This window comes from Rhizobacter sp. P3_C12, assembly GCF_056402735.1.
In genome coordinates this window covers 1-44,084 of the sequence record NZ_JBFUGW010000016.1, presented here as the reverse complement: position 1 = coordinate 44,084, position 44,084 = coordinate 1, and the positions used below count along the sequence as shown (strand labels likewise).

35 protein-coding genes are annotated in these 44,084 nt (G+C 69.8%); 23 read left to right on the top strand and 12 right to left on the bottom strand.

All coding sequences use genetic code 11. The annotated features are described in order from the left end of the window. The 3 genes from AC1DXV_RS05000 to AC1DXV_RS04990 all read left to right on the top strand — a co-directional run. Window positions 1–831, top strand: an 831-nt coding sequence (locus tag AC1DXV_RS05000) for a response regulator (protein WP_477932690.1), incomplete at its 5' end; no start/stop codon positions are given. Window positions 832–977: 146 nt separating this feature from the next. Next, window positions 978–2,081, top strand: coding sequence for an ABC transporter substrate-binding protein (locus AC1DXV_RS04995; protein WP_477932688.1), 1,104 nt, complete (start codon window positions 978–980; stop codon window positions 2,079–2,081). 128 nt (window positions 2,082–2,209) lie between these two features. After that, on the top strand, window positions 2,210–3,325 hold the full coding sequence (locus tag AC1DXV_RS04990; RefSeq protein ID WP_477865941.1) for an ABC transporter substrate-binding protein: 1,116 nt from the start codon (window positions 2,210–2,212) through the stop codon (window positions 3,323–3,325). 24 nt (window positions 3,326–3,349) lie between these two features. On the opposite strand, the gene AC1DXV_RS04985 is transcribed toward AC1DXV_RS04990, so the two are convergent. Further along, complete coding sequence (locus tag AC1DXV_RS04985) at window positions 3,350–4,789, bottom strand: wax ester/triacylglycerol synthase family O-acyltransferase (protein ID WP_477865942.1); 1,440 nt, start codon at window positions 4,787–4,789, stop codon at window positions 3,350–3,352. Window positions 4,790–4,894: 105 nt separating this feature from the next. Between AC1DXV_RS04985 and AC1DXV_RS04980 the strand changes: the two genes are divergently transcribed. Together AC1DXV_RS04980 and AC1DXV_RS04975 are read left to right on the top strand one after the other, a co-directional pair. Continuing rightward, the gene (locus tag AC1DXV_RS04980; RefSeq protein ID WP_477865943.1) at window positions 4,895–5,152 is read left to right on the top strand and encodes an acyl-CoA-binding protein; all 258 of its coding nucleotides are present in this window, start codon (window positions 4,895–4,897) and stop codon (window positions 5,150–5,152) included. After that, the gene (locus tag AC1DXV_RS04975; protein ID WP_477865944.1) at window positions 5,149–6,306 is read left to right on the top strand and encodes an acyltransferase family protein; all 1,158 of its coding nucleotides are present in this window, start codon (window positions 5,149–5,151) and stop codon (window positions 6,304–6,306) included. Before AC1DXV_RS04980 ends, AC1DXV_RS04975 begins: the two co-directional genes overlap by 4 nt. Window positions 6,307–6,318: 12 nt before the next feature. Here the strand turns inward: AC1DXV_RS04975 and AC1DXV_RS04970 are convergent, their stop codons facing one another. The 4 genes from AC1DXV_RS04970 to AC1DXV_RS04955 form a co-directional block, all read right to left on the bottom strand. Continuing rightward, window positions 6,319–6,654, bottom strand: a complete 336-nt coding sequence (locus tag AC1DXV_RS04970; protein ID WP_477865945.1) for a polyhydroxyalkanoic acid system family protein — start codon at window positions 6,652–6,654, stop codon at window positions 6,319–6,321. Window positions 6,655–6,672: 18 nt separating this feature from the next. After that, window positions 6,673–7,773 (bottom strand): aminopeptidase, encoded by a 1,101-nt coding sequence (locus AC1DXV_RS04965; RefSeq protein ID WP_477932686.1) that lies wholly within the window; start codon window positions 7,771–7,773, stop codon window positions 6,673–6,675. A 28-nt stretch (window positions 7,774–7,801) separates the two neighbouring features. Next, complete coding sequence (locus tag AC1DXV_RS04960) at window positions 7,802–8,959, bottom strand: ABC transporter substrate-binding protein (protein WP_477865453.1); 1,158 nt, start codon at window positions 8,957–8,959, stop codon at window positions 7,802–7,804. A 129-nt stretch (window positions 8,960–9,088) separates the two neighbouring features. Beyond that, window positions 9,089–11,137, bottom strand: a complete 2,049-nt coding sequence (locus AC1DXV_RS04955) for a molybdopterin-containing oxidoreductase family protein (protein ID WP_477865454.1) — start codon at window positions 11,135–11,137, stop codon at window positions 9,089–9,091. Between the two features lie 134 nt (window positions 11,138–11,271). On the opposite strand from AC1DXV_RS04955, the gene AC1DXV_RS04950 reads away from it, so the two are divergent. The 6 genes from AC1DXV_RS04950 (at window position 11,272) to AC1DXV_RS04925 (ending at window position 17,549) form a co-directional block, all read left to right on the top strand. Further along, window positions 11,272–12,399 (top strand): ABC transporter substrate-binding protein, encoded by a 1,128-nt coding sequence (locus AC1DXV_RS04950; protein ID WP_477865455.1) that lies wholly within the window; start codon window positions 11,272–11,274, stop codon window positions 12,397–12,399. 136 nt (window positions 12,400–12,535) lie between these two features. Continuing rightward, entirely contained in the window at window positions 12,536–13,666 is a 1,131-nt protein-coding gene (locus AC1DXV_RS04945) for an ABC transporter substrate-binding protein (protein ID WP_477865456.1), read from the top strand. 117 nt (window positions 13,667–13,783) lie between these two features. Next, entirely contained in the window at window positions 13,784–14,977 is a 1,194-nt protein-coding gene (locus AC1DXV_RS04940; protein ID WP_477932684.1) for a M20 aminoacylase family protein, read from the top strand. Window positions 14,978–15,078: 101 nt separating this feature from the next. After that, a complete protein-coding gene (locus AC1DXV_RS04935; protein ID WP_477865458.1) occupies window positions 15,079–16,185 on the top strand; it encodes a M14 family metallopeptidase in 1,107 nt (368 codons plus the stop codon). Window positions 16,186–16,263: 78 nt separating this feature from the next. Beyond that, the gene (locus AC1DXV_RS04930; protein ID WP_477865459.1) at window positions 16,264–16,572 is read left to right on the top strand and encodes a DUF1272 domain-containing protein; all 309 of its coding nucleotides are present in this window, start codon (window positions 16,264–16,266) and stop codon (window positions 16,570–16,572) included. Next, window positions 16,569–17,549, top strand: a complete 981-nt coding sequence (locus AC1DXV_RS04925; protein WP_477865460.1) for a GlxA family transcriptional regulator — start codon at window positions 16,569–16,571, stop codon at window positions 17,547–17,549. Before AC1DXV_RS04930 ends, AC1DXV_RS04925 begins: the two co-directional genes overlap by 4 nt. Before the next feature lie 45 nt (window positions 17,550–17,594). Here AC1DXV_RS04925 and AC1DXV_RS04920 read toward each other — a convergent pair whose 3' ends face one another. The 4 genes from AC1DXV_RS04920 to AC1DXV_RS04905 form a co-directional block, all read right to left on the bottom strand. After that, a complete protein-coding gene (locus AC1DXV_RS04920) occupies window positions 17,595–19,034 on the bottom strand; it encodes a hypothetical protein (RefSeq protein WP_477865461.1) in 1,440 nt (479 codons plus the stop codon). Window positions 19,035–19,141: 107 nt separating this feature from the next. Beyond that, on the bottom strand, window positions 19,142–21,331 hold the full coding sequence (mdoH, locus tag AC1DXV_RS04915) for a glucans biosynthesis glucosyltransferase MdoH (RefSeq protein WP_477932682.1): 2,190 nt from the start codon (window positions 21,329–21,331) through the stop codon (window positions 19,142–19,144). Beyond that, window positions 21,328–22,800 (bottom strand): glucan biosynthesis protein G, encoded by a 1,473-nt coding sequence (locus AC1DXV_RS04910; RefSeq protein WP_477866108.1) that lies wholly within the window; start codon window positions 22,798–22,800, stop codon window positions 21,328–21,330. Before AC1DXV_RS04910 ends, mdoH begins: the two co-directional genes overlap by 4 nt. A gap of 378 nt (window positions 22,801–23,178) precedes the next feature. Continuing rightward, entirely contained in the window at window positions 23,179–24,489 is a 1,311-nt protein-coding gene (locus tag AC1DXV_RS04905) for a DUF4397 domain-containing protein (protein ID WP_477866110.1), read from the bottom strand. A 140-nt stretch (window positions 24,490–24,629) separates the two neighbouring features. Here AC1DXV_RS04905 and AC1DXV_RS04900 point away from each other — a divergent pair, with 140 nt between their 5' ends. The 5 genes from AC1DXV_RS04900 (at window position 24,630) to AC1DXV_RS04880 (ending at window position 29,340) form a co-directional block, all read left to right on the top strand. Next, window positions 24,630–25,499 carry a DUF6502 family protein gene (locus tag AC1DXV_RS04900; protein WP_477866112.1) on the top strand — a complete coding sequence of 290 codons (870 nt, stop codon included), beginning with the start codon at window positions 24,630–24,632 and terminating at the stop codon, window positions 25,497–25,499. Beyond that, window positions 25,496–26,689 carry a DUF5666 domain-containing protein gene (locus tag AC1DXV_RS04895; protein WP_477932680.1) on the top strand — a complete coding sequence of 398 codons (1,194 nt, stop codon included), beginning with the start codon at window positions 25,496–25,498 and terminating at the stop codon, window positions 26,687–26,689. Before AC1DXV_RS04900 ends, AC1DXV_RS04895 begins: the two co-directional genes overlap by 4 nt. A 168-nt stretch (window positions 26,690–26,857) precedes the next feature. Continuing rightward, window positions 26,858–27,544 carry a heavy metal response regulator transcription factor gene (locus AC1DXV_RS04890; protein WP_047500027.1) on the top strand — a complete coding sequence of 229 codons (687 nt, stop codon included), beginning with the start codon at window positions 26,858–26,860 and terminating at the stop codon, window positions 27,542–27,544. Then, on the top strand, window positions 27,541–28,914 hold the full coding sequence (locus AC1DXV_RS04885; protein ID WP_477932678.1) for a heavy metal sensor histidine kinase: 1,374 nt from the start codon (window positions 27,541–27,543) through the stop codon (window positions 28,912–28,914). Before AC1DXV_RS04890 ends, AC1DXV_RS04885 begins: the two co-directional genes overlap by 4 nt. Before the next feature lie 90 nt (window positions 28,915–29,004). Then, a complete protein-coding gene (locus AC1DXV_RS04880; protein WP_477866116.1) occupies window positions 29,005–29,340 on the top strand; it encodes a DUF4148 domain-containing protein in 336 nt (111 codons plus the stop codon). Window positions 29,341–29,353: 13 nt separating this feature from the next. On the opposite strand, the gene AC1DXV_RS04875 is transcribed toward AC1DXV_RS04880, so the two are convergent. Then, window positions 29,354–30,262 (bottom strand): LysR family transcriptional regulator, encoded by a 909-nt coding sequence (locus tag AC1DXV_RS04875; RefSeq protein ID WP_477866118.1) that lies wholly within the window; start codon window positions 30,260–30,262, stop codon window positions 29,354–29,356. 57 nt (window positions 30,263–30,319) lie between these two features. Then, window positions 30,320–30,697, bottom strand: a complete 378-nt coding sequence (locus AC1DXV_RS04870; RefSeq protein WP_477866120.1) for a hypothetical protein — start codon at window positions 30,695–30,697, stop codon at window positions 30,320–30,322. Window positions 30,698–30,818: 121 nt separating this feature from the next. Between AC1DXV_RS04870 and AC1DXV_RS04865 the strand changes: the two genes are divergently transcribed. Beyond that, window positions 30,819–31,142, top strand: coding sequence for a helix-turn-helix domain-containing protein (locus tag AC1DXV_RS04865; RefSeq protein ID WP_477866122.1), 324 nt, complete (start codon window positions 30,819–30,821; stop codon window positions 31,140–31,142). Between the two features lie 475 nt (window positions 31,143–31,617). After that, the gene (locus AC1DXV_RS04860; RefSeq protein ID WP_477866124.1) at window positions 31,618–32,064 is read left to right on the top strand and encodes a hypothetical protein; all 447 of its coding nucleotides are present in this window, start codon (window positions 31,618–31,620) and stop codon (window positions 32,062–32,064) included. Window positions 32,065–32,101: 37 nt separating this feature from the next. On the opposite strand, the gene AC1DXV_RS04855 is transcribed toward AC1DXV_RS04860, so the two are convergent. Beyond that, the gene (locus AC1DXV_RS04855; RefSeq protein ID WP_477866126.1) at window positions 32,102–33,199 is read right to left on the bottom strand and encodes a zinc metalloprotease; all 1,098 of its coding nucleotides are present in this window, start codon (window positions 33,197–33,199) and stop codon (window positions 32,102–32,104) included. Window positions 33,200–33,445: 246 nt separating this feature from the next. On the opposite strand from AC1DXV_RS04855, the gene AC1DXV_RS04850 reads away from it, so the two are divergent. The 5 genes from AC1DXV_RS04850 to AC1DXV_RS04830 form a co-directional block, all read left to right on the top strand. Next, window positions 33,446–34,996: an Lcl domain-containing protein gene (locus AC1DXV_RS04850; RefSeq protein ID WP_477866128.1), complete on the top strand. Its 1,551-nt coding sequence runs from the start codon at window positions 33,446–33,448 to the stop codon at window positions 34,994–34,996. 51 nt (window positions 34,997–35,047) lie between these two features. After that, entirely contained in the window at window positions 35,048–38,788 is a 3,741-nt protein-coding gene (locus tag AC1DXV_RS04845) for a WGR and DUF4132 domain-containing protein (RefSeq protein WP_477932676.1), read from the top strand. After that, entirely contained in the window at window positions 38,785–41,901 is a 3,117-nt protein-coding gene (locus AC1DXV_RS04840; RefSeq protein WP_477866132.1) for a DUF4132 domain-containing protein, read from the top strand. The genes AC1DXV_RS04845 and AC1DXV_RS04840 overlap by 4 nt, the downstream gene beginning before the upstream one ends. Continuing rightward, window positions 41,898–42,989 carry an ATP-binding protein gene (locus tag AC1DXV_RS04835; RefSeq protein WP_477866134.1) on the top strand — a complete coding sequence of 364 codons (1,092 nt, stop codon included), beginning with the start codon at window positions 41,898–41,900 and terminating at the stop codon, window positions 42,987–42,989. The genes AC1DXV_RS04840 and AC1DXV_RS04835 overlap by 4 nt, the downstream gene beginning before the upstream one ends. Further along, window positions 42,989–44,084: DUF5682 family protein (locus AC1DXV_RS04830; RefSeq protein WP_477932674.1), on the top strand; the 1,096-nt coding region annotated here is incomplete at its 3' end. The genes AC1DXV_RS04835 and AC1DXV_RS04830, both read left to right, overlap by 1 nt.

Genomic DNA, 44,084 nt, shown 5'->3' with positions numbered 1-44,084 from the left:
CCGCACCCGCCCGGCCATGCCTGGCTGGTGGTGCGCGGCGCGACGACCTCGCCGTGGCTGCCGCGCCGCATCGAGCGCCTGGGCTGGACCACCGAGCTGATCCCCGACCTCGCACAGGCCACGCAACGCGCCCGGCTCGGCGGCCGCCTGCCGGACTGCGTCGTGCTGGCCGAGGACGGCCTCGACGACAGCAGCGACCTGGAAGCGCTGCGCCAGGCGCTGCCCGACGGCACGCGCGTCACGCTGCTGCTGCGCCCCGACTTCCACCAGCCGGTGCTGCTCGAGCGCGCCGCGCGCAGCCGCATGGCGGTGCTGCTGAAGCCGCTGACGCCGGCCGAGCTGCGCACCGTCGCCAGCCCCGAGGCCCGCCCGGCACCGGCACGGCCCGAGCCGTCGACCCCGATGCGCCCCGGCATGCACGTGCTGGTGGTCGAGGACAACCCGCTGAACCAGCTGGTCGCGCGCGAGATGCTGATGGTGCTGGGCATGAAGGTCAGCGTCGCCGCGAGCGGCGAAGAGGCGCTCGCGCACTGCCTCGAGAAGGCGCCCGACCTCGTGCTGATGGACATCCAGATGCCGGGCATGGACGGCGTCGAGGCGACGCGCCGGCTGCGCGCGATGCAGGCCGACGGCACCCTGCCCGCCTTCCCGATCGTCGCGCTGACCGCGCATGCGCTGGCCGCCGACCGGCAGTCCAGCCTCGATGCCGGGATGGACGAGCACCTGACCAAGCCGATGCAGTTCGAGAGCCTGCGCACGGTGCTGGATCAATGGCGCCCCGATGACGCCGGGCTGACAAGCGACGACGAARGCGGGCCGACCGCGAACTAAGTCGCGCCGAATGCGACTGGGTGGACATTTCGTCCACTTGACGTGCTCGCGCGGCCGTTGCGTGTGAAAACATCCCGCCCTGCCGTGCGCGGTTGGGACAGAGTCGTCGACACGGCCAACGATCCAGAGAAGAAACCGGAGACACCATGAAGCAGCTTCTTTGCGTGCTGGCCTTGTCCAGCCTCGCGGCCAGCGCGGCCGCCCAGATCCTGATCGGCCAGACGGCAGGCTTCACCGGCGCGGTCGCCGCCGGCGTCAAGGAGACCACCGACGGCGCGAAGATGTACTTCGACGCGATCAATGCGCGCGGCGGCATCAACGGCCAGAGCATCGAGCTGGTCTCGATGGACGACAAGTTCGATCCGAAGCTCGCGGCCGAGAACGCGAAGAAGCTGATCACCGAGAAGAACGTGGTCGCGCTGTTCCTGGTGCGCGGCACGCCGCACACGCAGGCGATCGCGCCGCTGCTGGCCGAGTACCGGGTGCCGCTGGTCGCGCCGTCGACCGGCGCGATGGTGCTGCACAAGCCGGTCAACCCGTACATCTTCAACGTGCGCGCCACCTACCAGCGCGAGGCCGAGCGCGCGATCCGCCACCTGAGCCTGATCGGCATCGAGCGCATCGCGGTGCTGCACGTCGACGACAGCTTCGGCGTCGACGCCGTCGTCGGCGCCGCGGCCGGCTTCACCGCGGTCGGCAAGCAGCCGGCCGCGGTCGAGAAGTTCGACCGTGCGAAACCCGACTTCAGCGCGATCGTGCCGAAGCTGGTCAAGATGAACACGCAGGCCGTGCTGTTCATCGCCTCCGGGGCCGTCGTCGCCGAAGGCACGAAGGCGCTGCGCGATGCCGGCAGCCCGGCGCAGATCGTCACGCTGTCGAACAACTCCTCCAGCGGCTTCATCACGTTGATGGGCGACAACGCGCGCGGCGTGATCGTCACGCAGGTGTTCCCGTACGAGCGCTCGATCGCGTCGCCGCTCGTCAAGGAAGCGACGGAGCTCGCGAAGGCCAAGGGCTTCGAGGCGGTGTCGCCCGCGATGATGGAAGGCTTTGCCGGTGCGAAGGTGCTGGTCGAAGGCCTGCGCCGCGGCGGCGGCACGCCGACGCGCGACAAGCTGCTCGCGGCGCTGAACAACCTGCACAAGTACGACATCGGCGGCATGGAGGTCAGCTTCAGCACGAGCGACCACAGCGGTCTCGATTTTGCAGATCTCTCCATCATTGGATCCGACGGCAAGTTCCGTCGCTGAGCGCTTCGCGCAGCACGTCACGCCCTTGAGGGCGTGACACGCAGACAGGCGTACTGCACGCAGGCACGCCCGCCCTGCCCGTGAAACCATGGATTTCCTTGTGTTCACAGACAGAGCGGAGACACCTGATGAAGCAGTACCTCGGTGCGTTGGCCCTGGCGGCCACGATGATGTCGATCGGCGCCCCCGCCGCAGCCCAGCTCCTGGTCGGACAGACCTCCGGCTTCACCGGCCCGGCGGCGGCCGGCGTGAAGGAGAACACCGACGGGGCAAAGCTCTACCTCGACTGGGTCAATGCGCAGGGCGGCGTGCACGGGCAGCCGATCCAGCTGGTCTCGCTCGATGACAAGTTCGAGCCGCAGCTCAGCGCCGAGAACGCGAAGAAGCTGATCGTCGAGAAGAACGTGCTGGCGCTGTTCCTCGGCCGTGGCACGCCGAATGCGCAGGCCGTGCTGCCGCTGCTCAACGAACACCGGGTGCCGATGATCGCGCCGTCGACCGGTGCGATGGCCCTGCACAAGCCGCTGCAGCCCTACGTCTTCAACGTGCGCGCCACCTACCAGCGCGAGGCCGAGCGCACGATCCGCCACCTGAGCCTGGTCAGCGTCGACCGCATCGCGGTGCTGCAGGCCGACGACAGCTTCGGTGCCGATGCGGTGCAGGGCGCCATGGCCGGCTTCGATGCGATCGGCAAGAAGCCGGTGATGCTGGAGAAGTTCGATCGCAGCAGGCCCGACTTCAGCACGCTGGCACCGAAGGTCGCGAAATCGGGCGCGCAGGCGGTGCTGTTCATCGGCTCGTCGAGTGCGGTGGCCGAGGGCACGATGGCGTTGCGCCATGCCGGCTCCGCCGCCCAGGTGGTGACGCTGTCGAACAACGCGGCCAGCGGCTTCATCAAGATGATGGGGGTCAACGGCCGCGGCACCATCGTCTCGCAGGTGTTCCCGTACGAGCGCTCGATCGCGTCGCCGATCGTCAAGGAAGCGCTCGAGCTCGCGCGGGCCCGCAAGCTCGATGGCATCTCGCCCGCGATGATGGAAGGCTTCGCCGCCGCGAAGGTGCTGGTCGAAGGCCTGCGCCGCGCCGGCCCGGCGCCGACGCGCGAGCGGCTGGTGGCCGCGCTGAACGGCCTGACCCGCTACGACATGGGCGGCATGGAGATCAGCTACAGCGCCACCGACCACACCGGGCTCGACTTCGCCGACCTGTCCATCATCGGCAACGACGGCAAGTTCCGCCGGTGATCCGTGCGACCGGATGCAGCCGCGTCATTCCCACGGCAGCATCAGCGTCACCATCAGCAGCTTCTCGAACTCCGGCTCGAAGCGCTCGACGATCGCCTGCGGGTCGTTGCACAGCGCATCGTCGGTGACCAGCCCGAACTGCACGCCGCCGCCGTAGCTCAGGATGCTGACGCCGACGCCGATGTGGCCGGACTGCGGCACCCAGAACATCGTCTGGCGCAGCGTCGAGCCGCAGAACTTCAGCGGCACGGCCGGCCCCGGCACGTTGGTCATCACCGCGGTCGCCTTCTTCGCGAACAGGTTCAGCAGCGCATCCTGGGCCGGCTTGATCAGCAGCCCGGCCACCGACAGCACCGCGAACGCCAGCAGCGGCTGGTAGCTGCCCTTCAGGTCGGTCATGCGCGCGCGCACCGCGTAGACGCGCTCGACCGGGTTGCCGATGCCGATCGGCAGCACCAGCGGCACCAGCCCGAAGCGGTTGCCGAGCTGGTGCGCCTTCTCGAGCGGGCGCAGGTTCACCGGCACCATCGCGCGGATCTCCTGCCCGTCCGGGTTCTCGCCGCGCGCGCGCAGGTAGCCGCCGATCGCGCCGGCCACGCAGGCCAGCAGCACGTCGTTGACCGAGCAGTTCAGCGCGCGGCCGATCGCCTTCACCTGGTCGAGCGGGATCGGCTCGCCCCAGGCCACGTGCTTGCGGCCGACCGGCGTGCCCTTCAGCGAGGTCGGCGAATCGTCGGGCATCAGCGCGAGCGCGGCCACGTCGCTCAGCACCTGGTAGCCGGTGCGCGCCATGTCGAGCGAGCCCAGCAGCGGCTGCTGCGGATGGGCCAGCATCTCCATCGATTTGGCGATGCCGCCGCCGTACATGCCGATCGCCTTGACGGTCAGGTCGGTCAGCGGCTTGACGACCGCGTCGGAAAGCCAATCGGCATCACCCTCTTCGTCATCCGCCTTGCCACGGGTGCGGCGCGGCGGCGGGTCCTGGCCGCCGTCGGTGATCGACAGCATCACCGAGATCAGCGCGATGCCGTCGGCGATGCAGTGGTGCACGCGGGCGATCAGCGCGCTGCCGCCCTCGTAGTCGTCGACCAGGTGGAACTGCCACAGCGGGTGGGCCCGGTCCAGCGGCGTGCTGCTCAGTTCGGCGACGCGTTCCTGCAGCGCCTGGCGGGCCGACTGGCCGCGCGCGCGCCGCAGCGGCTCGTGCAGCACGTGGCGCTGCAGGTCGAAGGCGGGGTCGTGGACCCAGCTCGCGCCCATCGCGTCCTCGACCACCTTCTGGCGGAAGCGCCCGTACTTCAGCAGCTTGTCTTCGACGCGCTCGCACAGCGCGGCGTGCGTGATGGCCGGCTGCAGCAGCCAGACGCCGACGATCATCATCAGGTTCACGTCGTTGTCCATGCGCAGCCAGGCGGTGTCGACACGGGACATGCGCTGGGCGGCGACGTGGGTGGAGGTGGGCATCGTCGAGGTCTCCTGGGGGGATGAATCTTGTTGTGCGAGCGACGATGATGGGTAACATTCGCCGCGTCAATGCCGACTTTCACCCAAGCATCCCCGGAGACATTCATGGCCGACCTCAAGACCCTGTTCGAAGCCGCCGTGGCCGACTCGAAGAACCTGCCCGAGAAGCCCGACAACATGACGCTGCTGAAGATCTACGCGCTGTACAAGCAGGCGAGCAGCGGCGACGTCGACGGCAAGCGCCCCGGCTTCACCGACATGGTCGGCCGCGCCAAGTGGGACGCCTGGGATGCCGTCAAGGGCAAGCCGGCCGACGAGGCGATGCAGGAGTACGTCGACCTGATCGAATCGCTGAAGGAATGACCCGCGATCGCCAGCCCGGCCTGGACACGCTGCGGGCCCTGGCGATCCTGTTGGTCTTCGCCTACCACTACCGGGTATTCGTCAGCGGGCAGGACACCTTCGGCTGGGCCAGCGCGATCGGCTGGACCGGCGTCGACCTGTTCTTCGTGCTCAGCGGCTACCTGATCGCCAACCAGTTGCTGGGCGGGCTGCTGCAGGAGCGCCGGCTGTCGTTCGGCGCGTTCTATGCGCGGCGCGCGCTGCGCACGCTGCCGAACTTCTGGGTCGTGCTGGCGCTGTACTTCCTGCTGCCGGCGGTGATGGGCGGGCGCGAGCCGCCGCCGCTGTGGCGCTTCCTGACCTTCACGCAGAACATCGATCTGCAGCCGGGCACCGCGTTCTCGCATGCCTGGTCGCTGTGCATCGAGGAGCAGTTCTACCTCGGGCTGCCGCTGGCGCTGTGGGGCGTGACGCGGCTGCGGCACCAGCGGGCACTGGCCTGGGCGCTGATCGCGGCGCTGGTGCTGGCGGCGATCGCGTGGCGCAGCGCGCTGTGGCTGCAGTACGGCCGCGAGGCCGGCGGCGCGATCGAGCGCTATTACCCGACGGTGTACTACGGCTCGCTGTCGCGGCTCGACGAGTTCCTGCCCGGCGTCGCGCTCGCGCTGCTGAAGAACGGGCACCCGCAGGCCTGGGCGCGCCTGATGCAGCACGGCAAGGCCCTGTTCGGGCTCGGGCTGGCCGCGACGCTCGCGATGCTGTGGGGCCTGATGAACTTCTACGAGATCGACGGTTACGGGTACGGCTACCTGATGAGCGGCTTCGGCTACTCGCTGATGGCGATGGCCTGGGCGCTGCTGCTGCTCGGCGCGCTGAGCCGCGGTTCGCCCCTGCAGCGCTGGCGGGTGCCGGGCGCGGCCTCGCTCGCGCTGTGGTCGTACGCGCTGTACCTGACGCACAAGCCGATCGCGTTCATCGTGAACCGGCAGCTCAAGCCGTGGGCGCTTCCGGCGCCGCTGCTGGTCGTCGTGATCTCGGCGGCCTGCCTGCTGGGCGGCTGGCTGCTGTTCAGGCTGGTCGAGACGCCGTTCATGCGGTGGCGGGATCGGTGGGTGCCGCGGCAGTTCGATGCGCCAGGCGGATCGACGCAGGGCACACCGGCTGCCGCGCGTTGACCGCCGAGACGGCTAACCCTTGCTCTTCTTCGCCGCCGCCTTCTTCGCCGGCGCCTTGCCCCCCGCCAGCAGCGCATCCAGGTTCTTCTCGATCTCGCCCTGGATCGTGCCGGCGAAGGCGCCCATCAGGAAGCCGAGCTTGGCCTGCAGGTCGAAGTGATCGGCTGCGACCACCAGCTCGCCGCTGACGCCGGAGCGCGTGAACTCCACCGTGTCGCTGTCCTCGCCCTCGATCACGGTGCATTCCATCTCGAATTTCTTCTCGGCCTCCTCGGCCCATTTCCATGCGATCTCGCGTGCGCGGGCCAGGCCCAGGTCGTGGTCGCGGTGGATGTGGATGTCGGGCATGTCGGTCTCCTCGGGTCCTTATGGGGTCGTCGTGGTCGCCACGGTGGCGCCGGCGGCCAGTGTCGCGCGCCGTTCGTCGCGCGGCAACGCGGCAATGCGGCGCACCTCGGCGTAGAAGCGGTCGAAATCGCGGCCCTCGCGTTCGAACAGCCGCTCGAACTGCGGCACCAGCTCGTTGTAGGCCGCCAGCACGCCCAGCGATGCATTGTTCGCGCGCGCGAACCAGTTGTCGTAGCCGGCGTAGCCCTGCCACGCACCGGCCTTCAGCGCTGCGTAGTCGCTGCGCAGCGTCGCCATGCGTTCGGCCTTCGCGGCGCGCTTGTCGGCGTCGCTGCGGCCGCTGCGGTAGATCGCGTCCAGGTCGCTGCGCGCCTGCATCGTCAGCGCGCGGAACTCCTGGCGCCGCTTGTCGTAGCGCTCGTACTCGTCGCGCGCCGCGGCGGTCGATTTCTCGACCAGCCAGCGCGCGCCGCCGATGCGCTCCACCGCGGTCGCGAACGACTCGTTGAACATCGTGTCGTCCTTCGCGAAGGCCACCTGGTGCGCCAACTCGTGGAAGATCAACCGCGCCAGCTCGCCCTCGGGCCAGCGGATGAAGGTGTTCAGCAGCGGGTCGCTGAAGAAGCCGCCCGGCAGCTTGCCCAGCGTCGAATAGGCCGGCACCGCGTACACGCTGACCTCCAGGCCTTCGGTGCGCAGCGCATCGCCTTGCTCGTCGGCTGCCACCTGGTCGAAGTAGCCGCGGTAGCCGACGCAGCCGGTCACCGGGTAGCACCAGGTCTTCAACTGCAGGCTCAGCTCGGGCGCGGCCACCACGTTCCACACCGCGGCGCTGCGGTGCAGGTCGGCATAGCGCCGGTAGCTCGCGTTGTCCGGCAGCTTCAGCTCGCTGACCGCGTAGTCGCGCATGCGCTGCGTCAGCTGCAGGCGCTCGCGCAACGGGTCGGAGGTGGCGGGGTCGGCGAGCCAGTCACTGACCGGCTTCGCCTGGTTCAGCAGGCTCAGGTGGCCACCGACCGATTGCGCCAGGTAGCGCACCGAACCGCAGCCGCTGAGCGAACCCAGCAGCGCGACCGCGCCCACTGCCACCCACCATCTTTTCTTCACCGGAACTCGCATCACGCGAGTCTAGGCGAGCCCTGCAGGCTCAGGTCAGCCGCCGCCCATTGGCCCCCAGCACCGCCAGGGCGACATAGCGCGAGGCGACGTACGGCGCCGCCCCGCCGAAGCCGAGCGCAAACTCGCCCAGGTTCAGCTGCTTCAGGCCGGTCAGCGCCTGGCGCAGCTTGTCGCGCGTCAGGTCGCGGCCGGCGCGGCGCAAGCCCTCGGCCATCACCATCGCGTTGGCGTAGCCTTCGAAGCTGCTGGCGCCGAAGTCCTCGCGGCCGATCGCACGCATCGCCGCCTGGTAGTTGCGCACCGACTCGAGCTTCTGCGACAGCGCATCCGGAAACACCTGCGACAACGCGATGCCCTGCGACGCGGCCCCCAGCTTGGCCAGCTCCGACGAGATCACCGACACCGACAGCCCGACCATCGGCAGGCCGGCCATGCGTGCGCGCAGCTGCAGCATCAACGCCGTGCTGGTCGTGCCGGTGGTGCCGAAGAACACCACGTTGGGCTTGGCCGCGAGCAACTGGTCGATGACCTGCGTCGCGTTGGAGCCGTCCACGGCCGCCGGCACGGTCGCCACTGCCTGCAACCCGGCCGACTGCAACGCGGCGGTCGCGTCCTTCGCGACCTCCTTGCCGAACGGGTTGTCGAGGTAGACCAGCGCGATGTCCTTCAGGCCCATCGCGACCAGCTGCTGGGTCACGCGCGTCACCTCGTCGGTGTAGCTCGCCCGCACGTGGAAGACGTTGCGCTGGCCCGGCTGGCGCAGCGACGAGGCGCCGGTGATCGGGCCGACATAGGGCACGCCCGCCTGCTCGATCGCCGGGATGATCGCGGCGTTGTTCGCGGTGCCGATGCACGAGATCAGCGCGAACGCGGTGTTGCCCTCGATCATCTGCTTCACGTTCTCGACGGTGCGCGCCGGCACGTAGCCGTCGTCCTTCATCAGCAGGCGCAGCTCGCGGCCGTGGATGCCGCCGGCCTTGTTGATCGCGCCGAAGGCGGCCGAGATGCCGGAGTTCTGGTCGCGGCCCGCGCCGGCCAGGATGCCGCTCAGTGCGGCCGAACTGCCGAGCGTGACCTGCGTCGCCCCGAGCCCCTCGTCGGCCGCGCTCGCGACCTGCACCCACGCGGCGCCGCTCGCCGCCGCCATCCCCTGCACACACGAACGCAAGAACAACCGACGTTTCATCGCAACGACTCCTGGCGAAAAGCAGCCACTCTGGGGGCAGCCTCGCAGTACATCTGTCCCGGGGGCGACACCGCCGAAGACATCGCCACAAATCGTGACACCTGTCACCGGCCGCGCGGCCGGCCTGCGTCATTCCCGCGACACGTCCACCAGGCAGTCGTAGAAGCTCGGGGCACGCCCCAGGTCGGTCAGCCGTTGGTGCGTCAGTTCATTGACGTTGCTGCCGCGCACGCCCAGCTTGCGCCACCAGATGCCCAGGCCGTTGACGACGCCGGGCCGCGCACGCGGGCTGATCACCGCCTTGCACCAGTACTCGCCGCGGTCGTTGAACACCCGCACCAGCTCGCCGCCTGCGATGCCACGCGCCTGCGCATCGCCGGCATGGATCTCCAGCACCGGCTCGCCCTCGATGTCGCGCAGGCTCTGCACGTTGACGAAGCTGGAGTTCAGGAAGTTGCGCGCCGGCGGCGAGATCATCGCGAGCGGGTAGCGCTTCGCCAGCTCGGGCGTCGAACGGGCCGATTCGTAGTTCGGCACGTGGTCGGGCACGCCCCAGCCCGGCGCATCGATCGTGCAGCGGCCGCTCGCGGTCGGGAAACCGCCGTTCGCGAACGGCGCTTCCGCGATCTGCAACTTCACCCAGTGCTTCTCGCGCAGTTCGTCGAAATCGACGACATCGGTGCGGAAGGCCTGGCGCGCCAGGGCTTCGTCGCTGTCGCTGAAGCACGCGGCATCGAAGCCCATGCGCGCCGCCAGCTCGCGGAAGATCTGCGTGTTCGGCTTCGCCTCGCCCACCGGCGCGATCGCTGCCTCGTTGATCAGCACGTAGGTGTGGCCGTAGCTGGTGTGCACGTCCAGGTGCTCCAGCTGCGTGGTGGCCGGCAGCACGTAGTCGGCGTGGTCGGCGGTGTCGGTCATGAAGTGCTCGAGCACCACCGTGAACAGGTCCTCGCGCTTGAAGCCCTTCACCACCTTCGGCGATTCGGGCGCCACCGCGACCGGGTTGCTGTTGTAGACCACCAGCGCCTCGATCTTCGGGCCGAACGCCGCCGAGCTCTCGCGCAGCAGGTCGTCGCCGATGGTGCTCATGTTGATGGTGCGCGGGCGCCGGCCGGCCAGCAGCTCGGGCCGCTGCAGCGCGGCCTTGTCGGGATGGAACCAGCCCGATGCCGACAGCAGCATGCCGCCCGCACGCTGCCGCCACGCGCCGGTCAGGCACGGCAGGATCGCCACCAGCCGCACCGCATTGCCGCCGCCGCGCACGCGCTGCATGCCGTAGTTCAGGCGGATCGCGGCCGGCTTCGTCGTGCCGTAGTCGCGCGCCAGGCCGCGCACCTCGTCGGCGCTGATGCCGCAGGTCTCGGCGGTGCGCTCGGGCGTCCAGGCCATCGCGCGCTCGCGCAGCGCGGGCCAGCCTTCGGTGTGGCGTTCGATGTAGTCGGCGTCCAGCCAGTCGTTGACGACCAGCTCGCGCATCAGCCCGAGCGCGAGCGCACCGTCGGTGCCCGGCAGCAGCGCGATGTGCTGGTGGCATTTGTCGGCCGTCTCGGTCTTGCGCGGATCGATGCAGACCAGCTTCGCGCCGTTGCGCTTGGCCGCGTTCGCGAAAGTCCAGAAATGCAGGTTCGATGCGATCGAGTTGCTGCCCCAGATCACGATCAGCTTGCTCTCGGCGAAGTGCTCGACGTGCATGCCGACCTTGCCGCCGTAGGTCGCCATCAGCGCCTCGGCACCGGCCGACGCGCAGATGGTGCGGTCGAGCAGCGAGGCCCCGAGCTGGTGGAAGAAGCGCCCGGCCATGCTCTCGCCCTGCAGCAGGCCCATCGTGCCGGCGTAGCTGTACGGCACGATGGCCTCGGGCGCGCGCGACGCGATCCCGGACAGGCGCGCCGCGATGTCCGACAGCGCCTCGTCCCAGCTCACCGGCACGAACTGCCCGCTGCCCTTCGGCCCGACGCGCTTCAGCGGGTGCAGCACGCGGTCCGGGCTGTAGGTTCTCTCGGTGTAGCGCGACACCTTGGTGCACAAGGCACCGTGCGTGGTCGGGTGATCGGGGTCGCCCTGGATGCGGATCGCACGATCGTTCTCGACGGTCACGCGAATGGCGCAGGTGTCTGGACAGTCATGCGGGCACGCAGCCGCAACAGTTCGGTAACTCATCGCGGAACTATTGCACATGCTTCCGGATGTATGTGCCCGCTAGGTCATGAACCGTAAGCTTTGTACCGATATGGACGGATATCCTTACGCCCCAGCAAACGGCCCGCCGAGTCGTAACAAGCTGCAACACATTTGTCAACGGAACTTGCCCTATGAAACGTCGTGAACTTCTCAAGAGCGTCGCCGCCGGCAGCGCTGTGTTGGCGCTGCCTGCGCTGGCTCAAAGTGACCGCCGGCTCGTGCTGGGCCAGTCCGCTGCCTTCACCGGCCCGGCGGCACAGCTGGGCATCCAGATGAACCGCGGCGCCCGCGTGTACTTCGATGCCTTCAATGCCGCCGGTGGCGCCAACGGCCACACCATCGAGCTGAAGACGCTGGACGACGGCTACGAGCCGGACCGTTGCAAGGCCAACACCGACCGCTTCATCAAGGAAGACGTGTTCGCGCTGTTCGGCTATGTGGGAACGCCGACCTCGCTGGCCGCGCTGCCGCTGGTCAACGACAGCAAGATGCCGTTCTTCGGGCCGTTCACCGGTGCCGAGGCGCTGCGCGAGCCGTTCAGCAAGTCGGTCTTCCATGTGCGTGCCTCGTACTACGACGAGACCGCGCTGATCGTGAAGAACCTGACGCAGCTGGGCCTGAACAAGGTCGCGGTGTTCTACCAGAACGACGCGTACGGCAAGGCTGGCCTGGAAGGCGTGACGCGCGCGCTGAAGCCGCTGAGCCTCGCGCCGGTGGCGCTGGGCACGGTCGAGCGCAACACCGTCGCGGTCAGCCAGGCGGTGAAGGACATCGTTCCGACCTTTCCCGATGCGGTGGTGCTGATCAGCGCCTACAAGTCGTGCGCCGCGTTCATCCGCGAGGCCCGCAAGGCCGGCTACGGCGGCACCTTCTACAACGTGTCGTTCGTCGGCACGCAGGCGCTGGCCGACGAGCTCGGCAAGGAAGGCCGCGGCGTGATGATCAGCCAGGTGATGCCATTCCCGTTCTCGACCACCACGCCGATCTCGCGCGAGTACCTGGATGCGGTGGCGAAGGCCGGCGGCGACGCGACGCCGAACTACTCCAGCATGGAAGGCTACCTGGCCGCGAAGGTGTTCGCGGAAGGCCTGAAGCGCGCCGGCCGCGCGCCGTCGCGCGACGCGCTGATCGCCGGGCTGGAGTCGATCCAGAACGCGAACTTCGGCGGCTTCAACGTGCACTTCGGTGCGAAGGACCACGTCGCGTCCAGTTTTGTCGACGTGTCCATGCTGACCGAAGACGGCAAAGTCCGCCGGTAGGCCCACCCCCGAGGCGCTGCGCGCCTCCCCCTCAAGGGGGCGCCGCCAGTGGCCCGGCGAAGCCGGTTCCACGGCGTCCGCTTGATCGACTCGTGCGCGTTGCGCCGAGTATTTGTTTGTTTTGTCTGGAGTTGCTGTGAAACGTCGTCATTTCCTGAGCCTGGGTGCTGCGGCGCCGGTTGCCCTGGCCTTCCCGAAGCTGGCGACCGCCGCCTCCACCAAGATCGTGCTCGGCCAGTCGGCCGCGTTCTCGGGCCCGGCCAGCGCGCTGGGCGAGCGCTTCAAGGAAGGCGCGCTGCTCGCCTTCGAGCGCGTCAATGCGCGCGGCGGCATCAACGGCCGCACGATCGAGCTGCGCAGCGTCGATGACGGCTACGAGCCCGACCGCTGCGCCGAGAACACGCAGAAGCTGCTGAAGGACGACGTGTTCGCGCTGTTCGGCTACATCGGCACGCCCACGTCGGTCGCCGCGCTGCCGCTGGCCACCGCGGCGCGCACGCCGTTCTTCGCGCCGTTCAGCGGCGCCGAGGTGCTGCGCTCGCCGTTCAACCGCATGGCCTTCCATGTGCGTGCGTCGTACAACGACGAGACCGCCGAGATCGTCAAGCAGATCACCTCGATCGGCATGCAGCGCATCGGCGTCTTCTACCAGAACGACAGCTACGGCAAGGCCGGCCTGGACGGCATGACGGCAGCGCTGACGGCGCACAAGCTGAAGCCGGTGGGCCTGGGCACGGTCGAGCGCAACACGGTGAACGTGACGGCCGGCGTCGGCACCATCCTGGCCGACAAGCCCGATGCGATCGTGCTGATCAGCGCCTACAAGTCGTGCGCGGCGTTCATCCGCGAGGCTCGCAAGCAGGGCTTCGCCGGCAGCTTCTACAACGTGTCGTTCGTCGGCACGCAGTCGCTGGCCGCCGAGCTCGGCCAGGACGCCCGCGGCGTCGCGATCAGCCAGGTGATGCCGCTGCCGTTCAGCGCCACGGTGCCGATCTCGGCCGACTACCTGTCGGCCGGCAAGGCGCTGGGCGCGAAGTTCGAGCCCAACTACGGCGGCATCGAAGGCTTCGTCGCGGCCCGCACGATGATCGAGGGCCTGCGCGCGGCCGGCGGCAACGTGACGCCGGAATCGCTCGTGACGGCGCTGGAGAACATGCCCGAGCTGAACCTCGGCGGCTTCTTCATCGACTTCAACGACCGCTCGCATGCCGGCTCGAAGTACGTCGACATGACGATCCTGACGGCCGAAGGCAAAGTACGCCACTGAGTCGCGTAGCCCGGATGTCAATCCGGGTGCAGCTCGACCGCTGGCTGAAATGCCCGGAATGGCTTCCGGGCTACGGTGGCCTGTAAACTGCTTCGCTCCCTCTCAGGAGCGTGCCTCATGCAGTTGATCGAATCCATCCTGGCCGATGCCGCGGCCGTCACGGCGATCCGACGTGACATCCATGCCCACCCCGAACTCTGCTTCGAGGAGAAGCGCACCGCGGACGTGATCGCGAAGGCGCTCACCGACTGGGGGATCCCGATCCACCGCGGCCTCGGCACCACCGGCGTCGTCGGCATCGTCAAGGGCACGGCCGGCACGAGCGATCGCGCCGTCGGCCTGCGCGCCGACATCGACGCGCTGCCGATGACCGAGAAGAACACCTTCGCGCACGCCAGCACCACGCCGGGCAAGATGCATGCGTGCGGCCACGACGGCCACACCGCGATGCTGCTGGCGGCCGCCAAGCACCTGTCGAAGAACCGCCACTTCGACGRCACCGTCTACCTGATCTTCCAGCCGGCCGAAGAAGGCGGCGGCGGCGCGCGCGAGATGATCAAGGACGGCATCTTCAAGCAGTTCCCGATGGAAGCGGTGTTCGGCGCCCACAACTGGCCCGGCATGAAGGTCGGCCAGTTCGCGCTGAAGAATGGCCCGTGCTTCGCGTCGAGCAACGAGTTCCGCATCGTGATCCGCGGCAAGGGCTCGCATGCCGCGATGCCGCACAACGGCATCGACCCGGTGCCGATCGCCTGCCAGCTGGTGCAGGGCTTCCAGACCATCATCACGCGCAACAAGCGGCCGATCGATGCCGGCGTGATCTCGGTGACGATGATCCATGCCGGCGAGGCCACCAACGTGGTGCCCGACAGCGTCGAGATCCAGGGCACGGTGCGCACCTTCACGCTCGAGGTGCTCGACCTGATCGAGAAGCGCATGAAGGAAGTGAGCGAGAACCTGTGCGCCGCGTTCGATGCGAGTTGCGAGTTCGAATTCACCCGCAACTACCCGCCCACCATCAACCACCCGGTGGAGACCGAGTTCGTGCGCGGCGTGATGGCCGACGTGGTCGGTGCCGACAACGTGCAGGAGTTCGAGCCGACGATGGGCGCCGAGGACTTCAGCTACTTCCTGCTCGAGAAGCCGGGCTGCTACTTCCTGATCGGCAACGGCGACGGCAGCCACCGCATCGGCGGCCACGGCATGGGCCCGTGCATGCTGCACAACCCGAGCTACGACTTCAACGACGACCTGATCCCGCTGGGTGCGACGCTGTGGGTGCGCCTGGCCGAACAGTGGCTCTCGAGATGACCCACCCCCGAAGCGCCTTCGGCGCCTCCCCCTCAAGGGGGCGCCGCCAGCGGCCCGGCGAAGCCGGTTCCGCGGCGGCCGCTTGATCCTGGATGACCGCCATGAGCTTCGACCCGCCCTCCTCCTTCTTCGCCCAGACCTACGCCGAGGCGCGCGGCAAGTTCCTGGCCGCCGCCGAGGCGGCCGAGCTCGACGTCGAGACCCATGTGCACCCGCTGCTCGGCCGCGACGGCGAGACGCTCGCGATGGACGTGGTGCGCGACGGYCCCGCCGATGCGAGCCGGCTGCTGATCGTCAGCAGCGCCTGCCACGGCGTCGAGGGCTTCTGCGGCTCGGGCATCCAGGTCGGGCTGCTGGGCGATGCGGCATGGCGTGCGTCGGCGCACGCGGCCGGCGTGGCGGTGCTCTACCTCCACGCGCTGAACCCGTACGGCTTCTCGTGGTGGCGCCGCACGACGCACGAGAACGTCGACCTGAACCGCAACTTCCACGATTTCAGCCAGCCGCTGCCGGCCAACCCCGGCTACGACGAACTGGCCGGGCTGCTGGTGCCGCCGATGTGGCCGCCATCGCCCGAGGTGATGATGCGCGTCGGCCAGTTCGTGCAGCAGCGCGGCATGGAGGCGCTGCAGGCCGCCGTCTCCGGCGGCCAGTACGACCACCCCGAGGGCCTGTTCTACGGCGGACGCAACCCGACCTGGAGCCACGTCACGCTGCGCCACGTGCTGCAGCAGCACGGGCGGCGCGCCGCGCGGCTCGGCTGGATCGACCTGCACACCGGGCTCGGGCCGGCCGGCGTCGGCGAGCGCATCTTCGCGTGCCGCGACGATGCGGCAGCGCTGCAGCGGGCCCGTGCGTGGTGGGGCGACGGCATCACGTCGATCTACGACGGCAGCTCCAGCTCGCCGCTGCTGACCGGGCTGATGTGGTCGGCCGCCTACGACGAATGCCCGCAGGCCGAGTACACCGGCATCGCGCTCGAGTACGGAACGCTGCCGATCATGCAGATGATCGAGGCGCTGCGGGCCGACCAGTGGGTCGAGAACCACCCCGAGGCGCCGGCCGGGCAGCGCGCGCAGATCAAGCAGCAGACGCGCGATGCGTTCTACATCGACACGCCGCAGTGGAAGCAGCAGGTGTGGGAGCAGGCGCGCGATGCGGCAGGGGCGGCGGTGCGGGGGCTGGCAGCGGATTCGGTCCGGAACTGATCGATCCAGGTCGGCGAGCGCGACGACGAATCGGGCCTGCCGGTCTATCGTGGCATCCTCCCGCCACGAAAGCCCGCCATGCTCGAACTGCGCCCCACCTGCGAACACTGCAACACCGCGCTGCTGCCGGAATCGATCGATGCGCGCATCTGCAGCTTCGAATGCACCTTCTGCGCGAACTGCGTCGACCGCGTGCTCGGCAACGTCTGCCCGAATTGCGGCGGCGGCTTCGTGCCGCGCCCGGTGCGGCCGGTGCATGACTGGAAGGGCGGCAACCACCTCGCGCGCTACCCCGCCAGCACGGCGGTGAAGCATCGGCCGGTCGACCCGGCGGCACACGCCGCGCTGCGCGAAGGCCTGCAGGGCATCGAGCCCGAGAAACGATGACCCGCGTCGACATCGCGATCGTCGTGCCACCGCGCACGCTGCTGCTCGATGTCGCCGGGCCGGCGGAGGCGTTCCGTCTCGCGGACGCGCACCTCGCGGACCAGGGCCGGCCGGAGCGCTTTCGGCTGCGCTTCGTCGGGCCGCAGGCGCAGGCCGCGAGCTCGGTCGGGCTGCAGGTGGCCGGGCTCGAACCTTTGCCCGACCGCTTCGCCGCACCGACCTGGTTGATGGTGGTCGGCCAGCCCGCCGCCGCGCTCGGCCGTCCCGATGCCGCCACGCTCGACACCATCGACTGGCTGCGCCGCGACATCGGCCCGCTGCTGGCGTCGGGCGAGGACCACCGCCTGGTCGGCGTCTGCACCGGCACGCTGCTGCTGGCCCGCGCCGGCCTGCTCGGCGGGCGGCGCTGCACCACGCACCATGCGTTCATCGAGACGCTGCGCCGCCTCGCGCCCGCGGCGCAGGTGGTCGACAACCGCGTGTTCGTGCTCGATGGCGCGCTCGCCACCAGCGCCGGCGTGACGGCCGGCATCGACCTCGCGCTGCACCTGATCGCGCTGGCCTGTGGCGATGCGCTGGCGGCGCGGGTCGCGAAGGACCTGGTGGTCTACCTGCGCCGCACGCCCAACGACCCCGAGCTGTCCCCGCTGCTGGCGCACCGGCACCACCTCCACCCGGCGCTGCACCGCGCGCAGGATGCGGTGTGCGAGCGGCCCGGCGACGACTGGACGCTCGGCTCGCTCGCCGAGGCCGCGCACGTGACGACGCGCCACCTGCTGCGGCTGTTCGCCGAGCACGCGGCGGTGTCGCCGATGACCTATGTGGAGAAGATCCGCCTCGAGCGGGCGCGCCAGGCCTTGTCGGGCGGCGCGAGCGTCACGCGGGCCGCGGAGCATGCGGGGTTCGCGTCGGACCTGCAGCTGCGTCGGGCGTGGGGGCGGCACCTCGAAGGCACGCCCCGCACGGTCCGGCCGTGAATCACGCGCGCCGCCGCTGCTGGACGCGAGACACGGCCTGCCCTGCTAGAAAAGGTTCTCGAACCCATGCCACGCCTGCCCCTGAAGGGCAGCCATGCCCTGACAGAAACGCGGTAGTTCCTCGTCGCCCGCCAGACTCGCGTGCAACAGGTACTTCCCAAGGAAGTACTCGATGTGGGCGCGGTAGCTCGGACCCTCCGACGCCAATTGCCCACCGAAGCGCCTCGCCTGCAGCTCGTAGCGCTTTGTACAGCGCAAACCCTCCTCCGACGCATATCCTCCCCTTTCTTCTTCAAGAGGCAGGATCGCGCTGCTCACGCTGAGGTGGAGCTGCTGGAGTACCGGCATCTGCTGGGCCCCCAGGATGTCCAGTATTCGGCAGTACGAGTCCTTGATTCGATGCAAGTGCTGCGCCCGCGGGGTATCGTCTTCCACCGCATCCAGAGCCTTCAGGCAGGCGCGCAATGCCTGGCGGTCGGCCCGGTCCACCGAGATCTCCATCGCAGCCCGCAATGCACGGACCGCAGGTGCTGCCTCCTCCTGTGAGTGCGGGACCGACGAGAGCAGGCCGATGATGGCTTTCGCAACAGGCGCGCGCTGCCACTCAATGCAATTCGCGAGGACGGCACGCCGAAACAAGCCAAGTGCGGATCTCTGGCCACGCAGTCTGATCCGGGCTCGCATCACGGCGACAAGCGAAGCGCCATCCACGAAGGATGTCTTGGCAAAGACCAGCGGCATCTCATCCTCGGTGTCAGGCAGCAAGTGCGGATGAGTGGCATCCAGCTTGTGCAAGGCTTCTCTCAAACTGCTCCGCGCCCTTTCGCTCCGCGGCGCGCTGCCACGCATCGACTCATCGTGGATCATGGTGTCATGCGACATGACACGACCCGGATGGGCCTGCCCGTCGTCAAACTGAATGCCGGAATGGCTTCGCCATATCTGCTCAACGCCTGACGCGAGAGCTTTCAACCGACCCGCATCGTCCATGCGTTCGGCCAGCGCGTCTATTTCGCCGCTGAAATACTGCGCCTTCTTCCTGTAAGCCGCGACTTCCGGACTCTCGGGTTCACCGACAACGGAATACAGATCCCGTTCACGAAGCTCGCCTTGTGATCCCGCGATGCCGGTCGCCTCGGCAGCTTGCTGCGAGATGACCCCCATCTCGACGGCCTCGACAAGCAACTGCCGCGCCCGTGCTTCGTGCCCGCACTGGGTGAGCACATCGGCGATGCACAAAACGGCATCTGCTTCCGGCCCCCCGGTTTCCAGCCGATTCGCCGACAGCTCTCCGTCCTCCAGCAATTGCGGAAGCGCCCGGTCCAGCGTGATCAGTGCCTCGTGCAGGCGCGCGTGCCGCCCCGGCGCCGACGCAGCACACAGGTCGAGCATGCGGGCGATGCTGCCGGGCTCGTCGGACCACCATGGCACCTGGGCCTCGACGACCGGTGCCGTCGTACGATGGGTCGCGACTCGTTTGACCATGGCGCAGGTCTCCGTTCAATCAAGTGTGGGGCGCAAAAAGAAGAATGCCGCCATGAGTGGCGGCATTCGTGCTTTCGTTCCGCGGCCCCCGCACCGCGCGCGCCGCCTCAGGCGCGCCGCTCGTGCCTCACGAGGCTCGCGTTGGCGGCCAGCTGATCGCGCAGCCGCACGATCGTCTGCGGCTCACTCAGCAGGCGCATCCGGTCGGCCTTGCTCAGGCGCTCGGTGTCCTGGTCGGCCAGCAGGCCCTTCACCAGCAGGCGACGCGCCTTGCCGCGGCTGCCCCAGCCGGTGTTGCGCGGGCCCATCGCACCGCGCACCACGTCGAACAGCCACGGGTCGCTCAACGCATCGCGGAACTGGCGCAGCGGCGCCGCGCGGCGCGCGTGGGCCCAGGCCCGGCGCAGCACGGTCGGCGCCGAATGCTCTTCCGGCGTCAGCAGCAGCTTGCTGGCAAGCAGGCGCTTGCCCAGGCCGGAGCGACTCGTCAGCACCACCAGCGGCACCGCCAGCAGCAGCGGCAGGCCCATCGGCGCCAGCCACAGCGTGGCCTGCGGCTGCACCCACAGCACCAGCGCCGACAGCAGGGCCACGCCACCGCTGATGAACATGAAGCGGCGCGCCGCATCGGCCCAGCCGATGTCGCTCGCTTCGCGCGGCGGCGATTTCCAGTCCAGCTTCAGGCCGGTCAGCGCGACGATCACGAACAGCGTGTGCGCCATCATCCGCACCGGCGCCTGCAGCACCGAGAGCCCGCCTTCCAGCAGCGCGCCCTGGATCAGCGCGGCGGTGCCGCCGTAGCGGCGCTGCTGCTTCGTCATCACGATCGCGGCCACGCCCATCACGCGCGGCATCGCCAGCATCACCGCGGTGGCCACCCACAGCAGCGCCATCTCGACCGGCAGCTCGCGCGCCGAACCGAACACCGGGTGGCCGCCGAACATCCACAGCCCCGCGCCCAGCAGCACGAAGGCCAGCCACAGCGGCGCCGACAGGTAGGCGAGAGCGCCGGTCAGCAGCATCGCGCGGTGCACGCCGTGCAGGCCGGGCTCGGCGATCAGGCGGGCGTTCTGCAGGTTGCCCTGGCACCAGCGGCGGTCGCGCTGCAGTTCTTCCAGCAGGTTGGGCGGCTGCTGTTCGTAGCTGCCGTGCAGGTCGTGCACCAGCCACACGTGGTAGCCGGCACGGCGCATCAGCGCGGCTTCGACGAAATCATGCGACAGGATCTCGCCGCTCAGGCCGCCATGGCCCTTCAGCGGCGCGAGGCCGCAGTGCTTCATGAAGGGCTCGACGCGGATGATCGCGTTGTGGCCCCAGTAGTGCGATTCGCCCAGCTGCCAGTACTGCATGCCGGCGGTGAACAGCCGGCCCGCGACGCGGCCCGAGAACTGCTGCGAGCGCGCATGCACCGTGTCGAGCCCGCAGGCCTGCGGCGCGGTCTGCAGGATGCCGGCGTTCGGGTTGGCTTCCATCAGCCGCACCAGCTTGACGAGGCAGTCGCCGCTCATCACGCTGTCGGCATCCAGCACCACCATGTAGCGGTAGTCGCGGCCGAAGCGGCGGCAGAAATCCGCCACGTTGCCGGCCTTGCGCTTGGTGCGGATGGTGCGCCAGCGGTAGTAGATGCGATCGGCCAGCCCGCTCTCGGCGCGCAGTTCGGCCCAGGCGGCCAGCTCGGCGGCACGGATCTCGGGGTCGTTGGTGTCCGACAGCACGTAGACGTCGAACAGGCTCGATGCGCCGGTGGCGGCCAGCGATTCGACGGTCGCGCGCAACCCGGCGAACACGGTGGAGACCTGCTCGTTGCAGATCGGCATGATGATCGCCGTGCGGGCGCCCTTGTGGATCGGCTCGTTGCCGACCGAGGCCGCCGACATCGCATGCCGGTCGCCGCGCCATAGCACCCAGAAGCCCATCATCGCGGTGAAGAACCCCGCCGACACCCAGGCGAACAGCAGCGCGTACAGGCCGATCTGCAGGTTGCGCAGCCAGGCGCTCTCGTGCGGCGGCAGCACGTTCGCGAGCAGCGCGGTGGCACCGGCGGCCGACAGCGCGACCAGGCCGAGCAGCACGCGGCGGCGCGACTTGGCAGCAAGCTCCCAGGCTTCGGGGGCCGCTGGCGGCTCAGCCGCAGCGGTGGCGCGCGCGCCGGGTTGAACGAGGCGGCCCAGGCCGGCCAGCGAGTCGACCAGCAGGTCGCCCAGGCTGCGCGTGAAACCACGCCACGGCTGAGCCACCATCGAGCCGCGGTTCATGCGCGGCATGCTGGCGCCCGGTGCGGATCGGTCGGCGCTCACTCGGGTTGAATGATCGTGGTCCATGTTTCGGTCAGGGCGTTGTCGCCGGTTTGGAGGAAGGCTCGCAGCTCGGCGGGTTGCGAGAGCTGGAGGCGGTTGACGCGCACGGTCATGCGCCAGGTGCCTGTCGCCGGGTTGCGATAGGCGTTGCGTTCGACGATCTGGGCGTTGCTGCCCGCGCTGACGACGGCCTTCACCGCCGCATCGGCCGGCAGCGCGCGCAGGGCGGGGCCGTCGAAATCGACGACGTACTGCACCTCGCGCGGATCCAGCACCGTCTTGCGGTCGACGAAGCCGTGGCCGCGCCGGGTCTGCACCGTCCAGCCGGCCGGCGGGCGCTGCTGGCGCTCGCCCTGCCACTGCATGCGGTAGGCGAAATCGATCGGCTGGCCGGGCGCCGGCACGCTGTCGGGCACCCAGTACGCGACGACGTTGTCGTCGGTCTCGTCCGGCGTGTGCAGCTGCAGCAGCTCGACGCGGCCCGGGCCCCACTTGCCTTGCGGCGTGACCCACACGCTCGGGCGGTGCTCGTACTGCGCCTCGGTGTCTTCGTAGCTGGTGTAGGTGCGGTCGCGCTGCATCAAGCCGAAGCCCTTCAGCTCGGCCATCGAGAACGAGGTCACCAGCGTGTTCTTCGGGTTGACCAGCGGGCGCCACAGCCATTCGCCGCCGCCCTTGCCGTCGCCGGTGGCGAGCATCAGGCCGTCCGAGTCGTGCACCTCGGGGCGGAAGTCGCCGGCCTTCGGCTGGTTCTCGCCGTGCGCGAACATGCTGGTCAGCGGCGTCAGGCCGAGCGTCGCGACACCGGCGCGCAGGAACAGGCGGGCCTGCACGTCGATTGCCGTCTCTTCGCCGGGACGCAGCGTGATGCGGTACGCGCCGGTCGCGCGCGGCGAATCGAGCAGCGCGTGGATCACCAGCGTGGTCGCCTGCGGCGCCGGGCGCTCGATCCAGAACTCGCTGAAGCGCGGGAACTCCTCGCCGCTGCCGCCGACGGTGTCGATGCCCAGCCCGCGCGCCGACATGCCGTAGTGCTGGCCCTTGCCGAGCGCGCGCAGGTAGCTGGCGCCCAGGAAGACGACCAGCTCGTCCTTGTAGGCCGGGTTGTTGAGCGCGTAGTGCACGCGGAAGCCGGCAAAGCCGAGGTCGCCCCAGCCCTTCTGCGTCAGCTTGTTCTTGCCGTAGTCGAAGTCATTGCGATCGAACGCGATGTGGTTGACGCGGCCGTCCGGCGCGATCTCGTTGATCGACACCGGCTGCGTCTGGAACTTGCCGAGGTGGAAGAAGGCCAGCTCGAACGGCAGGTTCTCGCGGCGCCACAGCGACTTCTGCGGGTTGAAGCGGATGTCGCGGTACTGGTCGTAGTCGAGGTTCTTCAGCTCGTCGGGCAGCTTGACGGTGACCGGTGCATAGGGACGGGCGGCCGCCTGGCGGGCGCGCTCGGCGACGTCGTCGAAGCCGAAGGCCATCGCCTGGCCGGCCAGGGCCGCGAGGCTGAGTGAAACCAGCGCGCGAACCCATGTCGCGGATCGGCGAACGGTGGAAGCGGTGAGCGCGGGGAGACCGGGGGAAGCGAGCAAAACGTGGTTCCTGTCTGGCAAAACAAGGCCGTGAAAACGGCCGCGATGCCTTGACAGCGCAACGCTTGTGCCAGCAGAAAAAGTCGTTTGTTATCAACGACTTGCCGCGAGTAACAAAGGGTTTGCCCGTATCTGACGCCGAAACGATCGTCCGGACCGGTGTTTTTGTCGCCATGCAGCGACAGCGCAGTCGAGCGTCTGCGCCAAGTGCCTGTCGCACAACGACTTTTCGGCTGTCACCGGATGGCGACAGCCGATGTCGCCCGCTCAGCGATCGCGCACCAGCGTCCCGACCGGCGCGGCGGCGTCACCGAGCATGAACACCGTGTAGACCTTGGTCGCCTGCAGGTTGGCCTCGTCGGCGAGGAACAGCCGCGCCGCCGCGGCCGGCGAGGTCACTTCCAGCCGGACCGGGTTGCCGACCACGAGGCTCGTGCTCACCGACGCCTGGCCGAACGGGATGTCGCTCGCGACCAGGCCGTAGTCGGCCGTCAGCGTCGCGTTGCCGCCCAGGCCGTTCACGCCGTGCACCAGGCGCAGCTTCGCGTTGCCGGCGCCGGCCGGCTTGTTGTTGTCCTGCAGCACGAAGGCGCTCGGCGCGGCCGCCGTGCCCAGCACCATCAGCGTCACGTCGGCGCCAGGCACGGCGGTGAACGCCGGCAGCGCGATCGCCGCACCGCCATTCACGCGCAGTTCACCGGTCACCGCGCCGGCCGGCATCGTCGCGTACGGCACGATCGCCGGCGACGTGATGCCGCTCGACAGCGCGACACCGTTCGCCTGCACCGAGACCGCGCCGCCGGCCGCCACGCCCGCCACCACGCGCACGCGGGCCAAGGTGTTCTTCTGCGCCACCGCCTCGGCGCGCTGGTTCAGCAGCAGGCCGTGCACCAGCACGCCGCCCGGCGTGGCGGTGACCACCACGGTGGCGATCTGCTGGTCGGCCAAGGCCACCGACGGCAGGTCCAGCCGCACGTCGGCCTTGTTGCCGGCGCCCGTCACGACGATGCGCCACGCGCCCTTCACGAACTCCTTGTAGATGCTCAGCGTGTCGGTCGGGATCGCGGAAAACGCCGCGCTCTGGTCGGCCAGGCTGGCATCGGCCGGGAACACGTAGAGGTCGAGCGCGCCCGCCTCGACCGCGCCGTTCAACAGGCGCAGCTTCGCCTGGCCCGCCGTCGGCGCCGCTTCGGCGTCGTTCAGGTACATCGCGCGCAGCGAGGTCTCGGTGCTGTAGGCCACCAGCGTGTGGTTGCCGTTCCCGGACACCGTGCGGCTCACGCTCACCGCGGTGGAGGCCGAGCCGCTGCGCTTCAGCGCCATCGTCACCGTGCCGGCGCCGATCTCCGGCGAGTACGCGCCAGCGGTGAACGACGCGGTGTCCTTCGTCTGCAGCACGTCGTTGGCGTAGAAATCGAGCGCCGCGTAGTCGGTCGTCGCGTTGACCAGGCGCACCCGGCCGGTCCCGCCGCCATCGTCGCCGGAGCCACCGCCGCAGCCGGGCAGCGCCACGGCGGCCGCCAGCGTCGCGAGCAGGGTGGCCGCAGCCAGGCCCCAACGGGTGAAGAACTTGTTCATCGATGCGTTTCCAGTCAGATCTGTAAATGTGCAATTGGCACATTCACTGTAGATTCCATGACACACGATGACAAGCCCCGGGAAACCGGGGATTGCGAAAGCGTGATCAAATGTGCATGTTGCACATTGACAGGCCCTAGATGACGACGCCGGACGACACCGAGGCTGCCTTCCAGCAGGCGCTTGAGCGGCTGCTGCTGCCGCTGGCGCAGCTGTGCCTCGACCGGGGCCACGGCTTCCCGCTGCTGGCCGAGGCGCTGAAGCGATCGCTGGTGGCGGCCGCGCGCGAGGCGCATTCCGGCGCGCAGGCGAGCCGCGACATCAGCCGCATCAGCACCACCACCGGCCTGACGCGCCGCGAGGTGACGCGCATCACGCACGCCCCGTCGGCCGAGGCCCCGGCGCGCAGCTCGCCGGCCACCCAGGTCTTCACGAAGTGGATGGGCAGCCGGCGCCTGCAGGACAAGGACGGCCACCCGAAGGCGCTGCCGCGCCAGGGCAAGGCACCGAGCTTCGAGGAGCTGGCGCGCTCGGTGACGCGCGACGTGCACCCGCGCAGCCTGCTCGAGGAGCTGTGCCGGCTCGGCCTCGCGAGCTTCGACCCGGTGACCGACACCGTGACGTTGGAGCGCGATTCCTTCGTGCCGAGCGCCGACCAGTCGCGCCTGCTCGGCTTCGTCGGCCACAACGTCGGCGACCACCTGGCGGCCGCGGTCGCCAACCTCGCGGCCGGCAGCGCCGGCGAGAAGCCGCCCCACTTCGAGCAGGCGCTGTTCGCCGACGGCCTCGGCGCCGACTCGGTCGCGCAGCTGCGCGGGCTGGTCACCGAGCAATGGCGCGGGCTGATGGCCGCGCTGGTGCCGCAGCTCACCGACATGATCGACGCCGACGAGCGCGCGCACCAGGCCGGCGACCCGCCGCTGCGCCGGGTCCGCATCGGCCTGTACACCTTCCATGCCGATGCGCCCGCGGCGGCAGCCCCTTCACCCGACGAGCCCGACCCATCGTGAACAACCGCCCCTCGAGCCATTCGCCCCGCCGCCGCCTCACCGCGGGGCTCCTGGCCGCCGCGCTGCTGATCACCCACCTGGCCGGTTGCGGCGGCGGCGTCGACAGCGGCGGCACCGGCATCATCGCGTCCGGCCCGATCAGCGGGCTCGGCTCGATCTTCGTCAACGACGTGCGCTTCGACGACGACAGCGCCGAGATCCGCGACGAGCAGGGCGCGCTGCTCACGAAGGACCAGCTGAAGCTCGGCATGACGGTGATCGTCGAGGGCGGCACGCTCGACACCAGCGGCACGCAGGCCACCTCGACGGCGCTGGCGATCCGCGTCGTCAGCGACCTGGTCGGGCCGGTGGCCTCGGTCGATGCGGTCGCCGGCAGCTTCGTCGTGCTCGGCCAGACGGTGATCGTCGGCGCGCGCACGCTGTACGACGGCAGCCTGGCCGGCGGCTTCAGCGCGCTGGTGCCGGGCATGACGGTGCAGGTGTATTCGCAGTACGACCCGCTGACGCGCCAGTACGCGGCCACGCGGGTCGAGCAGCTGCCCGATGCGTCGTTCTACAAGATCCGCGGCGTGGTCGCGGCGCGCGATCCGCAGGCCCCGAGCCTGACGCTGGGCAGCGAGGTGATCGGCGTCGGCAGCGTGGCCGGCAACGCGGTGCCGCCGGCGGACATCGGCGATTTCCTCAGCGTGCGGCTGCTGCCGGACAACGCGCAACTGGCCGCCACCTCGGTGCGCACCGCCGACCTGATGCTCAGCGACCACCCGGTGGCGCGCGTCGAGGGCACGGTGACCGAGATCGTCAGCTCGCGCAGCTTCAAGGTGAACGGCATCGCGGTGGACGCCGTCGGTGCGCACTTCGACGGCGACGAGGCCAAGGTGGCGCTGGGCGCGCGCGTCGGCGTGTTCGGCGCCACGCTGGCCGGCACGCTGGTGGCGGCGCGCGTCATCGTGCACGACGACAGCGTGCCGGCGATCGCGAGCTTCGCGCTGGTCGGCGCGGTGCAGGAGCTCGACGCGGCGGCGCGCAGCTTCCGCATCCGCAACACGCCGGTGGTGTTCGACGATGGCACCACGTTCAGCGGCGGGGTGGCGGGCGACCTGGCGGACGGCCGGCGCGCCACCGTGACCGGCGTGCCGTCGCTGGACGGCACGCGGATCGTCGCGACGCAGGTGACGTTCGCGGCACCCTGACGCCAAAGGCCCTGCGCAAGCGGGCCGAGCGCCGGGCCGCCCCAAGCCGGCCCGCATCCCCCCGGGGGATCGACCGGCGTACCCGCCGGGCGAGGGGCTGTCATAAATGACAGATTTGTCATCCAGGCGTCAGCCAGCGGCCCGGGCGGCGTCACTAAACTCCGGGGAATGCGCGTCCTGATCATCGAAGACGAACCGAAAACCGCCGACTACCTGCGCCGCGGGCTGACCGAGCAGGGCCACGTCGTCGACGTCGAGCACAACGGCATCGACGGCCGCCACGCGGCGCTGGAGGGCCGGCACGACGTGATCGTGCTCGACGCGATGCTGCCCGGCATCGACGGCTTCGAGATCCTGCGCGACGTGCGCCGCGTGAAGCAGGTGGCGATCATCATGCTGACCGCGCGCGACGGCATCGAGGACCGCGTGCGCGGCCTGCAGGACGGTGCCGACGACTACCTGGTCAAGCCGTTCTCGTTCCTCGAGCTGAGCGCGCGGCTGCATGCCCTCTCGCGCCGCAGCCGCCAGACCGAGCCGACGACCATCACCATCGGCGACATGGTGCTCGACCTGCTGGGCCGCAAGGTGCAGCGCGGCGGCGACCGCATCGACCTGACCGCCAAGGAGTTCTCGCTGCTGACCACGCTGGCGCGCCGGCCGGGCCAGGTGCTGTCGCGCACCGAGATCGCCGAGCTGGTGTGGGACATCCACTTCGACAGCAACACCAACGTCGTCGAGGTCGCGGTGAAGCGGCTGCGCGCCAAGCTCGACGGCCCCTACCCGCTCAAGCTGCTGCACACGATGCGCGGCATGGGCTACGTGCTCGAGGCGCGCGCGGCGGAGGGCACGGCATGACGCGCCGGCTCGCGGTGCGGCTCACGCTGATGTTCGCGGGCTGCGCGGCGGTGGTGTTCCTGGTCGGCGGCTGGGCGCTCTACCGCATGCTGAACGGCGGGATGATGGAGCAGGTGCGCGGCGAGATGCGGCTGCGCGCCGGCTGGGCCGAGTCGATCGTGCTGCGCGTGCAGGACGAATCGCAGTGGCGGTTGTGGCTCACGCCGAAGTTCAACACGCTGGAGATGGAGCGCAGCGACGTGCGGCTGTGGGTCGTCAGCGACGACTCGACCTTCCGCTACGGCCCGCGGCGCGCCGACATCGAGGCGCTGGCGATGGCCGGCGGCTTCGGCGAGCTGGACGAGCCCGGCCACCCCTGCAAGCTGCTCACGTGGACGCGCCACCTGCCCGCCGACGGCGACCGGCCCGCGGTGACGCTGGTGCTCGTGAAAGACCCGCTGCGCTTCCTGCAGACGCTGGAGGACTTCCGCTTCGCGCTGATCGGGCTGGGTGCGGTCGGCGTGCTGGCGGTGGCCCTCCTCGGCTACGGCATCGCCCGCGTGGGGCTGCGGCCGCTGCAGCGGCTGAGCCGGCAGGCGCAGGCGCTCGACCCGAACCACCAGGAGCAGCGGCTCGACCTGCAGCCGATGCCCGCCGAGCTGTGCGACCTGACCGCGTCGTTCAACGGCGCGCTGGCGCGGCTGGAGACGGCCTACCAGCAGCTGGAGGCCTTCAATGCCGACGTGGCGCACGAGCTGCGCACGCCGCTCACCAACCTGATCGGCCAGACCCAGGTGATGCTGACGCGCGAGCGCAGCGCCGACGAGCTGGAGGAGGTGCTGCGCTCCAACCTCGAGGAGATGGAGCGGCTGAAGGGCATCGTCAACGACATGCTGTTCCTCGCGCGCGCCGACCAGGGCGCGGCCGCCTCGCGCCATGCCGACACCTCGATCGCCGACGAGGTGCACAAGGTGGCCGACTACCTCGATGCGCTGCTCGACGAGCGCGGCGTGCGCATCCGCGTGCAGGGCGACGAGCGCGGTTGCGTCGAGACGGCGCTGCTGCGGCGGGCGCTCGGCAACCTGCTGCAGAACGCGATCGAGCATTCGACGCCGGGCGACGAGATCGTCGTCGAGGTCGCGCGCCTGCTCGACGCGCCGGAGCAGATCCGCGTGGCCGTCAGCAACCCCGGTGGCCCGATCGACGAGCAGCACCTCACGCACCTGTTCGACCGCTTCTACCGCGTCGACAGCGCGCGCCGCAACCCGGGCGGCAACCACGGGCTGGGCCTCGCGATCGTCAAGGCGATCGCGCTGATGCACCGCGGCTCGGTGTTCGCGCGCTCGCAGGCCGGGCGCAACACCTTCGGTTTCACGTTGACCGCCACCTGACAAAAACGTCATCTGCGCGACAGGGTCCTGTGCGGGTCAGATTTCTAAGATGCCTTCACTACCAACCCATACGTGAAAGGTACCGAGATCATGAAAGCAACCCTCGCACTGAGCATCGCCGCCCTGGGCCTCACCGTGCTGTCGCAAGCCGCGCGCGCCGACACCGACACCGCCGCCAACTCGGCCTACAACACGCCGTCGACGCTGACGCGCGCCGAAGTGCAGGCCGACCTGGCGCTGTGGCAGCGTGCCGGTCTGGAAGCCGCCGCCGGCCGCGAAAGCTTCGACCCGACGCGTCCCGACATCGCCAGCCGCCTGGCGCAGTACAAGCAATGGCGCAGCGGCTCGGAATACCGCAACGAACTGGCCCGCCTGCAGGACAAGGCCATGACGGCGCAGGCCGCGTCGGCACGCACCGCCAACTGAGCTCCGCCGCCCGTCAGGCCGCGAGGCTGGGCACCGGGCGGCAGGCCGAGGCCAGCGCGACCAGGTTCGGGTCGCGCTGCCTCGCCCGCAGGTAGTTGAGCCCGATGCGCTGGCGCACCTGGTAGCGCGACTGCAGCGGGATCAGCTCCACCTTGCCGCCGAGCACGTCGCGCACGCGGCCCGGCAGCAGCGTGCAGCCGAGGCCGCCGCCGACCAGGTGGATCAGCGTGAAGATGTCGCCGACCTCCATCGCGAGCTTCGGCACGAAACCGGCGTTGCGGAACGCGGCGTCGAAACCCTCGCGCGTGACGAAGCCTTTGCGCAGCGTGATGAAGCGTTCGTTGGCGCAGGCCTGCAGGTCGACCGCGCCGAGGCGGGCATAGCGCGAGCCGATTGGCGCCGCGAAATACATCGGGTCTTCGAACAGCGCGAGCGATTCGATGTCCGGCTCTGCCGGCGGGATCGCCATCAGCGCGGCATCCGTGGTGCCCGCGCGCAGCTGCGCGAGCAGGTCGGCATTCGAGCCCATCACCAGTTCGGCCTGCACGTCCGGGCGCAGTTGCCGCATGTCGGCGACGAGCCGCGGCACCGTCTCGACCCCCAGCGAATAGAGCGAGCCGATGCGGATGCGTGCGCCCGACCAGCCGCCGGCTTCCCGCGCGGCCTGCACGCCGTCGCCGATCAGTTTCAGCGCGGCGCGCGCGGCATCGGCCAGCACGCGGGCTGCCTCGGTGGGCAGCAGATCACGGCCTTCGTGGCGGAACAGCGCGCAGTCGAGCGCGTCTTCGAGCGAATGCAGTGCGCGGTGCACGCTGACCGTGCTCACGTCGAGTTGCTCGGCGGCGCGCCGCAGGTTGCTGCTCTCCATGTAGGCGAGCAGCATCTCCAGCTTGCGCAGCGTGATTTCTTCCATCAGTGCCATGGCACGGTCCTCCCTGTGTTTTCGATGGATGCTAGCGACGGCGCGCCGCCGAGGTTGCTACGCAATGTTCCGTTCGTTGCAAGGCGCGCGCGGGGTGGGCCGCGGCGGTGGAAAGGCGCCTTCGCAGTGCGGCGGGTAGACCAGCGAAGGCAGGTTCAGCAGGTCGTCGGTCCAGCCGGTCCGTTTCCACGCGCGCAAATGCGGCCTGCGGCCGCTGGAGCGCTCGACTTTCACCTCACGACGGCGACAGGAGATCGGGTCGATGAAGTAGAGGCGCTGCGCACCGGAATCGATCAGCTCGATGGCGGTGACCACCTGCAGCTGCCACATCAGCGAGCCGACGCAGCTGAACATCAGCCCGACGTGGGTGATCGCGCGGTGCGTGGGGTTGACGGTGGGGCGGAGGGTGATGAAGTTGATGAGGAGTTCGGGCATCGAGGCACCTGGGTTGGCAAAGGGCCAAAGGCCGATCGCGAACTGCCAGCGAACGGATCTCGTCGCGAATGCTATCAATTGACACGTGTCTTAAGGCAACGCGACAGACAAAGTCGCGCCGATGCGTCCCAGCCGAAATAACCTCCTCGTCCAAGCCCTGGGCGTCGTTCTGAAGGAGCGACGCAACGAGCTCACGATGACGCAGGAAGGACTCGCAGCAGCGGCAGAGTTGGACCGGCCGTACATCACGATGATGGAAGCTGGCAAGAAGCAGCCGTCGGTGAGCGTGCTGTGGAAGCTGGCGGCAGGAGTGCAACTCAGCGCGGCGGAGTTGGTAGCTCGGGTTGATGAGAAGTTGGCGGCGCTTCAGGCCGTGGCTCGGAGGGCTGGCAAGAAGACAGCCACTTCTCGGGATTCAAATCCCCGAACTTCCAATACCTCTTGATCAGCCCGTGGGTGTCGCCCAACCACCGGCCGCCCCATCGCCGGTCAAAACAAGCAGCCCCGCAAGCTCGCTGTCGCCCAATTGCCTATGCTCTGGCGCAGGTGGCCGAAGTGCCCGAGCAAGACTTTCGCTACCACGATGCAGACGCCAAGCACGAGGTCGCACTGTTCGTCGGGCAGATCGAAAGCGCCATGCACGGGCTAGTCCCGTCTCATCGGGAAAACCGTTCGCATCGCCTCGACGTAAGGCGGCCGGCGGCAAACGCTCGAGTTCCCGCCCACATCACGACACGCCTCGGCGCTCGATCAGCGTGCCGGTGTCTCGCTGGCACGCCATCGCGAATGGCTGTCCGACATCCTGCGACGCGGGGCTTGAATTCGGCCGGCACCTCGACCTTCCAAGCGTTACACCTCGCCGGTCAACACACCACCCTCCCGAGCCGTTGGATGCCCCATCAACGACTCCGGATGCGCCCATGCACCCCGTCACCCGAATCCTGTCGCGGCTCGCCGCCGCGGCCTGCCTGGCCTTCGCCCTCACCGCCTGCGGTGGCGGTGGCGACGACGGCAGCGTCACCTTCGACATCGGCATCATCGTCGCGGGGCAACCGCTCAGCAGCGGGCACATCCACTCCGGCTCGTCGCAGAGCATCTCGGTCTGGGCCGGTGATTCGCTGCAGCTCGATGCCAGCGAGCCGGTCGTGTGGTCGCTGCAGGTCGCGGGCACCTCGGTCAGCGGCAGCGGCACCACGGTGTACTACGGCGGCATCGGCGTCACGATCGACACCATCAGCGCGTCGCGCATCCTCGTCGACACCTTCGATACCAGTGCCTTCAGCACACCGGTCGCGCTGACCTTCACCGCCACCTCCACGTACGACGCCGCCGTGGTGTCCGTCGTGACGGTGTACGTCTACTACTGAACCAGCTCGCCGGCGCCCGATCGCCGGGGCTTCACGCTCAGGTCACCATCAACGACGTCGTCCCCGACTGCCCCGGCTGGTACAGCCGCAGGCGCACGTGGTACGTGCGGCCCTTGAAGAGCTTGTACGTGATGCTCGCGTTGCGGTCTTCGCCGCTGTCGTCGTCGGCGGCCAGGAAGCTCGGCTTGCCGCCGATTTCCTCGAACAGCGCGAGCAAGGTGTCGGTCGCGCCCTTGGTCGCGATGGTGTACTTGCGCGACACCGTCGGCTTGAAGGTGCAATCGATCTGCTGGCCGGCCGCCAGGTCGGCAGCGATCGACTGGAACGGCTGCAGCACCGTCGGCACCGGCGCATTGCCGGGGTACCACTTCACGACCCAGGTCTTGTCGGCACTCGACAGCGTGCCCGGCGGCACCAGGCCCTCCAGGTCGTACTTCTGCGGCTCGTCGATCAGGCCGGGCTCGAACTCGTACTCCATGATCGAGTCCGGATCCCAGGCGGAACCCTGCACCTGCTGCGTGTCCAGCTTCTCGAGGATGTTGTGGAAGGTGGTCGCACGCGACCAGCTGTTCGGCGGTGCCGCCAGCGAGGCATACACCGCTTCCTCGTGCCACTTGATCCCGGCGAACGGGTTCTGGTGTTCGTGCTCCATGCCGAACACGTGGCCGAGCTCATGCAATGCCGTGCCCCGGCCGTACGGCGTCGTGAGGTCCCAGCCGTAGACGGTGGTCGGCTCGGTGAGCGGGATCTTCAGGACGTCGCGGCCCACCGCCGATGCGGAACTGCCATCGGCCAGCGAGTAACCGATGCGCACCTCCGCCTCGCTCAGCGAATCGACCTCAACGAACTCCAGGCCGATGCCGACCGCCTTCCAGGTGTCGAAGGCGTGACGCACCGCATCGGCCTGCGACTTCGGAACCGCAAAGTGCGACCCGCCGCTGAAGAAGCAGTAGTGCAGCACCGTGCGGTTCGCCCACTTCGAGCGACCGGACAGGATCGCCGCGGCACGCCGCGGATCGGCCATCACCGCATCGGACAGCTTCGGCCTGGGCCGCGGCGGCGTGCTGCACAAGGGCTTGGCCAGCCTGCCGTGAGGCGTCGATCCACCGCCATGACTGCTGCGTGACGTGCCCATGCGAATCTCCTTGATGCTGCTGGTAGGAGGGCCTCCACAGATTAGTCAGCACACGCCCGCATTTCCATCATCAACCGAGAGGAGCGAGCGACCGGCGGTCGGGCGCCAGCAACGCCGCCGCGCAATGGGTGAAGCGCTTCACGCTGCGTGCCGCTTGTCGATCAAGCCGCAGGCCGAAACGGCCGATATGTCCGCAGTCCCGGGTCCATTCCCGGACGCGGGCACCTGCGCACAAGGGACGTGGCGATGAAACGGATCAGGCAGTTGTTGATCGGCACCGCCCTCGGCATGCTGGCCGCATGCGGCGGCTCGGGTGGGGGCAGCAGTGGCAGTACCACGACTGCGATGGGCGACAGCTCGGTCGGAAATTCGATGGGCAACGCACCCGCGACGAGCACCGTGTCGGGTGTGGTGGCCGACAAGCATGGCGTGGCGATCCAGGGCGTGCGGGTCACCGTGTTCCACCACAACGACCACACGACCCGCACTGCCACCACCGATGCCGACGGCCGCTATGCGATCGCCGGGCTGAGCGCCGGCGTCAATGCGGACTACGCGGTCTACGCGCAGCAGGCCGGTCTCGCCTTCTACCCGTCGGTCGGCGACGCGGCCGGCTCGGTCACGAAGATGGATTTCAACGGGCTCTACCGCACCGTGATCCGCTTCGCGACACTGCCGACGCACGATGTCGCGAACGCGGACTTCACCGCCTCGCGCGCAGGCGACCGGATGGCGAGCCTGCCGCGCACCGGGCAGTCAACGAGCTTCGCGGCCGGCGATGACGGCTCGTTCGCGCACGGCGTCGCATGGCCCGGCACCCGGTTCATCGACAACGCCGACGGCACCGTCACCGATGCGCTGACCGGCCTGGTGTGGCTGAAGAACGCCGGCTGCTTCAACGCGACCGACTGGCCGACGGCGCTCGCCGAGGCCGCGCAACTGGCCAGCGGCGCCTGCGGCCTGAGCGACGGCTCGGCCGCAGGGCAATGGCGCATGCCGAACGCGAACGAACTGGAGAGCCTGGTCGACGTGTCGCAGGCCGGCCCGGCGGTGGCGAGCGGCCATCCGTTCACCGGCATTGCCGTCGCCAACGCGTACTGGAGCTCGACCACCTACATGGCATTGACGAGCAGCGCGATGGCCATCCGCTTCAGCGACGGGCGCTGGATCAACGGCGCGAATGCGGCCGACGGCGGCATGAGCAACGTGAAGGCCGGTTCGGCGAATTCGCTGTGGGCGGTGCGCTCGGGCGCCGCCGGCGCCGTGCAGTTGCTGGCCACCGGCGTGTACGCCGGCATCGGCGGCGGCTCGTTCGGCACTGCCGACGATGCCGCCCTGCAGACCGGCGCGCCCCTCACCTCGCCGCGCTTCATCGACAACGGCGACGGCACGCTGGCCGACACGGTGACGGGCCTCACTTGGCTGAAGAAGGCCGATTGCATCCAGCAGCCCTGGTCGGGGGCGCTGGCGGCGGTGAACGCGCTCGCGAGCGGCCAATGCGGCCTCGCCGACGGATCGGCCGCCGGACAGTGGCGCCTGCCCAACCGCGCCGAGATGCTGAGCCTGTCGGACCGCGCGCCGACCTTCCCGCAGGCCTCGTACCTGAATGGCCAGTACCAGGCCAGCACGGCGGTCACTGGCCCCGCGGTGTTCGACAACTTCATCGTCTCGGACTACTACTGGTCCTCGACCACCAGCGCCGCAGACACCAGCGAGGCGTGGGCCGTCTACAGCTGCGACTTCGGCGTGTACAACGTCGCGAAGTCCGAGCTGCGCTACGCACTCGCCGTGAGGTAGTGCCCCGATATAGTCCGCTGCTGTACGCAGCAGACAGGAAGGACGCGGGGCATGCGCCGATTCGAGCTGGTCGAGGGAACATCGAGCAAGTTCTGGGAGGTGGCCGTGGCCGGCAGCGATGTGACGGTGCGCTTCGGCCGCATCGGCACCAACGGCCAGGCCAAGACCAAGTCGTTCGCGAGCGCCGCCGCAGCGCAGACCGAGCACGACGCGCTGGTGAAGGAAAAGACCGGCAAGGGCTATCGCGAGGCCGGCGTGGCTGCCGGGGCGACGCTGGCGGCGGTCGCTGCGCCCGTTGCGGCGCCCGCCGCTCCGAAGGCCGCTGCTGCGCTGCCCCCGCCCGCAACACCGAAGACCCCACCGCCGCCCGCCGCCGACACCGCACCGATCGAGTGGCCGCAAGGCGGCTTCGAGTGGAACGACGCCCTGCGCAAGGCCATGCCGGTGGTGCGCGGCATCCATGCACCGGCATTCCCCGATGGCCGCAGCCTGCTCGCCACGCCCGTCACCGTGCGCGACCTCCAGTACAGCCACCGCACATCGGAGTTCACCGCGCTGGCCTCGCAACTGAACCGCGACTGGACGCAGTGGAATGCCGCCACCTTCCCCGACCACACCGGCGCCGATCGCCTGGCGCAGGCCGACCCGGACTTCTGGCTGGAGCTGTGCGCCCAGTGCATGCACGGCAACGTCCTCCACCAGGGCGACATCTACGGCACGCATGGCCTCAGTTGGGCCACTCAGGTCGGCATCGCGCTGCACGGCCTGCCGTTCATGATCGAAACCGCACTCGACCTGGCGCGTGGCTCGCAGCCGCACGCGTTCGCGCTGAGCCGTGTCATCGGCTCGCAGTTCAAGCTGCTGCGCGCCGCGATCGCCGCTGCCGACGACACCGTGCACGATGCCGCCGTCGCCACGCTCGAGCGGCAAGCCGCTGCCACGCCGCTCGACCGCTTGCTGCGCGCCGTGCTCTGCCCGCATCGCACCGACTGGGCCCTCGCCAGCATGGCCGAGGATCCGGCCGACGACGATCTCTACCTGCGCGACACCGTCGTGCCGGCCGATGCCATGCGGCGCTACCTGCAGGCGGCCGCGCCGTACTACTACAAGCTGGAGCGCGCGCTGGTGCTGCAGATCCACCTGCACGGCGCCGACGCCTTCGAGCTGCTCGCCGACCTGCTGCGCCGCGCCGACGACCGCGAGAACAGCGAGAAATTCACCGCGCTGGTGCTGCGCATGCGCCTGCCGCAGAGCCTCTCGCTGCTGACCGAGCTGATCGAGCGCAAGGACGCGCGCGCTGCGCTCGACAAGCTGTCGGAGCGCTACCCGGCCGCCACGCTGCAGTGCGTGATCGGTCATGCGCTCGCCACGCGCTCTCGGCTCGCTGAAGGCTGGGCGGTGCGGCTCGCGTTGCGCGAACCCGCCGCGCTGGCCCAGGCGCTGCCCACGCTGGCCGATGGCGAACGCGAGCGCTTCCAGGCGCTGCTCGATGCACTGCAGAGTGCCGAGGCGTCGCCCGAGCAGTTGCCGCCGCTGCTGGTCGAGCCACCATGGCTGCGCAAGGCGCGCGCCACCGATCTGCCGACGCTCGACATCGCGGCCGGTGCGACGCCTGATCGCATCGAATGGACCGCCGATGAACGCACGCGGCATGCGGCCCACCAGGTCAACCCCTGGCGCAGCAAGCAGTCGCCGAGCCCGACCGGCTACGCGCTGAACGAGATGCAGATCACGCCCGAGGGCCAGGTGCGCGTGATGGCCGGCCAGCTGCTGCTGCCCGACGACTTCAAGATCACGAAGACCTATTTCTACGGCCAGACGCCCGAAGTGGTGCTGCTGTTCCCCGAGGCCGCCGCGCTCGCGCTGTGGAGCAGCTACCCGTCGAAATACTGGTACTCGTTCAGCGACAACAGCGCGCCGATCCGCGCCATCCTCGCGCGCCATGGCGAGGCCGCGGTGCCGGGCTTCATCGGCTACGTGCAGTCGTACCCGGAGGCCGGGTTGCCGATCGCGATCGATGTCGACAGCGCGCAGCTCGTGCCGATCGCGCTGCATGCGCTGCGCAACCTGAAGAAGGCGAAGGCGCCGGCGATGGCCTGGCTGCGCGCCCACGCCGACACCGCGCTGGCGCAGGCCCTGCCGCTCGCCTTCGGCACGGACCGCACGCTGCGCGAGAACGCGCAGTTCGGCCTGCGCTGGCTGGTGGCCAACGGCTTCGAGGCGCGCGCCCGCGAGATTGCGGCTTCATACGACACGACAGCCGGYACCCCCATGCAACAGGCGCTGCAGGCCCTGCTCGATGCCGACCCGCTGCTGGTCCTGCCCGCGCGCATGCCGAAGCTGCCGGTGTTCTTCGTCGCGCCGGCCCTGCGCCGCCCACTGCTGCGCGATGGCGGCGAGGCGCTGCCGACCAACGCCATCGAGCACATCGGCTCGATGCTCGCGATCAGCCGGCTCGAAGCGCCCTACCCCGGCCTCGCGATCGTCAAGGAGCTCTGCACGCCGAGCTCGCTGGCCGAGTTCGCGTGGGACCTGTTCGAGGCCTGGATCGCCGCCGGCGCGCCCAGCAAGGACGGCTGGGCCTTCGCCGCGCTCGGCCTGCTGGGCGACGACGAGACTGCGCGCCGGCTCGCACCGCGCATCCGCGAGTGGCCCGGCGAATCGGCGCACCAGCGCGCGGTCACCGGGCTCGACCTGCTGGCCGCGATCGGCAGCGATGTCGCGCTGATGCACCTGAACGGCATCGCCGGCAAGGTGAAGTTCAAGGCCTTGCAGGACCGCGCAAAGGAGAAGATCGCCACGGTGGCCGAGGCGCGCGGCTTCAGCGCCGCCGAGCTGGCCGACCGGCTGGTGCCCGACCTGGGGCTCGACGAGCACGGCGCGCTGGCGCTCGATTTCGGGCCGCGCCGCTTCTTGGTCGGCTTCGACGAGACGCTGAAGCCGTTCGTGAAGGATGCGCAGGGCGTGCGCCTGAAAGACCTGCCGAAGCCGATCAAGAGCGACGACGCCGCGCTGGCCGAGGCGGCAACCGATCGCTTCAAGCAGCTGAAGAAGGACGCCAAGGCCATCGCCAGCCTGCAGGTGACGCGGCTCGAGATGAGCATGGTCGAGCGGCGCCGCTGGACGGCGGCCGATTTCAGGCTGTTCTTCCTCGAACACCCGTTGATGCGCCACCTGGCGGCGCGCGTGGTGTGGGGCGTGTACGAAGCCCGCGAGGACGATCCGGCCGGCACGCTGGCCAGCGCCTTCCGCGTCGCCGAGGACTGGACGCTCGCTGACGGCGACGATGTGCAGACCCCGCTGCCCGACGACGCCAACGTCGGCATCGTCCACGTGCTGGAGATGCCGGCGCCGATGCAGGCCGCGTTCGGCCAGGTGTTCGCCGACTACGAGATCCTGCAGCCGTTCAAGCAGCTCGGCCGCGAGACCTACCGGCTCACGCCCGATGAGTTGCAAGGCACCGAGCTGAAGCGCTTCGAGCAGAAGACGGTGGCCACCGGCAGCGTGATGGGCCTGGTCAACCGCGGCTGGGAGCGCGGCGCCGCGCAGGACGGCGGCTGGGTCGGCTGGTTCACGAAGCGCGTGGCCGGCGGGCTCGAGGTCGAGCTCGAACTGGACCCCGGCACCGTGATCGGCGACCTGAGCTACGAACCGAAGCAGCGCATCCCGAAGATCGTGCTGCGCCAGGCCGGCACCTGGGCCCAGCAAGGCCATGTGAAATTCGAGCGGCTCGACCCCATCATCGCGAGCGAGGTGCTGCGCGACGCCGACCTGCTGGCGCCGCTGCCATGAAGAAGGCGCCCCTCGGCCTGGTCTGGCCCGGCGGCGGCTTCCAGTGGGCGCCGGAGTGGCTGGCGCTGCTGCCGGTGATGCGCGGCGTTCACATGCCTGCACCCGCACCGTCGGCGCCGCAGAGCCCCGCCATGGCGCTCGAAACCGCCTTGGGAGGCACCTTGCCCCAGGCCTACGCGGAGTGGTTCGCACGCTTCGAGCCGCTGCGTGACGCGGTCGCCTGCGCCGACGAGGCCGGATACGAGGCCGCGCTCGCGGTGGCGCAGCGCGGCAGGACGGGTTCTTCGCCGGCCGGCCGCGCCTGCGCCTTCGTCTTTGCGCACCTCGGCGAGTGGACGGCCGAATGGCTGGCTGCCCACAGCAAGGAGCCCTACGGGCATGCAGTGCTGGGCTGGTCCGCGATGCAGCCGGCCGACTTTCTCGCGCATGCCGCGGCACACCCCTGGCTCGACCATGCCACGTTGACGAAGGGCATGCTGCTGCAGTTGAAGCTGCACGGTGAGGCGGCACTGGAGGTGCTGGCCTGGTTCATCCGCACGCGCCTCACGTCGCGCGACCCGAAGCTCGCGACGCAGGCCCTCAAGCTCGCGGCGCAGATGCGGGTGCCCGGCCTGCTGCCGCTGCTCGCGGCGCAGTCGGACCACAAGAAAGTGCGCGACGCGCTGGAGAAGCTGGCGAAGACCCATCCGGTGGCGGTGCTGTTCACGGTGATCCGCCATGCGATGGCCGGGCGCAGCCGGGCCGCCGAGACCTGGGCCTTGCGGCTGGCGCATGAGTGGCCGGAGGCCTTGCCGGCCGCGCTGGAAGCGCTGGAGCCGGCGCTACGCAGCCGCTTCGAGAGCGCGGTGGCGGCGCTGAATCCGGTGGAAGCACCCGACGAGGCCTTGCCGACCATCCTGCGCGAACCGCCGTGGCTGCGCGCCGATCGGCCGGGGCAGTTGCCGGTGCTGGACGTCCCCGTCATCGCGACGCCCGAGGCCCTGGCGTGGCAGCAGGATCTGCTGGAGCGCATGAAATCCTCGGCACGCCAACTGAACCCCCAACGCGATGCGCACGGCTTTCCGGCAGAGCTGAAGCTGACCGATGCGGGCGCGCAGCGCCTGCTGGCAGGCCAGCCGCTGCAGGACGGCGACACCTCGGCGAGCTACGTCTCGATGTCGCTGCTGCTCGACGCGCCGCAGGCCGCGCAGCTCACGCTGTGGAACAGCTTCCCGCCCGAGCGCTGGATGCTCAGCCCATGGAGCCTCGACGCCGAACACATCCTCGCCCGCTTCGGCGTGGCAGCGATCCCCGGCATGGTGGCGGTCCTGTCGACCCATCAGGGCAAGGGCCCGCGCATCGCGCTGCTGATGGACACGCCCTGGCTGGTGCCCCGCATGGCGAAGCTGCTGCGGCAGTCGCGCATGCACCGCAGCGGCGCCGCGGAGTGGATCGCGAAGTTCCCTCGCACGGTGATGCTGCGGGCGCTGCCCGCGGCGTTCGCGGCGCAGCACAGCGCGGAGCGCGACGATGCGCGCCACGCGTTGCGCTGGAGGGCGGAGCAAGCAGGCGGGCGTATCGCGCTGCTCGAAGCCGCCACGGTCTACGGCGAGGCGATGACCCAGGCCGTCACCGCGCTGCTCGCCACCGACCCGCTGGACATCCTGCCCGGCGAGATGCCGCCGTTGCCGCCCTTCTGCGACGTGGCCACGATGCGCCGCCCGCAGCTGCAGGCCGGCGGCGCGCTCAGCGCCGCGGCCACCGGGCACCTCGTGCGCATGCTGATGATCGGCCGGCCCGATGCGCCCTACCCCGGCGTCGCCCTCGTGCAGGCCGCGTGCACGCCCGCGAGCCTGGCCGAGTTCGCCTGGGACCTCTGCGACGCGTGGATCGCGGCCGGTGCGCCCGGCAAGGACAGCTGGGCCTTCCGCACGCTGGGCCTGCTGGGCAACGACGAGACGGCCCGCCGCCTGATCCCGCGCATCAACGACTGGGCGGGCGCGCCGGGCACCCGCGGCCGCGCCGAGTCCGCGCTCGACCTGCTGGCCGCCATCGGCACCGACGTGGCGCTGATGCTGCTGAACACGCAGGCCACCAAGGGCCGGCACAAGCGCGTGCAGCTGCGCGCCGCCGGGATGATCTCGGCGGTGGCCGATGCGCGTGGGCTCACGCTCGATGAACTCGGCGACCGGCTGGCGCCGACGCTCGGCCTCGACGAACCCGATGCGGCGGTCTTCGATTTCGGCCCGCGCACCTTCTCCCTCAACTTCGACGAAACCCTGAAGCCCGTCGTGCGCGACGCACGCGGCCTGCGCCTGAAAGACCTGCCCAAGCCGCTGAAGGCCGACGACGCCGCACTCGCCGGCCCGGCGGCCGAGCGCTTCAAGCAGTTGAAGAAGGACGTGCGCGCCATCGCCAGCCTGGAGATCACGCGGCTGGAGCGCGCGATGCGCAACGCCAGGCGCTGGCCGCTGCCCGAGTTCCGGCGCTTCTTCCTGGCCCATCCGCTGATGCGCCACCTGGCGACGCGCCTGGCCTGGGCCACCTACGACGGGGGCACGCTGCGCCAACCCTTCCGCGTGGCCGAGGACTGGACGCTCGCCGATGCGGCGGACGAACGGCTCGCGCTGCCCGAAGCCGCGCAGATCGGCATCCTGCACGTGCTCGAACTCGATGCGCCCGCGAAGGCGCAGCTCGGCCAGCTGTTCGGCGACTACGAGATCCTGCAGCCGTTCAAGCAGCTGCAGCGCGAGACCTACGCGCTGACGCCGCAGGAGCGGCAGCAGAGCACGGTCAAGCGCTTCGAGAACCGCGATGTCGCGACCGGCGCCGTGATCGGCCTGGACCCGAAGGGCTGGGAGCGCGGCGGCGCGGAAGACGGCGGCATGGTCCGCGAGTACGCGCGCGACGCGCCCGGCGGCCTGCGCATCACGCTGCGCTTCAGCCCCGGCATCTTCGTCGCCGGCGGCATGATGGAGCCGCGCCAGTCGCTCGAGTGGCTCACGCTCGCGCGCCGCTCGGCCGAAGGCACCGTTGAAGCGGTATCGTTCGACGCACTCGACCCGGTGTCCGCCAGCGAGATGCTGCGCGACATCGACCTGCTGAACCCAGCGCTTTCACAGCCCTCGCCATGACCGACCGCACCACTGCCATCCGAAGCCAGCGCCCGCCCGCCGAGCAGCTCTACGCCGACGAGCTGGCCCAGCTCGCGAAGCACGACAGCGGCCCGGTGCCGCCCGGCTGGCGGCTGTCGATGAAGGCGGTGATGCGCTTCATCGGCGGCGCGCCCGGCATCCGCCGCAAGATCGTCTGCGCGCCGAGCCTGCTCGAGCGCGCGATGGTCACGCTGGCCTCGAACCGCGCGCTGCTGCTGGTCGGCGAGCCCGGCACCGCGAAGAGCCTGTTGTCGGAGCTGCTCGCGGCGGCCATCAGCGGCACCAGCACGCTGACCATCCAGGGCAGCGCCGCCACCACCGAAGACCAGATCAAGTACGGCTGGAACTACGCGCTGCTGCTCAACGAAGGCCCGAGCCCGCGCGCGTTGGTGCCGTCGCCGCTGTACCGCGCGCTGCGCGACGGCCGAATCGTGCGCTTCGAAGAGATCACCCGCTGCCCGCCGGAGGTGCAGGACGGCCTGCTGTCGATCCTCTCCGAGCGGCTGCTGATGGTGCCGGAGCTCGCCGACGACAACGCGGTGTTCGCCGCGCAGGGCTTCAACCTGATCGCCACCGCCAACACCCGCGACCGCGGCGTCAACGAGATGTCGGCCGCGCTGAAGCGGCGCTTCGCGTTCGAGACGGTGTTCCCGATCGCCGACTACGACGAAGAGCTCGCGCTGGTGCGCGCCGAGCTGGCGCGGCTGCTGGCGCAGGACCAGATTGCGGTGCAGCCGTCGGACGACGTGCTGGAGGTGCTGGTCACCACCTTCCGCGAGCTGCGCACCGGGCTCGACAAGGACGGCAACGCCGGCGAGCGGCTGTCGACCGTCGTCAGCACCGCCGAGGCGGTGAGCGTCGCGCATGCGGTGGCGCTGCGCGGCCACTACCTGCGCGGCGATGCCGGCCAGCCGGCCGACATCGTCGAGGCGCTGGCCGGCGCGGCCGCGAAGGACAACGCCGACGACCTGAAGAAGATCCGCCGCTACATCGAGCAGCGCGCCAGCCGCCGCAAGGGCGAGCACTGGCAGGCCTTCCACGCGGCGCGGCACCTGCTGCCGGAATGATGCCGACCGGCACCGTCCGCGTGGTCGGCGTGCGCCACCACAGCCCCGCCTGCGCGCGGCTGGTGGCGCAGGTCATCGCGCGAGAGCGGCCGCAGGCGGTGCTGATCGAAGGCCCGAGCGATTTCAACCCGCGCCTCGGCGAGCTGCTGCTCGACCATGAACTGCCGCTCGCGCTGTACAGCTACGCCAACGAAGACGGGCAGGCGGCGCAGTGCTGGTTCCCGCTGCTCGACCACTCGCCGGAGTGGGTGGCGCTGCGCGAGGGCCAGGCGGTGGGCGCGGCGCTGCGCTTCATGGACCTGCCGCACTGGCGCTACCGCGCGCTGCCCGATGCGCAGCGCCGCACCGCCGCTCAGCGCAACACGCGCTCGCGCTACGCGCAGGTGGTCGACCACCTGTGCCGCCGCTTCGGCTGCGACAGCGACGACGCGCTGTGGGATCACCTGTTCGAATCGCAGCCCGCCGACGCCGCACCAGACGAGCTGTCGCGCAAGCTCGACCTGTACTTCGCCGAGCTGCGCGGCGACGAGGCCGGCACCCCGCAGGACCAGGCGCGCGAGGCCCACATGGCGCAGTGGATCGCGTGGGCGGCCGCCAATTTCGAGCGCGTGCTGGTGGTGTGCGGCGGTTGGCACAAGCCGGCGCTGGAAGGGACCCTTCGACAGGCTCAGGGCGAACGGGAGGGGGGCCCAGTGACCGATGAGCCCGAGGTGCCGCAACCGGCTGACGACCGCGCCGCCGGCTGCTACCTGGTGCCGTTCGAGTTCCGGCAGGTCGATGCGCTCGGCGGCTATGCCGCGGGGCTGCCGTCGCCGATGTACTACCAGTGGGTGTGGCAGCACGGGCTGCGGCCGGCCGGCGATCGCGCGGTCGCGACGATGGTGGCGCGGCTGCGCCGTGCGCAGGTGCCGCTGTCGACCGCCGACCTGCTGGCTTTCGAGCGCAGCGCCGCCGCGCTGGCCGCGTTGCGCGGGCACGCGGTGCCGCTGCGCGTCGACCTGCTCGATGCCCTGCAATCGGCCGTCGTCAAGGAGGCGCTGGAGGTGCCGGCCCCGTGGAGCAACGACCGCCGCCTCGGCACGCACCACCACCCGG

Excerpts from the sequence above, each read along its gene's own strand:
- AC1DXV_RS04960 (WP_477865453.1), bottom strand. The coding sequence starts at position 8,959 with ATGAAACGTCGGTTGTTCTTGCGTTCGTGTGTGCAGGGGATGGCGGCG.
- AC1DXV_RS04955 (WP_477865454.1), bottom strand. The coding sequence starts at position 11,137 with ATGTGCAATAGTTCCGCGATGAGTTACCGAACTGTTGCGGCTGCGTGC.
- AC1DXV_RS04920 (WP_477865461.1), bottom strand. The coding sequence starts at position 19,034 with ATGGTCAAACGAGTCGCGACCCATCGTACGACGGCACCGGTCGTCGAG.
- AC1DXV_RS04950 (WP_477865455.1), top strand. The coding sequence starts at position 11,272 with ATGAAACGTCGTGAACTTCTCAAGAGCGTCGCCGCCGGCAGCGCTGTG.
- AC1DXV_RS04990 (WP_477865941.1), top strand. The coding sequence starts at position 2,210 with ATGAAGCAGTACCTCGGTGCGTTGGCCCTGGCGGCCACGATGATGTCG.
- AC1DXV_RS04885 (WP_477932678.1), top strand. The coding sequence starts at position 27,541 with ATGACGCGCCGGCTCGCGGTGCGGCTCACGCTGATGTTCGCGGGCTGC.
- AC1DXV_RS04970 (WP_477865945.1), bottom strand. The coding sequence starts at position 6,654 with ATGCCCGACATCCACATCCACCGCGACCACGACCTGGGCCTGGCCCGC.
- AC1DXV_RS04875 (WP_477866118.1), bottom strand. The coding sequence starts at position 30,262 with ATGGCACTGATGGAAGAAATCACGCTGCGCAAGCTGGAGATGCTGCTC.
- AC1DXV_RS04965 (WP_477932686.1), bottom strand. The coding sequence starts at position 7,773 with ATGCGAGTTCCGGTGAAGAAAAGATGGTGGGTGGCAGTGGGCGCGGTC.
- AC1DXV_RS04890 (WP_047500027.1), top strand. The coding sequence starts at position 26,858 with ATGCGCGTCCTGATCATCGAAGACGAACCGAAAACCGCCGACTACCTG.
- AC1DXV_RS04980 (WP_477865943.1), top strand. The coding sequence starts at position 4,895 with ATGGCCGACCTCAAGACCCTGTTCGAAGCCGCCGTGGCCGACTCGAAG.
- AC1DXV_RS04880 (WP_477866116.1), top strand. The coding sequence starts at position 29,005 with ATGAAAGCAACCCTCGCACTGAGCATCGCCGCCCTGGGCCTCACCGTG.
- AC1DXV_RS04865 (WP_477866122.1), top strand. The coding sequence starts at position 30,819 with ATGCGTCCCAGCCGAAATAACCTCCTCGTCCAAGCCCTGGGCGTCGTT.
- AC1DXV_RS04985 (WP_477865942.1), bottom strand. The coding sequence starts at position 4,789 with ATGCCCACCTCCACCCACGTCGCCGCCCAGCGCATGTCCCGTGTCGAC.
- AC1DXV_RS04975 (WP_477865944.1), top strand. The coding sequence starts at position 5,149 with ATGACCCGCGATCGCCAGCCCGGCCTGGACACGCTGCGGGCCCTGGCG.
- AC1DXV_RS04850 (WP_477866128.1), top strand. The coding sequence starts at position 33,446 with ATGAAACGGATCAGGCAGTTGTTGATCGGCACCGCCCTCGGCATGCTG.
- AC1DXV_RS04855 (WP_477866126.1), bottom strand. The coding sequence starts at position 33,199 with ATGGGCACGTCACGCAGCAGTCATGGCGGTGGATCGACGCCTCACGGC.
- AC1DXV_RS04900 (WP_477866112.1), top strand. The coding sequence starts at position 24,630 with ATGACGACGCCGGACGACACCGAGGCTGCCTTCCAGCAGGCGCTTGAG.
- AC1DXV_RS04840 (WP_477866132.1), top strand. The coding sequence starts at position 38,785 with ATGAAGAAGGCGCCCCTCGGCCTGGTCTGGCCCGGCGGCGGCTTCCAG.
- AC1DXV_RS04835 (WP_477866134.1), top strand. The coding sequence starts at position 41,898 with ATGACCGACCGCACCACTGCCATCCGAAGCCAGCGCCCGCCCGCCGAG.
- AC1DXV_RS04905 (WP_477866110.1), bottom strand. The coding sequence starts at position 24,489 with ATGAACAAGTTCTTCACCCGTTGGGGCCTGGCTGCGGCCACCCTGCTC.
- AC1DXV_RS04870 (WP_477866120.1), bottom strand. The coding sequence starts at position 30,697 with ATGCCCGAACTCCTCATCAACTTCATCACCCTCCGCCCCACCGTCAAC.
- AC1DXV_RS04925 (WP_477865460.1), top strand. The coding sequence starts at position 16,569 with ATGACCCGCGTCGACATCGCGATCGTCGTGCCACCGCGCACGCTGCTG.
- AC1DXV_RS04910 (WP_477866108.1), bottom strand. The coding sequence starts at position 22,800 with ATGGCCTTCGGCTTCGACGACGTCGCCGAGCGCGCCCGCCAGGCGGCC.
- AC1DXV_RS04930 (WP_477865459.1), top strand. The coding sequence starts at position 16,264 with ATGCTCGAACTGCGCCCCACCTGCGAACACTGCAACACCGCGCTGCTG.
- AC1DXV_RS04995 (WP_477932688.1), top strand. The coding sequence starts at position 978 with ATGAAGCAGCTTCTTTGCGTGCTGGCCTTGTCCAGCCTCGCGGCCAGC.
- AC1DXV_RS04860 (WP_477866124.1), top strand. The coding sequence starts at position 31,618 with ATGCACCCCGTCACCCGAATCCTGTCGCGGCTCGCCGCCGCGGCCTGC.